Source organism: Mannheimia granulomatis (assembly GCF_013377255.1).
GTDB lineage: Bacteria > Pseudomonadota > Gammaproteobacteria > Enterobacterales > Pasteurellaceae > Mannheimia > Mannheimia granulomatis.
In genome coordinates this window covers 2,191,645-2,249,315 of sequence record NZ_CP016614.1, presented here as the reverse complement: position 1 = coordinate 2,249,315, position 57,671 = coordinate 2,191,645, and the positions used below count along the sequence as shown (strand labels likewise).

The following is a 57,671-nucleotide window of genomic DNA, read 5'->3' as shown; positions in this document are numbered from 1 at the left end:
ACTGGTGCCCTGACACCGAACCTTTTATTGCCGAGTTAGCGCGTTTGGACGTGGAATTTGACGAATGCGATATCACAAAGAGCGGTGCAAATTTCAAACCGTTTTTACGTCTGCGGGACAGACATTCTGCCTTTGACAATGCCAAAGCCAACGGCTATATCGGCATTCCGGCGTTGCTGTTGGGAGACGATAAAGTGGTGTTGGATTTAGCTGAGCTGGAAGGGATTTTCGGCTAATAAGCGGTGAAATTTAGCGGAAATTTTGCAAAATGCAACCTTATGTAAAAACGCTCAAGCCCAATTCGCAAACATTGCGAACTACACAAACCGAAGCAGAAAAACGGTTGTGGTATCGGGTTCGGAGTGACCAACTTGGCTTTCGTTTTTATCGGCAAAAACCGCTGTTAAGCTATATTGTGGATTTTTACTGTCCAAAGGCAAAACTGGTTTTGGAATTGGACGGCAGCCAACATTACGAGCCTGAGCATCAGGCGAACGATAAAATCCGTGATGCGGAGTTGGCATCATTAGGTTTGACGGTTTTGCGGTTTGATAATTACCGAGTGATGACAGAGATTGAAAGTGTGATTGAAGAGATTTGGTTGTATCTTCAATCGGTGGGCGAATAGGGTATTTTCTCCGTTAATTTAGTCTGCCAAATCTCCCCCTCCCCTCTTTGCTAAAGAGGGGTGATCGTGTAGAGCGTAATTTATATTCATATGGCTATTTACGATCTTTATGGAAAAAGATAAAGAAAGATGATGAAGACAGATGAACTACAAATTTATGGTGATCTAGTCCCCCTCTTTAGCAAAGAGGGGCTAGGGGAGATTTGGCAGAAGTGGAAACGAAGTGAGAGATTTTAAAGACATAAATTATTTGAACGAGAAATTAACAATGACAACACAAAACTTCCTAGCCGAGATCGGCACAGAAGAGCTGCCACCGAAGGCACTCAAAAAATTAGCGACCGCGTTTGCGGAGAATGTTGAACAAGAACTCAACCTTGCTGGGCTTTCTTTCGAGAAAGTCGAGTGGTTCGCAGCCCCTCGCCGTCTTGCCGTTAAGGTGTTAAACCTTGTAGAAAGTCAGCCGAGTAAAGAAATCGAGAAGCGTGGGCCGGCTATGGCTCAGGCGTTTGATGCAGAGGGCAAGCCGACCAAAGCGGCAGAAGGCTGGGCGAAAGGCTGTGGTATCACGGTTGAGCAAGCCGAGCGTATCGCCACCGATAAAGGCGAATGGCTGGTGCATCGTGCGGTAATTGAAGGTCAGCCGACTAAAAATCTGCTGGTTGATATTATCGTCAAATCCTTGGCAAACCTGCCGATTCCGAAAACAATGCGTTGGGGCGATAAAACCGAGCAGTTCGTCCGCCCGGTGCATACCGTCACCCTTTTATTCGGTGCGGAGCTGATTGAGGGCGAAATTTTAGGCGTGGCGAGCGGTCGCACTATTCGTGGTCACCGCTTCTTAGGCGAGCGTGAATTTACCATTGAGAACGCCGACCAATACCCACAACTGCTGAAAGAGCGTGGTTCGGTGGTGGCGGATTTCAACGAGCGTAAAGCGTTGATCCTTGCAAAATCCCAAGAAAAAGCGACCGCTTTGGGTGGCGTAGCGGATATTGAAGAAGACTTGTTGGACGAAGTCACTTCATTAGTGGAATACCCGAACGTGCTGACCGCCAAATTTGAAGAGCGTTTCTTAGCCGTGCCGGCGGAAGCCTTGGTTTATACAATGAAAGGCGACCAAAAATACTTCCCGATTTACGACAAAGACGGCAAATTGTTACCGCACTTTATCTTCGTTTCCAATATCAATCCGGATGATCCGAGCAAAATTATTGAAGGAAACGAAAAAGTCGTCCGCCCACGTTTGACCGATGCGGAATTCTTCTTCAAAACCGACTTAAAACAAAAACTGGAAGACCAACTGCCACGCCTTGAAACCGTGCTATTCCAACAACAGCTCGGCACCTTGCGTGACAAAACCGCTCGTATTGAAGCCTTGGCGGGCGAAATCGCCGCACAAATCGGTGCCGATCAAACCAAAGCCAAACGTGCCGGCTTGCTGTCAAAATGCGACCTGATGACCAATATGGTGTTTGAATTTACCGATACGCAAGGCGTAATGGGTATGCACTATGCACGCCACGATGGCGAAGACGAAGAAGTGGCGGTGGCGTTGAACGAACAATATATGCCACGTTTTGCGGGCGACAACTTGCCGAACAGCCTAGTGGCTTGCTCGGTAGCGTTGGCGGATAAATTCGATACGCTCACGGGGATTTTCGGTATCGGACAAGCACCAAAAGGTAGTGCCGACCCGTTCGCTTTACGCCGTGCGGCATTAGGTTCGCTGCGGATTATTGTGGAGAAAAACCTGCCGTTAGACTTAGCGGAAATTGTCGCAAAATCGGCCGCACTTTTCGGCGACAAGCTCACCAACAAAAACGTGGTGGACGAAGTGGTGGACTTTATGCTTGGTCGTTTCCGGGCGTGGTATGAGAGCGAAGGCATTGCGGTGGATGTCATCCAAGCTGTGCTTGCCCGCCGTCCGACTAAGCCTGCCGATTTTGATGCCCGTGTGCGTGCGGTGTCTCACTTCCGCAGCTTAGACAGTGCCGAAGCCTTGGCAGCCGCTAACAAACGTGTCAGCAACATTTTAGCCAAAGCGGATATTGCGATTGGCGAAATTGATCTTTCAGCTTGCGTAGAACCAGCAGAAAAAGCGTTGGCGGAAAGCGTGTTAGCGTTAAGAACCGAAGTGCAACCGCTGATTGCTAACGGCGACTACACTGCTGTTCTTGATAAACTCGCAAACTTACGCCAGCCTGTTGATGCGTTCTTTGATGGCGTAATGGTCAATGCCGAAGACCAAAAACTCCGCCAAAACCGCTTAGCGATTTTAAGCACGCTGCAAGGCTTGTTCCTGCAAGTGGCGGATATCTCTCTGTTACAGTAATTTGCAAAATGTTGCCCGAAACAGACCGCTTGCAAGCGGTCTGTTTTGTCTAGAATTTTACCAAAGGATTATTTCAATTTCGGTTTATTCACCATAATTTCAATAACTTGTTTGTCGGTGTATTGCATGCTACGAGAGGCAATGCTGCATAGGTTGTTGATAGAGCGATCGATATCATGTTCGACAATGCCTTCATTGCCCGTGACTTGGCTGTTATCCATAGACATCAGAATGGATTTATAGCTTGAAGTCACGCTAGTGGACACTTTCATCGCACAGCTGTTAGAAGCCCCGTCACAGATAATGCCACTGATATCGCCAATCATACTACTAATTGCCATACTAATATTTTCAAATTCCCCTGTGAGTAACCACGCAACCCCGGCACAGCTTCCCATTGCGGCGGTCGTTACCGCACATAGTGCCGATAATTTAGGTAATTTGCTGTGAATATAAATTGCCATTAAGTGGGAGAGAAATAGGGCACGAATGCGTTTTTCTTCGCTAACATTTAAATGGCGGGCAACAACCACAACCGGCATGGTGGCTGTAATACCTTGATTACCGGAGCCGGAATTGCTCATTGCCGGTAAACTTGCGCCCCCCATTCTCGCATCAGAAGCGGATGTAGTTTCAATCACGATGCGGTTAAGTAAGTCATCGCTGATTAAGCCTAAGCCGATTTGTTTTTGCAATGTACGCCCGATATGTAATCCATAATCGGTACGCAAACCTTCTTTTGAGAGTGCAGAGTTTAATTGTGCCGCTTGCTCAATAAAGCGAATTTTTTCTAACTCAATATTCATCGAAAAATCGAAAATATCTTTTGCCGAAAGTGAGGTAAATATTTCGGTAATATCGTCATTATTCACTGCACAAGGCTTACTTAAAATTGTTTGACCGTTTTTTTCAATATAGATGACATTAGTATGATGTTCTGCAATGCGAACACAGACACGCTCAGTTTGGTAAAACAATGTTGCTTCAGAATATAGAATATGTTCTGTTTCAAAAATTGATACCGACACTTTATCATCACTTAGCATTGTTTTGGCTTGTTCAACTTGAGCAGGCGTAATGTTTTTCAGCACTTCTAAACCGCCATGAGGATCGCCACCGATAGCCCCTATTGCCGCAGCCATTGGGAGTCCGACGGTTGCTGTTCCCGGTACCGTTACCCCCATTCCGTTTTTCATTAAATTAGGGGAAACTTTGGCTTCAATTCGCTCCGGCAAATGCCTTAAATATTGGCGCGCAATTGCTGAGGCTAAGGCAAGAGAAATAGGCTCTGTACAACCTAATGCAGGAACAACTTCATGGTTAACTGCACTCAGAATAGCTTGTTCTAATTTTTCACAGTGAATATTCATAGATAGAACCTTATTACTCTAAAAATGTTAGGAATGGTGAAATACATAATAAAATACCGGTTATGATAATAATATTAAGTGCTAGCCCTTTATATTTAAATAATGCAGGCACTTTGTAGACTAAATAGGCAGGAATTAAACAGCCAACTAAGCCGAAAATAGGGCTACAGATTGAGGTAAAGCTTAATACCGGTGCATTTAGGACTATTGCACTCCATGCGAGTAGGATAGAGAATAGCATAATCCCTTTTTGTACGTAATTAGAATTGATTTTTTCCGCAGGAAATTTTCTTAATAATAGATTCATGACAATGCCCTGTGTTGCCTCTCTAAATCCTAAATAGACACCGAAGAAGGCGGTCATAACTGCAAAGATATTTAACGCCACACCCACATAGGTAGCCCAGCTACCTGGAAAAAACTGTGCGGCAATGGCTAATGCAGAGACGTTTTGTTCATAGGCTTTTAGTGCTTCTTCTCGACCCATTGCAAGTGTAAATGAGACAGCATAAAAGAAAACGGTAACAAATAGAATGGCAAACGCAATATTCATAGCACGTAATGCTTTGTAACGTGCGATTTCTCTTGATTGTTCTTTAGCACGGTAGGAAATAACCATTGGGCTGAGTGTTTGTAAAAATAGAATTGAGGTGAGAGTGAAAGGGAGTGTGATAATTGCGTCTTTTATTAGTTTTCCAGTCGGAGGTAATGCCCCTATATTATGTAGTTTCCACATACCTACCATGGCGATTCCTAAAGCTGCAACAACTAAAAGTTTTGTCAGAACCATAAAGGTCGATATTTTAAAGAGTAGCTTTTCACCTCGGGACGATAATGCAACTAGGATACATATTAGTATTAAACCGTAAAATGGGTTGTCAGAGAGCAGAGTATCTGTTATTCCAAACGTAAGAAGATAAGAGGCACTGTCGTTGGTTATTGCGGTGGAGTAAACAAACATCCATATGACTAACATAATAAAGTAGAGTATACCTAAGAATATTCCCCAGTTTTTTCCTAAATAGCCACTAATGACTGTCGGATAATCTTGGCATTCCGGAGATTCTGCTAGAGTATTAATAAAAAGTCGTTGAAACAGATACATGGCAGGATAGCCAATTACAGAGGAAAGCAGGAAAACCCACATTCCCATAAGTCCTACTTGAACGGGTAAGAATACAATTCCTGCCCCGATAGCCATTCCTATACTCATAATGACCCAGCCAAAATCAGTTGAATCAAATTTTGTTGCCTGCTTGAATTCAGCAGGTGAGAGTTTTTGAGTATCCATATATTCTCCTTAGCTAGTATAAATTAAGCATTATTTTTAAATTCTCTTAAGTGTTTATAAATAGCATGACTGGTTAGAGAGAGCTTTTCTGCAACAAGGGGAACAGCTTCTTTGAGCTCAAATATTCCATTTTCAAACAAATAGAAAATAATGGATTTTTTATAGAGTTTTGAATTTTTCGCAGTATGTTGCTCAATCTCATTGATTGCTTTAAGAAAAGTTTCTTCAATGAGTTCTTTCGGATTCGTAATAAAACTTTCACTTTTATAATGGAGAGGAATAGGATCGCTAGCCATAAAAGAACTAATGGTTTTATCTAATGGAGTAGATAAGTTTAAATTAATACAGAATAAACCGATAGGTTTACCTTTATGACCAATAATAATATGGGTGGTTGATTTAATTAAGTTACCATTATTTAACCGTGAAAAGTAAACTTGTTCAGTGCTTGATTTGTCTTTTTGGTAAAGTTTTAGTAACTGTAATCCTTTATCTGTAATAGGAGAGCCAACTTCACGGTTTGTATGATGCCCATTGATAATTTTGATCACTGACTTTTCGTATGCATTAAGAGAATGAATAACTACTTCGCAAAATTCACCTAGCAGGCCTACAATAGCTTCACTTAATGAAAAGTAAGACAGCATAATTTCTTTATCGGCATCATCAAGGTAATCTAATTTATCTAACATATTTCTTTCCCCTTTTTATTTTGGTGAATTATAATAATTTGTTTATTTTGGTCAATTAAATTTAACTTTAATAACAAGGAAAAGTAATGATTTTTTGACTATGATCATGTTTTAGCTAGGAATATAAGAGGACAAACCAAATAATATTAGCGTTGGAAAAGTGGCAAATTCGAGCTATCTTGATTACAATGGCATATAGAGCTTATAAAGGAAGGAAAATACAATGTCAGTAAAAACCGAAGTTTTGTTTAGTAATCAGTGGAATGTGCGAGTGAGCGATCCGGGCTTTGAGGGCTCGTTAAGCCATTATTTTGAGACTGTTTATATTACGCTTGAAGCTCATATTAACGATGAAAATGTTCAATATGAATTTACTCGTAAGGTGGAAGATGAAATAAAAATTCACCGCAGTTTTACTGATATTGATGAATTATTTGAGTTTTTAGGCGAGTATTTAAGTTCTGTTGCACTCGGTAATGTGGGGGTGCGGATTGGTCAATTATGTTTGGAATAATTTCCAGAGATAAACTTGGGTAGCTTAGCTGCCCATTTGCAAAATTTTCTTAAAATTCAACCGCTTGTAAACAGTTCTATGAATATCTCCAACCCACTTTTCCAACAAACTCAGCCCTATTGGGATTTTCTGCGAATTGAAAAGCAGGTGAGTCCGCATACTTTGAGCAACTACCAACGCCAATTAGCCGCGGTGAGCGAGCTTTTTTCACAGGCTGGTATCGAAAGTTGGGAAGAAGTGGAAAGTAGCTCGGTACGTTGGATGTTAAGCCAAAGCCATAGACAGGGCTTGAGTGTGAAAAGTATCGGTTTGCGATTGGTGGCATTAAGACAGTGGTTTGTCTATCTAATTAAGGTTGGGCGAATGAATGCTAATCCGACTCTTGGTGTGAAATCGCCGAAAGTGGGCAAACATTTACCGAAAAATATTGATGCAGAGCAAGTAGGGCAACTTCTTACGATTGAAAGTGATGAGCCAAGCGATCTGCGTGATATAGCGATGATGGAACTGATGTACAGTTCCGGATTACGTTTATCTGAGTTGCAAGGTCTGAATTTAGGCGATATGGATTTATCAGCGAAAGAAGTTCGCGTGCAAGGTAAGGGCAGTAAAGAACGAATTGTGCCGATTGGTTCTAAAGCGTTAAATGCCCTTCACCGTTGGCTTGAGGTGCGGAGGCAGTTTAAGCCTCAAGATAATTCCGTGTTTTTGAATAAGCGGGGAGGGCGTTTATCGCACCGTTCAATTCAGCTGGTGATGCAGAAGTGGGGAGAACGACAGGGGCTGGAAAGCCATTTGCATCCGCATAAATTACGCCATTCTTTTGCTACCCATATGTTGGAAGCGAGCGGTGATTTACGAGCAGTACAAGAGTTGTTAGGACATAGCAGTCTTTCTACTACTCAAATTTACACCCATTTGGATTTTCAACACCTTGCAAAAATTTATGACTCAGCACACCCAAGAGCGAGAAGAAAGAAAGAAGATTAAGGTTTTATGGGCGTTGCTTCAAGAGTTTTCATTTTGCAAAAGAAGTACCAATATTGAACAACTACAAGCACGGCTAAGGCTATTTTCCCACCTATGTGAGGCAATGAGATAAAGGCAAATAGAGTAAACGGAAACGCAATTGCCAGAATTGTGATTTTTTGTTTCATTGTCATTGCCCGCTTTTCATCGTATGTCTGTAGATATTTTTTATAAAGTTTGGTTTGGATAAACCATAGACGAATTCTCTCCGAACCTTTAGTAAAGCAAAACAAGGCCAAGAGTAAAAAAGGAGTGGTTGGTAAACCCGGCAATATTGCACCAATAATGCCAAGACCAATACAGATAAAACCGGATATAATATAAAGTAATTTCATGAAAGCTAAATTATTGAGAATGAATCGCAATTATCCTAAAGGAAGTTTGCTTTGATTTCAACAGTTTATAGCAATGAATGCAAGCGGTCTATTTGTCAGATATTTTTGCAAATAGGAAATAAAAAAACCTGTTGAATGCTCAACAGGTTTAAATACTGGCGGAGGAAGTGAGATTCGAACTCACGGAGGGCGTTAACCCTCGCCGGTTTTCAAGACCGGTGCATTCAACCGCTCTGCCATTCCTCCGGGTTGAAAGTCTGTGAAATTGTTGTTCTCTTAAAAGAGAAAATCTGCTGATAACAATCAGCAGACTCTAAATTTGATGGCGGAGGAAGTGAGATTCGAACTCACGGAGGGCGTTAACCCTCGCCGGTTTTCAAGACCGGTGCATTCAACCGCTCTGCCATTCCTCCGTTGAAAACGCCTGCAATAATAGAGATTTATCGAATAATCGTCAAGCAATAAATCTGAAAATCAGATTATTCGTTCTTTTTTTCAGCATAAATTATTTTTTTATCAGCCAAACGCCACTTTCTATGTGATGAGTGTAAGGGAACTGATCGAATAATGCCGCCTTTTCAATACGATGGGTTTGACATAATTGCTGTAAATTTGCCGCTAAAGTTTCAGGATTGCATGAAATATAGAGAATACGGTCATAAGCTTGTACCATATTAAGCGTATCTTGATCCAAGCCTGCCCGTGGCGGGTCGACAAAAATGGTATTGCAATCATAGGCTTTTAAATCAATGCCTTTTAAGCGATAAAATTCACGCACGCCATTCATTGCTTGGGTAAATTCTTCTGCCGACATTCGGATAATCTGTAGGTTATTAATCCCATTTTGCTCAATATTATATTGAGCTGAATGCACTGAGGACTTTGAAATTTCAGTTGCCAGCACTTTGCGGAAATTTTCTGCTAGGGCAATAGAGAAGTTGCCGTTACCACAATAAAGTTCCAGTAAATCACCTTGGCTGTTTTTAGTACAAGTTCTTGCCCATTCCAGCATTTTGATGTTCATTTCTGCATTTGGCTGGGTGAAACTGTTTTCCACTTGGCGGTAAATATAGTTTTTGCCGTGAATCGGTAAAACTTCTTCCACATAATCGCAATCTAAGGCAATTTTTTGCTTGGTTGCCCGCCCAATGAGTTGTACTTTAAAACCTTGATTTTGTAATCGGGCTTTTAAGCTTTTTGCCTGCTCAATCCAATCATCAGTGAGTGTTTTATGATAGAGCAATGACACCGCAATTTCACCGCTGAGCGTGCTTAAATAATCAATTTGGAACAGCTTTCGGGTAAGCTGCTCCTTGCCTTTAATTTCCGCTAACAGCACTGTCATCATGTTATTGATAAGTGTGCTTGCAATCGGGAAACTATCTACACGATAACGCTCTTTCGTCTCTTGATTGAACATAATATGGTAGATCTCACCGTTATCATGCCAAACCCGAAATTCCGCTCGCATACGGAAATGGCTTGGCTTAGAAGAAAAAACTTCTAATGCCGGAGGATTAAAAGGGGCAAGTAAAGCGGTCAGATTTTCTGTTTTTTTTGCAAGGAGATCGGAATATTGTTCGATAGGGAGTGTCATTTTTTACCACAATATAGAAAACGAAAAAACAAACCACGAATTGCTTCGTGGTTCTTTAATAATTAGATTATTCAGCTGCACTAAAATCATCACCAACATCACTACCGGCATTACCGGAAAGTGTGTAGATTCGTTTGCTTGCACTTGTTAGTGAACGGTATTTTAACCAGGCTTTTTCAATTATGCTTTCTGCCGTTTCTTCACCTTTCATTACCGCCACAAAACGTTTTTCTTCTGCTGTAGCAGGTTTGCGTTCACCGGTTTCTAAAGCTAAGCAAGCTTGACCAAATTGCTCTAAAGTTTGTGATTCGCGAATGGTGTAATCACCGTGACGAGAGAAGCCGCGAGGGTAATTTTTATCATCAAAAAAGCGACGTGTAACGCTAAAACTATCTGCCATAATATGCCTCATTGTTTTTTATTGGAAATTGGGAAAAGAAAAATCGGGCGTACATTAAAACAAAAATAGAGAATAAATCAATGATTTAATGCAAAAAGCGGTTAAATTTCCCCGATTTTTCGCAAATTTTGTGAATTTGCTTGGTGTGAGAATTAAGCAGGATCTTTCATTAGTATGATTTAACGTTCAATTTTTAAACGGATCATATCAATAAGATCTGAAATCTCTTGAGTGGGCGCTTTTTCTTGCAGCATGACCCAACGAAATAATTCCGGATCGGTATAGCTTAACATTTGTACAAATGCGAGTTTCTGGCTCTCATTGAGTTCATCAAAATGATTTTTATAAAACGGCATAATCATTTTGTCTAACTCACGCATACCGCGGCGACATTCCCACTCTAATTTAAAACGATTAATTTCGGCCATTATTTTACCTCGTGAATACGGAGCTCTTTCGGCACTTCAAATACAATATTTTCTTCATTGCCGACTAAGGTTTCTACTTCTGTTACGCCTAAGGTTTTCAGATGAGAAATCACTGACTGAACCAAGACCTCAGGAGCAGAAGCGCCGGCGGTAATGCCAATTGTCTTTACGCCGTCTAACCAAGCCGGGTCAATATCTTGTGGACCGTCAATTAATTTTGCCATCACTCCCATTCGAGAAGCTAATTCTGCAAGGCGGTTAGAATTAGAGGAGTTTTTTGAACCTACAACCAATACTAATTGTGATTGTTCTGCAAGTTCCCGAACTGCCTGTTGACGGTTGGTAGTAGCATAGCAAATATCGTTTTTCCGTGGGCCTTGAATCGAGGGATATTTCTCTTTTAACGCATCAATGACCCCAATGGTATCATCAATTGAGAGAGTAGTTTGCGTCATAAAAGTGAGTTCGTCATTATTGGAAACAGGGAGCTTGGCGATATCTTCGACCGACTCAATCAAATAAATACCACCTTCTTCATTATCATATTGCCCCATCGTTCCGATAACTTCAGGATGCCCTTCGTGACCGATTAAAATTGCTTTTGTCCCTTTTCGACTGGCACGAGCAACTTGCATGTGTACTTTAGTTACTAACGGGCAAGTTGCATCAAAGACTTTTAAGCCACGATTTTTTGCCTCTTGGCGAACTGCTTGTGAAACACCGTGAGCAGAGAAAATCACAATTGCACCATCCGGCACTTCATTTAACTCTTCTACAAAAACGGCTCCTTTGGCTTTTAGTCCATCCACCACAAAGCGGTTATGTACTACTTCGTGGCGAACATAAATGGGCGCTCCGTGAATTTCTAAGGCAAGCTCTACAATCGAAATAGCTCTATCTACGCCTGCACAGAAACCACGAGGATTTGCTAATAAAATTTTCATCTAATCACTCTTACCTTGTTTCTCTTTTTTGTTTGTAAAGGCTTCTACCAGTAGTAAGCCGGCACCCACACAAATGGCAATATCTGCGATATTAAATACAGGATAATGGTACACATCCCAATAAAAATGAAGAAAATCAACTACATAACCATGATAAGCACGGTCAATGGCATTGCCGATGGCTCCGCCAATAATTAATGCATATGCAGAATTTTCCAATTTTTTGACCGCTTGATTTTTAAATAGGGCAAAGATTAATGCCGCTGAAATAATGATTGCCAGCCCTAAAAAGAAATACTTTTGCCAGCCGGAATGATCGGCTAAAAAACTAAAAGCAGCCCCGTAATTGCGGGCGTAAGTTAAGTTGAAAATCGGTAGAATATTAATGCTTTCCCCAAATTCAAAATTTTTAACTACAATATATTTTGACCATAAATCCAAAATAATGGTTACGAGGCTAAGCCATAACCAACTAAGACCTGTTTTTTTCATTGTATCCTTTCTATTTAATATTAAATTGCATCTTCATTTTCTTCGCCGGTGCGAATACGAATTACACGGCTGACATCATACACGAAAATCTTGCCATCGCCGATTTTACCTGTTTGTGCAGTCTCCATAATGGCTTCGATACATTGTTCTTCCAGCTCATCCGGCACAACAATTTCAATTTTCACTTTAGGTAAAAAATCAATGGCATATTCTGCACCACGATAAAGCTCGGTATGTCCTTTTTGTCTGCCAAATCCTTTGATTTCGGTAATACTCATTCCTGTAATACCGACATCGGTTAAGACCTCACGTACATCATCTAATTTGAACGGTTTGATGATTGCCTCAATTTTTTTCATGGTTGTCCTTATTTTTCTTTACGAGCCGATTTTGGGCGGAAACTTTCGCACACTTGCGGATTGGTTTCGACATAAATTTCACTTAAAAGTTGTAAACAGTATGGTACGGCACTAAAAATGCCTTTTACTAATACTTTTCCGTTTTCATCTTTTACACCTTCCAGTGTTTCTTTAATTGCTTTAGGTTGCCCGGGAAGATTTAAAATCAGACTTTCGTGACGAATTACCCCCACTTGGCGGGAGAGAATCGCTGTCGGCACAAAATGTAGGCTGACTTGTCGCATTTGTTCGCCAAAACCGGGCATTTCTCGGTGGGCGATCGCAAGGGTCGCATCGGGGGTTACATCCCGTTTGGCAGGCCCTGTACCACCGGTAGTTAAGACTAAATGGCAGGCGTGAGTATCCACTAACTCGATTAAGGTTTGTTCAATAACAGCTTGTTCGTCAGGAATTAAACGCTTTTCCAGTTCAAATTGTTCGGTGAGTGCAGATTCCAACCAAGCTTCTAATTCAGGAATACCTTGGTCTTGATAAACACCTTGTGAGGCTCGGTCAGAAATTGAGACCAAGCCGATTTTTAATTTTTCTTTGTCTAATGATTTACAAGCGGTCATTTTTTCTCGCCTTTTTGCAACTCTTTTTTATCCGATTCACTTAAGTTTGATAGTGCCATATTGAAACTGCGTTCAACAGTAACTTTACGAGGATCTTCATCAGGTAAAAGCTTTAACATCATTCCCCAAGTCATTGCTGCCATTTTAAAATCTTCTTTTTCAAAAGAATGGAATGCAAGTAGGCTTAAAGCATTAAAGTTCGTATGATCCTTGCGGATAATGTCTTTTAGCAATGTTTCGCCTTGTTTTTTATCTTCTTGTGCTTCAGAGAAGAGTAATAGCTGTGCATGACTTAATTGATAATCCAGGTTATCCGGCTTTAATTGAGCTGCTTTACTAAAGGCATCATGAGCTAATTGACCATCATCTAGTGCCATCCCGATCTGACCTAACATATACCATTTTTGATCATCTGCCGGATTTTTTTGTAAATCTACACGCAATGCCATCGCAAATTGGTTCATTTCTTCGCTGCTAAGCGGATTGGTATCTTCCGTTTTTAGACGCTCATAAAAATAAGCTAATTTTTGGTGCGAGCTGTCGAGCATCGAATTTGAGAACCAAGAACCGACGCTGCTGTAAACTGCGAAACTCACCCCGCCTACAAGCAGAATCAGCGACATCAGCCACGCCTTACCAAATTTAAGCGTTGAGTGAGAGCTTTTCGGATTGGCATCGGGGATATCATCCAGCAAGTTTTGTTGTAACTCTAACTTGGTTTGCTCAGGATCATCAATTACGCCTTCGTTGGCTTCATTTTCCACTTCTTTTAAGCGATCAAAATAAAAGGCTTTGTTTAAGTTATCTCGCTTATTGTTATCAATTTGCTTGTTTTTTTTAAGCAAAGGGTAAAACGCTACGATACAAACAATGAATGTAATGGATATGATTGCTAGCCAGAAATTCATTTTTCTTCCTTATTTAAAATTTGGTTAAGACGCTCTTGTTCATCTTGATTTAAGTTGCGATTTGCAAAATTTTGCTCAGAATTGACCGCTTGTGGCTTGGCTTTTTTTCTTCGCCAGACAATAACAAGCCCTAGGCAAATAAGTAATAACGGCAGAATCCACAACATTAATGTTGCAGGGGTCATTGGTGGATTGTAGGTGACGAAATTGCCGTAACGTTCGACCATATAATCCACCACTTCACTTTTACTTTTGCCTTCTTTCAGTAATGCTAAGGTTTTTGCCCGCATATCGGTAGAAATTGTGGCATTAGAATCTGCGATATTATTGTTTTGGCATTGCGGGCAGCGTAATTCTTGAATTAAAGCTCGATAGTCCGCCTCTTGCTGCGGATTATCGAATTGGTGTATTTCCACAGGCGCGGCGGTAGCGACAACTGTGGCAAACATAAAGATTAACGGTAAGGCTTTTTTCATGGTTATCACTATTTCAATTTCTCATAAATCGGTTTAAGCACTTGGTTCCAAACTTTGTCGTTTACATCACCTGCATGGCGGTAGCGGATAATGCCGTTACCATCCACGATAAAGGTTTCCGGTGCGCCGTACACACCAAGATCTAACCCTAGAGATCCTTTCGGGTCGAAAATGATTGCTTTGTACGGGTTGCCATAATTGGTAAGGAATTTAATGGCTTTGGGGCGTTCATCTTTATAATCAATACCGATAATCTCTACTCCCTGTTTGGCAAGAATAGTTAAATATTCGTGTTCGGCATAGCAGGTCGGGCACCACGTTGCCCAAACATTCAGTAAGCGGGGCGTCCCTGTTTTTAAAATGTTTTCATTCAGTTGTTGCTTTTCATCAACTAAAGATTCTAGGCTAAATACAGGTACGCTTTTTCCAACTAAGGCTGACTCTAATCTTTTCGGATCATCGCCTTGAGAATTGCGGGCAAGTTGAATCATAAATGCAACAGATAAAGCTAAAAATACAACTAAAGGCAGGAGAAATTTCTTATTCATTTTAGATACCCGAATTAGAACTATAATTGATAGCTAGCTTACCAAAAAATCCACTAATAAGCATTGATTTAAATAAAAAATCCGTTGTATGAACAACGGATTTACCTCGTTTTGATTATTTTCTTAATTTCACCGTTTCAATGGCGTGATCTTGTCCTTTGATTAAAATCAGATTGGCTCGCTCTCGGCTTGGCAGAATATTTTTACGCAGATTCAAGCCGTTAATTTCTTCCCAAATTGTGGAGGCTGTATCTATAGCTTCTTGTTCGGATAAACTCGCATAATGATGGAAGTAGGAGTTTGGATCTGCAAATGCGCTGCGGCGAAATTTTAAGAAGCGGTTGATATACCACGTTTTCAGTAGCTCTTCCTCGGCATCGACATAAATAGAGAAATCGACAAAATCCGACACAAACACATTATGTGGGCTAGAAGGGTAGTTCATGCCGCTTTGTAATACGTTTAGCCCTTCTAAAATCACTACATCAGGCTGGTCTACAATATTAAATTGATCAGGAATAATGTCATAGGTTAAATGCGAATAAATCGGGGCTTTGACATTGCGTTTGCCGGATTTAATATCTGAAACAAACCGAATCAGGTTGTGAATATCATAAGACTCGGGAAAGCCTTTTTTCTTTAGTAGATTTTTTTCAGTTAAGGTCGCAAGCGGATATAAAAAACCATCGGTAGTGATTAAATCCACTTTGCGCTGATAAGGATAATGAGAGAGCAATGCTTGTAAAATACGAGCTGAGGTACTTTTCCCGACTGATACGCTACCGGCAATACTAATAATATAAGGTACTTTAGGGGCCTCAATGCCAAGAAAGCGGTGTAATACCGTCTGACGTTTTAAGTTTTCTTCTATATAGTATTGAATTAAACGGGCAAGGGGTAGGTAAATAGTGCGAACTTCTTCCAAAGAAAGATCTTCATTAAAGCCTAATAAAGGTTTTAAGTCTTGTTCTGTGAGCTTTAATGGAACAGATTTACGTAAATCTGCCCATTGTTGGCGATCAAAAGTGAGAAAAGGAGTAATTTTTTGGTTTTTTTCAAGGCTCATAGCCAAAATCTCAAATTTTTTGATGATTAATTAATGCGTTTATAAGCAAATCAGGCTGCCCACTATACAATAGAAAGGTTGTTTTTGCCGTATTTATTAGGAGAAAATTCATTATTTTTTACAAAAAATAGTCATTTTGTATATTTAAAAATCGAAAGAGCGTTTTTTTAAGATTTTTTTTAAAAAATGCTTGCACACAGTTAAAATTTCCCTATAATGCACATCACTTGCTTACGACACAGCAATGCCGACTTAGCTCAGTAGGTAGAGCAACTGACTTGTAATCAGTAGGTCACCAGTTCGATTCCGGTAGTCGGCACCATTAACGCAAAGCGTAAATAAGTATTCAATTATCGTGGAGGGGTTCCCGAGCGGCCAAAGGGGGCAGACTGTAAATCTGTTGGCTCAGCCTTCGAAGGTTCGAATCCTTCTCCCTCCACCATCTCTGATATTTTGAATCGCGTAGGTCAGACGAATTTAGAACAGCGGGCATCGTATAATGGCTATTACCTTAGCCTTCCAAGCTAATGATGCGGGTTCGATTCCCGCTGCCCGCTCCAAGACGCTGATATAGCTCAGTTGGTAGAGCGCACCCTTGGTAAGGGTGAGGTCGGCGGTTCAAATCCGCCTATCAGCACCACTTCATCTAAATTCTATCTTTCTCACGCAAATTTTTATTGGTATTAATTTCTACATTATGGTTAATGGGTTCTTTTGTTCCATTGTAACCGTTTTTGTTTAAGAGGCTTTTAGAAAATGTCTAAAGAAAAATTTGAACGTACAAAACCGCACGTTAATGTGGGTACAATCGGCCACGTTGACCATGGTAAAACAACTTTAACAGCTGCAATCACAACGGTATTAGCGAAACACTTTGGTGGTGCAGCGCGTGCATTCGACCAAATCGATAACGCGCCGGAAGAGAAAGCACGTGGTATCACCATCAACACTTCACACGTTGAGTACGATACAGCGACACGTCACTACGCACACGTTGACTGCCCGGGACACGCGGACTATGTTAAAAACATGATTACCGGTGCAGCACAAATGGACGGTGCTATCTTAGTAGTAGCGGCAACAGACGGTCCAATGCCACAAACTCGTGAGCACATCTTATTAGGTCGCCAAGTAGGTGTTCCATACATCATCGTATTCTTAAACAAATGCGATATGGTTGATGACGAAGAGTTATTAGAATTAGTTGAAATGGAAGTTCGTGAACTTCTTTCTCAATACGACTTCCCGGGTGATGACACTCCAATCGTACGTGGTTCTGCATTACAAGCATTAAACGGTGTTGCAGAGTGGGAAGAGAAAATTCTTGAATTAGCAAACCACTTAGACACATACATCCCGGAACCTGAGCGTGCGATTGATAAACCATTCTTATTACCAATCGAAGACGTATTCTCAATTTCTGGTCGTGGTACAGTAGTAACAGGTCGTGTTGAGCGTGGTATCATCCGTACTGGTGATGAAGTTGAAATCGTAGGTATCAAAGATACAACGAAAACAACGGTAACCGGTGTTGAGATGTTCCGTAAATTATTAGACGAAGGTCGTGCGGGTGAGAACGTAGGTGCATTATTACGTGGTACTAAACGTGAAGAAATCGAACGTGGTCAAGTATTAGCGAAACCGGGTTCAATCACGCCACACACAGACTTCGAATCAGAAGTTTACGTATTATCAAAAGAAGAAGGTGGTCGTCACACTCCATTCTTCAAAGGTTACCGTCCACAATTCTACTTCCGTACAACGGACGTAACAGGTACAATCGAATTACCTGAAGGCGTAGAAATGGTAATGCCGGGCGATAACATCAAGATGACTGTAAGCTTAATTCACCCAATCGCGATGGACGAAGGTTTACGTTTCGCGATTCGTGAAGGTGGCCGTACAGTAGGTGCTGGTGTTGTAGCGAAAATCATCAAATAATTAAGCGAAAGTTTATATTTGAGATAAGCGAACAAAGCGAAAGAGAGGTATATCGAAAGATATGCCTCTTTTTTATTGCTTCAAATGGATAGTACAAAGTCTCAATTTGCAAAATGGTGACCAAAAAAGACCGCTTGCAATGAGGTAGGCGTATGCAGGCGGTTAGATTTTAGGTATGTTTTGCGAATAATTAAGCAATTTTCACCGCTTTATAATTACATTGCGGATTCATAATTAGATCTCGTGAGCGAATAATTTGTAATTCATACAAGCCCGATTTTGAAGTTTGTTCCATGACTTCATTTACTGCATTTGCTGTGTGCTCAAAGGCGTCGAGATCTGATTTTCCGTTTAATAAATTCGCTACGAATAAGCCGGCAGTTAAATCACCTACACCAACCGGTTCTTTGTCAAAATGGTAAAGCGGCCGGCTGATATGCCAAATACCATCTTGGTTGGCCAGTAGCATTTCAAATTTATTACTCTCTTTGCCGACACGGCTTAAATGTTTCACTAATACTTTTTTCGGACCTTTGCTTAAGATAGCTTTAACTGCTTCAATTGCTTGCTCAAAATTTTCTACGGTTAAACCACTTAATTCGCGCAGTTCGACTAAGTTTGGCGTGATAATATCTGCTTGTGCCATGGCAAGATTGATTAATCCTTCTTTTACACCGTCAGCTACAATGCAGCCTTTATCTGGATGTCCCATGACTGGGTCGCACACATAAATTGCATTAGGATTTTCAGTTTTTACTTTTTGGAAAGCATTAACGATTTCTTGTACCTGTTCTCCAGAGCCAATGTAGCCCGATAATACCGCATCACAGTGAGATAATTTCCCGATATTATTAATGCCATCAACGATATCGCCGATTTGTTCTTTAGGGATGACCATTCCGCCCCATTTACCATATTGGGTATGATTGGAAAATTGCACGGTATTTAATGCCCAAACATCAACACCAAGTAGTTGCATTGGGAAGGTAGCTGCTTTATTTCCGGCATAGCCAAAAACCACGTGAGATTGGATGGATAGCACATTTTTCATTCATTCACTCCTTTAAAATAGAAATAATTGTTATTTTTTGGTCATTTAAGTCAGCGATGGCTTGCAGTGGAGAGAAAAATCTCTATAATTTCGCCTCGTTGTTTTCACAATGTTCAATTTGCCGACTTAGCTCAGTAGGTAGAGCAACTGACTTGTAATCAGTAGGTCACCAGTTCGATTCCGGTAGTCGGCACCACTTCCCAATTTTTATTTTCTTCAGTTTTAACGTAAAACGGCAAGATTCTGCAAATTTCTACAAAAATCTCACCGCTTGTATTATAAAAATTGTTATACGTAGCCGTAACTCATTAAACGTTGATATCGGCGTTCCAGTAAATCATCTTTGCTGAGCTGATCTAATTCCGCTAAATCTTCTATGATGCGCTGTTTTAGACTTTGTGCAATTTGTTCAACATTACGATGTGCACCGCCTAGAGGCTCAGGAATAATATTATCAATTAATTCCAGCTCTTTTAAGCGTGGTGCGGTTAAGCCCATGACTTCCGCGGCAGTTGAGGCTTTATCGGCACTTTTCCATAGAATCGATGCGCAGCCCTCAGGGGAAATAACCGAGTAAGTAGAATATTGCAACATATTTACTTTATCACCAACCCCAATAGCCAGTGCACCGCCGGAACCACCTTCGCCAATAACAGTACAAATTACAGGCACAGACAGTTGTGACATTTCACGTAGGTTTCGAGCGATTGCTTCTGATTGACCACGCTCTTCTGCACCAATACCCGGATATGCTCCCGGAGTATCAATGAAGGTAATAATCGGCATATTGAAACGTTCCGCCATTTCCATTAAACGTAATGCTTTACGATAACCTTCCGGAGCCGGCATACCAAAGTTACGCTTTACTTTATCTTTTACCGTGCGGCCTTTCTGATGACCGATAACCATCACAGGACGTCCGTCAAGACGAGCAATACCGCCAACAATCGCTTTATCATCGGCAAAGGCACGATCACCGGCTAACTCATCAAATTCAGTGAAGATTTGCTCAATGTAATCTAAAGTGTATGGACGGTTTGGGTGACGTGCCATACGTGAGATTTGCCAAGAATCTAAGTTAGCAAATGTTTTCTTGGTTAATTCTTCACTTTTCTTTTGTAAACGCTTGATTTCATCATCAAGATTAATTTTATTATCTTGCTCGCTTACCGCTCTTAAAGACTCAATTTTGGCTTCAAGCTCTGCAATCGGCAATTCAAAATCTAAAAATTCTTGGCTCATTATTTTTTCCTTTTTATGGGCAAAATCGATAGGCATTATCGCTTATCAAGGGGTTATTGTCCATTTTCAATTACACTAAATTGACCCATCGTACCTCTATCACGTAGCATAAAATCGCTAACACCAAAGGTAAAGGGTAGCTGCTCGGAGGCAGTATTATCAAAACGTACCAGAATAGTGGTTTCTTGATTGGCTTCTAACCAAACCGTATCTCGCCAAGCAAGTTGTTTTATAGGGAATGCCTGTCGATTTTGGGTTTCGATAATAAATTTTGCACCTTGTATTGTAAATCCGACCGCTTGATCGCTATTGAGATACCAACGTTCTATACTGCCTTTGGTCGCGGTGAAATCAATACGTTTTGGGTCAAAGCGATTTTGATTAATTAAATTATCAAAAGGGCGAATAGCAAAACGGCGTTCTTGGCTGATTTTTAAATTAAATTCATCTAATGAAAATTCAGGCAAACTCGGCTTGGTGTTTACTACTGCTGCCATTCCTTCGGGGCGAAGTTCTAAAATAACATTATCAATTAATTCATCATTGTTAGAAAAAATTTGTCCGATTTTGTAAAAAATATCTCTTTTTTGACCGCTTATCAGAGAGGTAGTTTCGCCATCGGTTAAATCGATCAAGATTTCCACCCGCTCGCTTGGGGCGAGGCGAAGTGAGGGCATTTCCACCGGCTCGGCTAGCATACCTAAGCCTGTGGCAATCAGGTGTAAAGGTTTGTCGGTATCTAAACGCAGCTCGTATGAGCGAGAAAGAGAGGCGTTTAGTAAGCGTAATCGCACCCAGCCACGCGGTACATTGAAATAAGGGGATTCTTGCCCGTTTACAAATAAGCGTTTACCTACAAACTGAGGCGTGTTTTTATCTAAAACTTGTACGCCTTCTTTATTCAGTAGCTGATCTTGTAAAATCAGTGGAATATCATTTACCCCATATTTATTTGGCAAGTTAGCCTTTTTACTTTGCTCGTCTTCAATTAGCCAGAAGCCTGCCAAGCCTCGATAAAGTTGGAAAGCGGAATTAAGCATTGTATCGGCGTGATACCAACAGCTACAGGCTTTTTGGTTAATAGAGACAATCGGAGACCAGCTGCTTTTAGGCTCAAGACTACGATGCACCGAGCCAATCATCTCGGTAGGAGCTTGTAAGCCTTGAATATTGATTGATATTTTTTGTAGCAGGTTATTTAGATAGATCAATTTGACAAAATCGCCCGACTTCACTCTAACCGTTGGAGCGAGATATTGCCCGTTTACACCCCAAACATCCACCAATTTTCCTTTATCAAATTGTGTTTGAGCGGGGCGTAAATCCAACCGAACGGGTTTACCACGTCCAATATCCATTAGTGGTGGAATTTTAAGAGCAGGGCGTTCTTTTGCTAGAGCAGAAGCGGGCAATGTAGATAAAGCTCCCGCTAAAGCAGAGCCTTTTACAAACTGGCGTCGGGTTATCTGTTTTTTCATATCAGCCATTTTTCGATTGGTTGTCTAATTGTGCCACTTCTTGATTAAGTTGTTCAAATTTAGCCTGCATAATGTTGTGGCATTTTTCCATTAACTCTTTGACGTTTTCACGTGAATAATTTGAAGTGTCAATCGGATCGAGCATTTCACAAATTACCGTGCCGTTGTTCCAACGGTTTAAATCGACTTTATTATGTAAATCGGAACAAACGACCGGCACAATCGGTACACCGGCTGAAATCGCTAAGTGGAACGCCCCTGTTTTAAACGGCAATAAGCCACGCCCACGGCTGCGAGTGCCTTCCGGGAACATCCAAATAGACACTTGACGCTCTTTAATAATTTGGCCGACTTTATTCATTGTTTCAATCGCACTTGAACGTTTTTCACGATGAATAAAAATATTCCCCGTTGCCCAATAAACCAATCCAAAAAAAGGAATCCAAATCAGGCTTTTTTTACCGATACTAACTGTATTTTCTGCTACCATTGAGGAAATAGTGACCATATCGTAGTTATTTTGATGATTACCGATGTAGATAACCGGGTAGTTAATTTCAGATTTTTTGCGTGTAATCAGTTTTAATCCAACCAATTTATGTAATGAACCGAACCAGCGTGCAACAACGCCAACACTGCTTGGGTGGCGGAAACGGATTAAGGCGTAAATTGTGCCGACAATAGAGATGAATATTGCAGCAAGAGCCACTAAAAAAATACGGAAAATTTTTAACATAATGATATAACCTTAAAAACGAAATCTTCGTGAGTATAGCAAAACCGGGCTATTTTCTAAAGGTTATCATAATTAAATTGAAAGGTTTCCTATTTTGCAAAAAATCTGTATATTGATACCGCTTACAACTATTCCAAGAGGAGAAAAGAATGAGTAAAGTCACTTTAGCAGGAAACCAAATTGATGTTGCAGGTACATTTCCACAAAAAGGGGATGTGGTTGCTGATTTTACCTTAGTGAATACCGATTTAGGTGATGTTTCACTTTCTGATTTTGCTGGCAAACGTAAAGTGTTGAATATTTTCCCAAGTATCGATACCGGCATTTGTGCAACCTCAGTGCGTGTGTTCAATCAAAAAGCCGCTAACTTAGCGAATACTGTAGTGTTATGTATTTCAGCCGATTTACCTTTTGCTCAAGCACGTTTTTGTGGGGCAGAAGGCATTGAAAATGTGAAAGTTTTATCAACATTTCGTAGCCGTAATACTCACAATGCGCTAGGCGTTGATATTACATCAGGCCCATTGGCCGCATTAACTGCACGTGCAGTGATTGTATTGGATGAAAATAATCATGTTTTACATAGTGAATTAGTACCGGAAATTAAACAAGAGCCGAATTACGATGTAGCGTTAGCGGTATTGTAATTTTTGAGTAAAATCAGACCGCTTGTAAAGCACAAAAAAGCCCGTTGAGTCAATCAACGGGCTTTTACTGTTTCAATTACCTAGAACTATTTCTTACGAGAATGTAAGCCTTTTTTCTCTAGGTTACGATAGATTAACCACTGTTGGGCAATGGTAATTAAGTTTGACGTTAACCAGTAAAGTACCAAGCCTGAAGGGAACCATAAGAAGAATACGGTAAAGATCACAGGCATAAAGGTCATTACTTTTTGTTGTACAGGATCAGCCACTGGCGTTGGTGACATTTTTTGTAACAAGTACATTGATCCACCCATTAATAACGGCAGAATGTAGTATGGGTCTTGTGCCGATAAGTCTTGAATCCAACCGAAGAATGGTGCGTGGCGGAGTTCTACTGCTTCCATAAATGTCCAATATAATGCAATGAAAATCGGCATTTGGATTAAGATTGGTAAACAACCACCCATTGGGTTGACTTTTTCTTCTTTGTAGAGCTTCATCATCTCTTGGCTCATACGTTGGCGGTCATCGCCGAAACGCTCGCGCATTTCTGTAATGCGTGGTTGTAGCATACGCATTTTAGCCATTGAAGTGTATTGTGCTTTGGTTAATGGGTAAAGAATCGTTTTCACCACAATGGTGACACCAATAATTGCTAAACCCCAGTTGCTCACGATTTTTTGGATTGCGGTTAATAGCCAGAATAACGGTTTTGCAATAAACCATGCCCAACCGTAATCTACGGTTAAGTCTAGGTGATTAGCAGCTTCTTCCATCTCTTTTTGGTCTTTAGAACCTGTCCAAAGTTTGCTACTTAAATTTACTTCTGAATTTGGTGCGATAGTTGTTAACGGACCGCGATAACCGATAGTCGCTATGCCATTGTTGGTGCGTGAATAGAGATTATTTTCTACATCTTGGTTTGGCACCCATGCCGATACAAAGTAATGCTGTAATACCGCGATCCAACCTGCTTTAGTATCGGCGTTTAAGTTCGCTTTTTCCATATCTTGGAAACTATATTTTTTGTAGTTTGTTTCAGAAGAGGAGTAAGCACCGCCTGTGTAAGTAGGCATGGTTAAGCTGCCGGAACTTTCTATAATGGTATGTTTTAATTGACCATAAGGCTGAACTTCAATTGTTTCCGCAGTATTATTTTTGATATTGAAGTTAACGCCAATATCATAGCTACCACGTTTTAAGAGAAAAGTTTTGGTATAAACTACGCCATCTTTTTCAAATGTGAGTGGGACAGAAAGTTCATTTTGACCTTCGCTCAATTTGAAATTATCCGCAGTTACCGCGTATTGTGGACGGCCGGCATTAGTATCGATACCGTTTTTACCCACCAAGCCACTTTGAGCTACATAAGTTTTTTGAGCGTCTTGTTGCAGTAGTTTAAATGGAGTATTTGAGTTTAATTCAGCATTGTGTTTTAACAATTCCGAACCTACTACATCGCCACCTAAGGTATCAATAGTTAAACGTAATACATCACTTTCAACCGTGATGGTTTTGCCTTGAGTGGTTGCATCTGCGATCGCATTGTTTGCATTCGAAGCAGCCGGAACATCACTTGCTTGTTGAGTCTGAGCTGCCATTTGAGCTTGTTGAGCTTGCTTTTGCGCTTGAATTTCAGGGTCAAAATCTTGTTGCCATTGTGTGAAAATTAACATTGACACAAGAAGTAAACCCATGAGCAGTAAGCCACGATTATTCATTTTCAAATTCTCTTGTTAGTAATGGGTAAAAAGAAGGGTATTTTATAATAGGTTGGCTTGTTTTCCAAACGCCTTTTATGAACAAGCGGTCGGATTTTTTAAGAATTTTGCAAAACTTTGATCAAATTCGACCGCTTGTAAACACTATTCGATTAGCGTTTTTCTAAAATACGGTTTGTTAGGCGTGATATGGCACACAAATTACCTTCTTCATCAAAGATCTCAATTTGCCACACTTGGCTGCTGCCGCCTAAATGAAGCGGTTTTGCTACGCCGGTTACCACGCCTTGTTTCACACTTTTTAAGTGGGAAATGCTCAGTTCTGTGCCGACAGCCACTTGGTTTTCATCACACATTAAGCCTGAACCTGCTGAGCCTAAAGTTTCAGCCAAGGCCGCCGAGATGCCACCGTGTAATAACCCACAAGGTTGCTGTGTGCGATGATCGAGCGTGAGAGTCGCTTCTAAGGTGTTATCTGTGATTTTGCTAAAACGGATACCTAAGTGAGCCACTGCTGACTGTTGGCAGAAAAGGTTCATTTGTTCAATAATCTGCTCGGGTGCTAAGCCACGAGTCGCTTGTGGGTTCCAAATTGCGGTCATTATGTTTTTCCTTAATGATATATTGTATTAATTTACTTCAAAGGGCTGTTTGGTTTGGATATTGTGGCAAATTGCATCCCCTTTCTTTTTGTATTTCTTCATACAACGCTCTTTTAAGATAGCTTTTGCTTCATTACAGGTATTGCCGACTTGCCCATAGGCAATTTCAGGAGTATCTAGATAAGCAATACAAGCGTCTCCTAGTGCTGAAGTAGAGTGCTTACAAGGACGTAAGTCATCATGTGCATTGCAAGCATTTAGTGCATCTTGGTCAGCCATATCATAATTAAAATTTTGGTAAGGGCTTTTATAGTATGTTTTAAAAAAATAGGGTTCGTGATTTTTTGTCCATAGCAAATTTAAATAATCATACACATAAACATGAACAGTTTGTGGCGCTGAACTTCCGCAGACTGCATAACCAACTACTACATATGAATTATTTGGACCAATAGGAGCCACACATTGATTTCCTTGCTGTAACATTCCTTGTGTACAATAGCATGCTAACGCCGATGAGGGGAAGGATATCATTGTTATTAAACTAACGATGAATAATAATCTTTTTTTCATTTTGCTTTCCTTATCAAATGCTTTCAAGCAATGCTTGAATCGGGTGTTTAATGCTTTGTTGTTCAAAACGTTTGACCTGTGAACGGCACGAGTAGCCCGTTGCCAAGCAGCGTTCAAGTGGTTTGCCGTGGATTTTTTGCTGCCACGATTGTTCATAAATCGCTTTTGACATTGCCAAATGTTTCGTTTCGTGTCCGAAAGTCCCCGCCATGCCACAGCAGCCGACATTTTCCGCCACTAATTTTTCACCGAAGTGGGCGAAAATAGCCTGCCATTCCTTCATTGAGTTTGGCAAAGAGGTAGATTCGGTGCAGTGAGCAAATAGATGCCATTGCAAGCGGTCGGAATTAGCGGATTTTTTGCAATTTTCCAATTCGCCTTTTTGAATCACCTCTTTCAGCCATTCGTGAGCTAACATTACCTTAAAGTTGCCACGTTGTTCTTTGAGAATATCGTTATACTCTTGGCGATAAATCAAGGTTAAAGCCGGATCGACTGCAACCATCGGCAAACCGAGTTTTGCCACGCGGTTTAAGAAATCCGCTTGGTTTTTGGCGGTTTTGGCAAATTTTGCCAAAAAGCCTTTAATGTGCAGGGCTTTGCCGCTTGGGTTGAACGGCAACAAAATCGGTTTAAAGCCCAGTTTTTGCGTTAAAGCGACAAAATCAGCTACTACTTTGGCATCATAATAAGAGGTGAACGGATCTTGCACGATAAACAGCATTTTGCAATTTTCAGGGGAAAATTGACCGCTTGCAGCGCGCTGTTCAAGGCTTTCCAAACTTTCTCCTTGGTAGCCGATTTCGACCAATTGATGCTGCAAATTTGGCACCGACAATGCCGGTAAATAAGTCATGCCAATGGTTTTATTTGCTACTTTTTCTGCTAAGTTTGAGGTGCTGAAAAAGTTAAAAAACTGCGGTTTTTTCGCCATGATTGGGGCGATAAATTCCAAATTCGAGACTACATAATCTTTCAAAGGGCGTAAATAGCGGCTGTGATAGAGGGCATTAAATTGCGTTCTGAAAGTTGGTACATCAATTTTAATCGGGCATTGGCTGGCACAGGCTTTACAGGCAAGGCAAGTATCCATTGCCGCTTTCACTTCGTGGGAAAAATCGTACTCTTTCTTTTTATTAAATGAATTGCGTACCTTCGCCACAAAATCGGTGAGCGAAGCCGTTTGATTACTTGAATTAAAAATCAAATCGTTCGGTTTAACTTTTTGCTCCGCTAATAAACGTAGCCATTCCCTTACCAAGGTTGCTCGCCCTTTTGGTGAATAGAGACGGTTGCCTGACACTTTCATTGACGGACACATGGTGCTGTGTACATCAAAGTTAAAGCATAAACCGTTGCCGTTACAATTCATCGCTCCTTTAAATTCCTCCCGCACTTGGATGGGGATTTGGCGGTCAAAATCGGCACGCATTTGTGAGTCGATCGGATAGAGGATTGCCTCGCTATCTAACGGAGTACAGATTTTTCCCGGGTTTAAGCGGTTTTGTGGGTCGAATAATTTTTTGATGTGGCGAAGTTCTTTCCATAATGTTTCACCAAAGAAACGCTCACCGTAGTAAGAACGCATCCCTTTACCGTGTTCGCCCCAAATCAAACCACCGTACTTGGCGGTAAGTTCGACTACTTGGTCAGAAATCTGTTTAAAGATCTCCACTTGTGATTTATCGCATAAATCCAATGCCGGACGTACGTGTAGTACGCCGGCATCCACATGACCGAACATTCCGTAAGGCAAATTGTGGCTGTCTAATAAAGCACGAAATTCAGCAATGTAATCGGCTAAATTTTCCGGCGGCACGGCGGTGTCTTCCACAAAGGCAATCGGTTTTGCCCAGCCTTTAGCATTGCCGAGCAAGCCGACTGCTTTTTTCCGCATCGCGTAGATTTTTTCGATGGAATCTAAATCGCTACAAGTTTGGTAGCCGATAATGCCCGCCTCTTGGTTTGCTATTTTTGTATCTAGACTTTCGCATAAAGCTTTTACCCGTGCCTCGATTTGAATTCGGTCGCTGGAGGCATATTCCACTATATTTATACCTAGAATCGGGTTATTAGGATCTTCGGTTAATAAATCAGATACCGAATGCCAAACAATATCTTGCTTGGCAAGATTCAATACTTTGGAATCCACCGTCTCTACCGACAACGCTTTTGCCTCTAACATAAAAGGGGCGGAGCGGAGGGCGGCATCAAAGGAGTTATATTTGATATTAATTAAGGTGCGATATTTTGGAATCGGTAATAAATTTAGTTTCGCTTCACAAATAAAAGCAAGAGAGCCTTCTGAGCCGGTTAAGATTCGGGTCAGGTTAAATTCGCTTTCATCTTCATTAAAGACGTTTTTTAGATCGTAGCCGGTAATAAAGCGGTTAAGTTGCGGCAATTCGCTTAAGACTGTTGGGCGAATTGCTTTGCAGCGGGTGAAAATTTCACGGTGTAGGGTTTTACCTAAGGGTGAAAGATTGAGTTTTTCTAAATTTGTAAAAAAACCTTCAGATTTGACCGCTTGTGTTTCTAAAATTTCACCGTTGATTAAGACCGATTTGATCTCAAGGATATGTGCCGAGGTTTTTCCGTATTGTAGAGAGCCTTGACCAGAGGCATCTGTATTGATCATTCCCCCAAGTGTTGCACGGTTACTGGTAGAAAGCTCCGGTGAAAAGAATAAGCCATGCGGTTTTAAAAATTGATTGAGCTGATCTTTTACTACACCTGCTTGTACACGAACCCAGCGTTCTTCTACATTTAACTCTAAAATTTGGTTCATATGGCGGGAGAGGTCGACAATAATATTATTATTCAGCGATTGCCCGTTTGTGCCGGTACCGCCCCCGCGGGGAGTGAAGGTTAAATCTTGATATTCTGCTTTCTGAGCGAGTTTAGCAAGTATCACTACATCAGAAACCGATTTTGGAAATAAAATCGCTTGGGGTATTTGTTGATAGACACTGTTATCAGTCGCAAGAGATAAGCGATCTGCATAACTTGAGGCGATATCTCCACTAAAATGCTGACTGACTAGCTCGTCTAAATAAGACTGTGTTGTGGCATTTAATTGAGGTACTTCAGAAAGTCTAGGAATCATAGTTGTGTTTAATTTGTATGTAATTGTTATAAAATGGATGGAATTTTGCTTATATTAGCAAGATTTCGAATAATTGGGAATGAACATTCTGTTGGTTAAATTATGCTCAAAAGTTTGTTTTTTGTATATATTTTAAACAAATTATACATTTCTATACATTTCATTAGGAAAAACTGATTGCTTTTTACAATTTGAAATCAGATAATGCAAATATTCTTGCTCCTTATGATTTAAGAACAAGAATGTTACTAAAGAGTAATTTCTATACAAAAAATTTCTCTTTTAGGATAATTTTTGTATAATAGCTCTGACATTAGCTATCTTGCTTCTTGCATTGTTGAAGCATAAAGTTAAAGTTTTAATACTTTATTGTGGGTATTAAGAATTTATTTTAATCGATGACAATATTTAAGAGGATCATCAAAATGAAAAAAACATTAGTTGCATTAGCTGTATTATCTGCAGCAGCGGTAGCTCAAGCAGCTCCACAAGCTAACACTTTCTATGCAGGTGCTAAAGCAGGTTGGGCATCATTCCACGACGGTTTAACTCAATTCGATGCTAAAGACAACAAAGGTAACGGCTACGGTATCAACCGTAACTCTGTAACTTACGGTGTATTTGGTGGTTACCAAATCTTAAACCAAAACAACTTTGGTTTAGCAACTGAGTTAGGTTATGACTATTTTGGTCGCGTACGTGGTAACACACAATTTGATGGTGTAGAAAAACGTGCTGCTAAACACACAGCTCACGGTGCTCACTTAAGCTTAAAACCAAGCTATGAAATTGCTCCTAACTTAGATGTTTACGGTAAAGTAGGTGTTGCTTTAGTTCGTAACGACTACTATCAACAACAAAACGTAGCTAAAGATTCACGTATCAAAGCTCACAACTTAAAACCATCTCTATTATTAGGTGCTGGTCTTGAGTATGCAATTACTCCAGAATTAGCTGCACGTGTTGAATACCAATACTTAAACCGTGTTGGTAACTTAGATAAAGCTGCTCGTAAAACAGCAGGTATCGAAGGTACAAACTCCCAATACAGCCCAGATATCCACTCTGTATCTGCAGGTTTAACATACCGTTTCGGTCAAGGTGCTGCACCAGTTGAAGCGCCAGAAGTTGTAACTAAAAACTTCGCATTCAGCTCAGATGTTTTATTTGCTTTCGGTAAATCAAACTTAAAACCTGCAGCTGCAGCAGCTTTAGATGCAGCTCACACTGAAATCGGTAACTTAGGTTTAGCTAATCCAGCTATCCAAGTTAACGGTTACACAGACCGTATCGGTAAAGAAGCAGCTAACTTAAAACTTTCACAACGCCGTGCAGAAACAGTAGCTAACTACATTGTTTCTAAAGGTACTAACCCAGCTAACGTAACAGCTGTAGGTTACGGTGAAGCAAACCCAGTAACTGGCAACACTTGTGACGCAGTTAAAGGTCGTAAAGCATTAATCGCTTGCTTAGCACCAGACCGTCGTGTTGAAATCCAAGTTCAAGGTTCAAAAGAAGTAACTATGTAATTAGTGCTTCAATTGCAAAATTGAATAGAAAAAAGCCCGCTTGTTAGCGGGCTTTTTGTTCTCTAAATGCTTATTTTAATAAATCTTTTAAGCTGGATTTCATTTTTGCTACTTGTTCTAAGTAGAGTTGTTTATTTTCCAATTCATCAGTTAATTGAATTATTGCTTCAGAAAGCGTTAAATTTTGGCTTTTAGCATATTTAGATAATCTCAACCAACTGGAATATTCTAAGTCTATGGATTTTTTCTTGGTGGTTTGCTTTTCAGCATTAAAAAAGCGTTTGCGTTTGGCTCGTACAGACTGTCGCATTTTTTTTCGTTGTTCGGCAGTCATTTCCGATTTGATCCATTTTTCCACTTCTTCCGGTGAGTCTTGCAAGGTGGAAAGCAGTTGTACTTTTAAGTCGATCAGACTTTGCTCTTCATATTTGGTAATGTTTTCCCCTTCTCGATGTTTTTTGAGTAGGTATTTCCATTTCCAAGTTGTTTCTTGAGTGATCAGTTTTTGGTATCGCATAGTCGTAAAATTAATAGAAAATATAAGCTATGTTTAGCAAGTATAGCGGAATTCTGTATAATAAACCAAATTTTCGATAACGAGGCAAATTTGTGACAATATCTTTACTCAATAGCCAAGAATTAACTGTACGATATGATTTCGCTCATTTAAATAAACGTGTTCATTTTTTTGATTTTCAACCCCAAGCCCAACAAGCCTTAGATCAATTTGTGCAAGCAGATTTTGGCTCTTTATTGGTGGTGAAATCAGAGTTGTTTCCGGAGTTTTTAGCAGAAATTACCGATTATCTTGCTCAAAAAAATCAGCCGGTGATTACCAAAATGGATTTTAATAAGCATAATTTATTTGGTTATCATATTTTTTTGGAAAGAGAACATAAAACCGAATATGTAAGAGGGGCGATTCAAGCAGCAGATAATGGCATTTTGATTTTAAATATCAATTCACTTTTGCTTGATATTACTCAATGGGATAAATTAAAACAAGCTCTTCTATTTTCGGAATATGAACCTAATTCGGTGAATTATCCGCCTTACCCCTTAGCCAAGGAAAAAGCCAACTTTAAATTAATTTTAGTGGGTGAGCGAGATGATATTTCTACATTAATGGCCTATGATGATGGTTTGTATCAAATTGGGCAATATACTGAGATTAAGTCCTACTTATCTTTAAATAATCAGTATGAGGATTGGGCAAATTATGTTCAAACCTATGCGAAAAAGATTATTCACAAAGGTTTATCCTCGCAGGCGATGAACCAGTTTCTGCAGGCTTATATTCGAGAAAGTGAAAGTCGGGAATTGGTTTCTATTTCACCGGCTCTTTTGAAAAAGCATTTACTCGGTATTCAGAATTTTTATGCGAATTCAGCTGAAATTGATGATGTTGCTGATTATTTTACTTATTTAGAACAGCAATCTGCGGTGTTAAATGAATATACAGTGGCAGATATTTTGACTAATCAACTCTATATTGAAACAGAAGGAGAGGAGATTGGCCAAATCAATGGTCTATCGGTCATTGATTTTGACGGCATCCCACATAGTTTTGGGGAGCCTTTACGTATCAGCTGTAATGTGCAATATGGCGATGGAGAAATTCATGATATTGAGCGCAAGGTTGAACTTGGGGGGAATATCCACTCTAAAGGTATTATTCTTGCTCAATCTTGTTTAGCGAATTTATTGGAACTACCTACGCAACTGCCGTTTTCTGCTTCTATTGCATTTGAGCAATCTTATGGCGAAATTGATGGAGATAGTTCATCGCTGGCAATTTTTAGCGTGTTGGTGAGCGCTTTATCCAAACTGGCACTACCGCAATCTATTGCTGTTACCGGTGCAATTGATCAATTTGGCAATGTATTGAGTGTAGGTGGCGTAAACCAGAAAATTGAAGGTTTCTTTAATATTTGCCAAGCTCGTCAATTGAATGGACAGCAAGGGGTGATTATTCCTGCTGCTTGTATGAGCCATCTTAGTTTAAAACGTGATGTTATTAAGGCTGTTGAGCAAAATCAATTTAGAATTTGGACAGTAGAAAATGTATTTGATGCGTTAGAGATTCTATTTGGGCGAGATTTCTATGATGATGAGAAAGCAGTTAAAAGTGATAAAACCTCTTTATTCTCAATGATTCATCAGCAGTTAGACGAGAGGCATAATGATGATGCAAGCGGTTCATTTTTTAGAAAAATTTACAAAAAACTCAAGTTTGACTGATCCGACAAGACAGCTTACAACTGTTCACTGAACTAAAAGTCTGTTACTATGGGCTATATTTCATATCCATTGATATAACAGGCTTTTTTCTATTTATAGGATTTTCAAAAAAATGAACAGTTGTACACCCATTATTAAGCCAAGCTACTCTTATGAAGAACTTTTACTCTCGGGTAAAGGCGAATTATTTGGGGAAAAAGGCCCGCAATTACCTGCCCCACCTATGTTAATGATGGATCGCATCATTGAAATGAATGCCGAGAAGGGGAATTTTGAAAAAGGCTATATTGAGGCGGAATTTGATATCAAACCGGATTTGTGGTTCTTTAACTGCCATTTTATTAATGACCCCGTAATGCCGGGCTGCTTAGGCTTAGACGCAATGTGGCAGTTAGTCGGTTTCTACCTTGGTTGGATTGGTGGCGAAGGTAAAGGACGTGCGTTAGGTGTAGGCGAAGTGAAATTTACCGGTCAAATCTTACCAACAGCGAAAAAAGTGACTTACCGTATTCATATGAAACGTGTGGTAAACCGTAAATTAGTAATGGGTGTGGCTGATGGTGAAGTAGAAGTGGACGGTCGTGTGATCTACACCGCAACGGATTTGAAAGTCGGCTTATTCCAAGATACCACCGCATTCTAAAAAATATTAATTTTGCGATCTGTGTCGAAAAATTAATTTCCTCTGGTTTACAAAAATCTCTTAATTTATAAGATGCCCTCATAAAGAGGGCATTTTTTATGTATAAAGCAATTACCTTAATTGAACTATTAATTACAATGGTAATTATGGTTATTGTTGTTTATTTTATCTCACCGGTCATTTTTACGTTTAAAGATAGATTAGCGTTAAATAGCGAAATTGAAAATATTCAGTCTTTTATTTATCAAATTCAAACAAAAGCTCGTTATAGCAAGCGAAATTACACCTTAAGTCTTTCTCAAAGTAACCAAAAATGGTGCATGATTGCAGTGAGGAAGCCGATAAATAGCAATAGACAAATTATTTGTGATTGTTTAAATAAACAAGCCTGCTCATTAAATGATGAATATCATCTTTATACACCAATACATAAAAATATTGTGTTAAAAAATAAAAGTTTATATCCGAAATCTTTTATTAATATTGATGGCGTAAGTGGTCAATTAGAATCTAAATGTATCTATATGAGTTTAAATCAAGAGAATGATATTTTGCAATTTGAGCAATTAGGGCGTGTATATGTGGCAGAAAAAGGTAAACGTAGCACCTGTAAGGATTAATCAATCTGCATTTAGTTTAGTAGAAATATTAATTACAAGTGCTTTAGCTGCTTTTTTATTATTGCTACTTTCAAGTCTTTATAGTGATTTTTACCGTATGCAAATTAAGCAAAAAGAGCAACTTTATTTACAGTCTGAAGCTCATCAATTATTGCATTATTTCCGGCAGCATTTTCAACATATTGGTTATCAAGGCGATAAGAGAGAAGACAGTAATTTTGATTTATTTCAGCTAAATGGGCGAAGCGTGAATATTCCTCATAAAGGTTGTTTAATTGCATTTTATGATTTAAACCAAGATGGCTGTTTGGGAAATCGTAGAACAAAAATGACCGCTTGTAGAGTAGCGGATTTAAACCAAACAAAAGATATTTTAAAAGAGGTGTTTGCCTTTAAATTAGAGAATAAAGAAATTTATACCTTTTCAGGCAACTTGGATAATTGTATTAAGGATGAATGCCAAAAATTATTAAATAGCTGTCAGGGTAGTTGGAGTAAATTTACCTCAGTTGATAACTTTAAAGTAAATCAATTAGCATTTAGCTGGAAACAGGAAAATACATTATTACAGATAGAATTAGAAATTGAATCATCTAAAGACAGCCAAGAAATTTATGTCGCCAAAAGTTATGTGTTTATCTTAAATCATTAGAGACAAAAATGAAAATACATCAGAATGCCAGTACGTTATTAGTGTCATTAATTTTGGTTGTGTCTATTTTATCGCTCTTATTTTTAAGTAAGGATAAATTTATTTGGCAGGAAAAACTCAGCAGTTTTTATGCGGAAAAATATTTATCCGATCAATTCCGTTTACTCTCTCTGCATAAAAAAGATAAAAGTGAAATATGTCGGCATTTAAAAAAAGAGACTATTAGCCAAACGGATTTATCCACTCAAAAATCCTATTTTATGCAATATCAATTTACTTGCCGTTTTCACAGCTTGTTTAAAGATAAAAAGCCGACTAAAGAGAAATATATCCGCTTTACGCAGTTGGCGGATTATTTGGATTTATCTAGTGTGAAAAGCGAGGAGATTTATCTTATTCGCTCGCTTGCCGAATTACCGGAGAGCGCACTGGATAACCCTAAAATTGTGATCGCCCAAAATGAGATCAATGAAACCTTACCACAGAATTTTTATGGTATTGTGATTACAGACTATCTCTTTGATATTACAGGAAAAAGAATGTATGGCACGCTTTATTCTTCTTATGATAATGAGCGGGAAGAACGCAATTTAACCTTTAAAAAAGAAGTGCTGGCGAATTTGGAAATGAAATATTCCTATTGGGATTATTTGCCGAATTCGGAAAATTTCCTTGGGGTAGTTGATGAATAAATACAAGGCAGAAACTACCGTTTCATTATTAGTTGCGGTCAGCTTATTTGCGGTTATTGTGTTGGTATTTAGCCGATGGCATTCGGTTCAAAACGGCAGTTGAGTAAGCAGTTTCAACAACAGCAAGCGGTACAAATTTTAGAAAACCAGATCGCTTTAAAATTAGCTCGCTTAGAGTGTGAAAGCAGTCTGACACAAAATCGCGTATATTATCAAATTCGATGTTCATCAAATCAGCACAGTATTAGTTTTCCGCTTGGTAAAATTGAGCTGAATAATGATTGAATCACCTCTCGCTTTCGTGGACAATAATTCCTTCAGAGAGGTTATTATGTTTACACTTTACCAGTCCAATAAAATTTCATCTTTAGCTGAAATGCTTGTGAAGGTTCAGCAAGTGAACCCACTTGAAGATCCGTTTGAGGTGGAGACGATTTTAATTCAAAGTCAGGGGATGGCGCAGTGGCTACAAATGCAAATTGCTGAATTCAGTGGCATTATGGGTAACTGTGAATTTTTATATCCGACGACATTTCTGTGGCAGCAATATCGTTTGCTGTTTCCAGAGCTGCCGAAAGAGAATATTTTTGAACGCTCCTCTATGGCTTGGCGGATTATGCGTTTACTGCCAAATAGCCTCTCACAGCCGGAGTTTGAGCCATTAAAGCATTATTTGGCAGAACCAAATAATCAAGAGCAATATCAGCTTAAGCTCTATCAGCTCTCTGATAAAATTGCAGAATTATTTGACCAATATTTAGTCTATCGACCTCATTGGTTGCTACATTGGGAGGAAGATAATCTACAAGCGGTCGAAAATGAGCTAAAAATTGCAATTGCAGGCAAGCATCAAGACCAGGCATTTATTTTTGCCGATATGAAATGGCAAAGTATATTATGGAAACAGCTGGTTAATGATCTCAAAGCTGATGCTGATAGTGCAGTTTTTATGACATCGCACCGTGGGTATTTGCAACAAAATTATTTCAATAAATTAGATAATCTAACAGCACAGGAAAAAGCCCAACTACCAAAACGTATAGCGATTTTTGGTATCTCTGCTTTTTCGCCATTGCAATTAGCTGTATTTAAGAAATTAAGTGAACATTGTGATATCCATATTTTTTTCCTTAACCCAAGTGAAAAATATTGGGGAGACAGCATTGAGGATAAGGTTTGGCAAAAGCTGGCGTTAACCAACAAAATTTCTACTTCAGATCTTGAAAATTTATTGGCTGAACAAAGCAATAAGTTATTAAATCTTTGGGGGAAGCAAGGAAGAGATTTTTTAGCCCAACTGATGGAATTTGAGCCGAATACTATCGATGCATTTGTGGAGCCGGAGGATGATTGTAATCTCAATAAAATTAAGAAACAGATCTTCAGTTCAGAAAATCAAGCAACTATTACTGAATTAAGCAACGATCATTCGATTCAGATTCACTCCTGTCATAGCCCGATGAGAGAAGTGGAAGTGCTACATAACCAGTTGCTCAATCTGTTTGAGAAAGATAAAACATTGCTGCCGAAAGACATTATGGTGATGTCTCCAGATATCAACAAATATGCTCCTTATATTGATGCAGTATTCTCTCGCTATGCGGGAGCTAATCGAGATCCTCGTTATATTCCGTTTTCATTATCAGATCAGGCATTTACTCAAATTGATCCGATTATTGCAAGTTTTTTGCAACTATTGGCGATGAAAGAAAGCGACTTTAAAGCGGAAGATCTATTCGATTTATTGGAAATTAATGCTATTGCAGAACGTTTTCATTTTAACCAAGAACATATCCATACTTTACGCACTTGGGCAAAAAAAGCCGGCATTCGTGCCGGATTAGATATTAACCGACCTCATTGGCAAAACTATAACTCATGGGAAAACGGCTTAAATCGCTTATTACTGGGTTCAAGTCTAAAAGAAGAAAATGGCATTTGGGAGAATACACTTGCCTTTGGTGATAGCTATGGTTTAAATGCCGAGCTGGTTGGTGGGCTTGCTGCTTTTATTTCTCATTTATTGGAATGGGTGAAGTTGTTACAACAGCCACATTCATTAATGCAATGGCATCAAGCAATCAGACAGTTGATTGCGAACATATATCATGAAAATGCAGAGAATACGGCTTCTATTTTATTGTTAAATACAGTAAATGATCAGATTTTTGAACAAGCGGAGGCTAGCGCATTTAGAGATAACCTTCAGATTGAGATTATTGAATTACTGTTTAATCGGCAGCTTAATCAACATGCGCAAACTTTAAATTTCTTAGTAGGTAGAGTCAATTTTGCTACTTTATTACCGATGAGAGCAATTCCGTTTAAAGTAGTTTGTTTACTTGGTATGAATGAAGTGGATTTTCCCCGTCAGCAGCAGATAAACAGTTTTGATTTGATGCAATATGCGCCGCAAAAAGGCGATAGGGCCAAGCGTGATGATGATCGCTATCTTTTTTTAGAAGCCTTACTTTCAGCACAAAAAGTGTTTTATATCAGCTATGTAGGACAATCGCAAAAAGATGGCAAAGAGATGCTACCCTCTATTTTAGTCTCGCAATTATTAGATGTGATTGATGAATATTCAGTGCCGGAACTGCGACAAGCTGAAAAAGCTTCCAGCATGCTTGTAAGAAAACAGCCGTTAACTGTATTTAGCAAGAAAAATTTCACACAGCCACACGATTATGCTTATAACGCAGAGTGGATTATTCCTAATACGTTAGATTATCGAGATTTTCTAAAAGAGCCGTTACAAATCGAAAGTATGCCACATACGTTAGAAATTGATTTGCTTATCCGCTTTTTGCAAAATCCAGTGAAGTACTTTTTCCATTATGTGCTTGGTGTTACTTTTGAGCAATATGATAACAGCATAGAGGAAACAGAAATTTTTGCGATGTCAGGTTTAGAGCGTTACGATTTGTTAGAAGATCTACTACCGGTGAGTACAACAGAACAAGCGGCTTTCTTTGAAAAAGAGAAGTTAAAAGGTAACTTGCCGGCATCAAATTTTGCAGAAATAGCCAAACAAGATCTTGTAGGTAAAATTTCGGAAATACGCCAAGCTTTAGCCGATTATTTAGTGCGAGAAAGTACAGTGTTAGCATTTAGCCAGCCCTATTTTTTAGGCAAGAGGGAAATTCTACTTACCGCTAATATTGCCAATATTTATGGAGACGATATCATTCTGTGGCGGGTCGGTGGGTTGAGAGATAAAGACAGAATCCAAGCTTGGATATACCATCTATTAATGACCATTTACCAACCCAACAAAAAGGTAAAGTTTTATTATCGTAATGCGGAACAGGCAGGTTTACTTTATTTTGATGAGCTAAGCCGGGAAGAGGCTGATGAGCAATTCACCATTTATCTTAATGCTTATTTAAACGGCTTATCACAAGTCCAGCTGGTGATTTATGACAAGTTGGGATCTTATTTTAATGCCAAGGTGCAAGATCCGGAAAAGACGATAGCAGATTTAGCTGAAGATCGAGATGGTGTTTACTTAACCCGTATTTTGCGGCAAAGCCGTCAGCTGGATTATGGCACAATTCATCAGACTACATTAGATTGGTTTAGCTTGATGCATGAGAAAACTAAATTAGAAAATTAATCGACAAGCGGTTGTTTTTAAAGATTTTTTTGCATAACTGCTGACTAGTTATCTTTGATAAGCGCTTATTTTAATGATTGCTTATTATTCAGCCGCACGTATCGAATTTTCCTCATGGTTGAGTGTCAGAGTTTACAAAAGATATTTATATTTTAGTGTGTGATAGTTTAAAAGGAGCGTTATGAAATTATCTCTTTTCACCAAGTTGATTACAGCGACATTAGCGGTAAACTTAGTGATACCAAATGTTTTTGCCGAAGTCGCAAAAAATCCGGAAAAAACAACCGCTAGTCAACAAGCTCAACAGCCTCTAGGCTTTCAACTACTTAAAGAAAGCATAAATAAAAGCCCGAATGATAAAGCCATCTACCAAGGGATTAAGCTTGATAATGGCATGACAGTTCTGCTTATTTCTGATGAAAATGCGAATAAATCGTTAATGTCTGCCATTATTCCTATTGGCTCAATGGACGATCCTATTTCACAACAAGGGCTGGCACACTACCTTGAACATATGATATTAATGGGATCTAAAAATTACCCTGAAACCAACAGTTTAGATGCCTTTTTAACCAAAAATGGCGGCATGAATAATGCCTCCACTGCTTCCCATCGAACTGCTTACTATCTGCAGGTCAATAATGATGCTTTTTCTGAAGCTGTAGCTCGTATGGCAGATACACTTGCCTTTCCACTCTTATTAGAAAGCAATGCCAAAAAAGAAGTGAATGCTGTAAATGCTGAAATGATACGGGCAAAATCGCATGATGGTCATTTGTTGCATAGTGTAAATTTAGCTACCTCCAATCCGGCTCATCCTGCGACTAAATTTGCGGTCGGTAATAATGTAACCTTGTCAGATAAGCCGGATAGCAAATTACAAACTGAGCTGGAGCAATTCTATAAACAGCATTATTCGGCCAATTTGTTTAAAGTCGTACTCTATTCTAATCAGTCGATTGAGCAGCTGGCAAAACTTGCTGCATCAACCTTGGGCAAAATGGAAAATAAAAATCTGACTGTTCCACAAACCTCAGAGCCTCTATATCGTGAGGAAGATAAGTCCGTATTTATTCAATATAAGCCGGTAAAATCGACCAAAATGTTGGTAATTGGCTTCGATTTTCCAAATGATGAGCAGCAATTCAAACATAAAAGCGGCGAATATCTTGCCTATGTCTTAAATAATAATACAGAGGGGACTTTGTCTGATTATTTAATTAAACAAGGCTTATCTGATGGGGAAATTGAGGCGGTTAACACGGCAAATATTGGGCGCGATCGTGGTGCTTTTCAGATTTATATTGAGCTAACCGATAAGGGATTAGCGGAAAAAGATCGGGTTATTTCATTGGTCTTCCAACAAATTGAACAAATTAAACAGCAGGGGATCCAAGAAAGTTATTTCAACGAAGTGAAAGAAAGCCTTAAGCAAAAATTCCAACATTTGCAGTCTGAGAAAAATATGGACTTTGTTGAATTTATTTCCGATCAGATGCTTTATTATCCGTTAGAACATGTTATTGATGAAAGCTATCTTACTGAGACTATAGATAAGCAAGCTATTAATGAAAAATTAGCAGGCATGAATATTGAAAATGCAAGAATTTTATTAGTCAGTGATGATGCCGTTACCGATAAGAAAAGTCAGTATTTTGAGGCAGGCTACTCAATTGCCCAAATTAGCGAAGCACAAAAACAGAGATGGTTGGATTTTAACCAAAATCCAACACTTAAACTGCCTGCTCTTAACCCATATTTCACTACAGATTTTTCGTTAAATAAGGTTGAAAAAGGCTTAACGAAGCCGAAGTTGATTCGAGAACAACAAGGTGATTTAGTTTATGCGATGCCAAGTGTCTATTTTGGCAGCGATCCTAAAGCACAGATTAGTATGGTATTTAATGTTAATCCTCGCGCAGATGATTTAAAAACATTGGCTTCAGCTTCTATCTTAAATTATATGAATCAGTTGGCTCAAACTGAGCTTAATTTCCAATCGTCTGTTGCCGGAATGAATTTAAAGGTACAGCCGGGTACTAATGGCTTAGTGGTTTCTGCTGATGGCTATACGCAAAACTTACCTAAGTTAATTGTAGATAGCGTTACGCAATTTAGTAAATTTGAGTTAAGCGAAGAGATGTTGATGCAAGCTAAGCAGCATTTACACCAAGCCTTAGATCGTAGTGAGAAAGAGAACAGCCTGAATCAAGCAAATGCCGCGTTAAAACGTTTTGCCGGCTACCCTTATTTTGAGATGGATAAACAGCGTAAAGCAATTGATCAAATTACCCTTGATGATATTCAGAAGCTACGTCATCGTTTATTAAATGAGGCGAGTGGCTTTAAGCTATTATCGGTAGGTAATTTTTCCAACGATCAAGTTTTATCGCTTTCAAACCAAGTACAAGCGGTGATAAAAAGTAAAAAATCTGCAAATGCTACAGGGCAATATGTGGATATTCATCAGAGTCAGCGTAAGCTTAATTTCATTAAAAAAGTACCGAATGAAGATAATGCTTTATTAATGGCATTTTTACCAAATGGCTATGCAGAATTAGAGGGATTAGTGCGAGCCAGATTATTGAGAAGTATTATTTCCCGTTGGTATTTTGACGATCTGCGTACGGATAAACAATTAGGCTATGTGGTTTATGCAACGGATTTAATGATTGGCAAAACTGCGGGTATTCAGTTTATGGTACAAAGCCCAAATACTACACCGGCAGGTGTTTTAACACATAATGAACGCTTCTTTAAACAAAGTAAGGAAAAGTTAGAGCAGTTATCTGATGAAGAGTTTGCTAAATATCGTGAGAGTCTGGTGGAGCAATTACAGTATAAACCGGAATCTCTGGCGGAAGAGTTTGCAGAATTTGGGTTGGATTTTAGTCAAAATAATAAGAAATTTGACCGCTTGCAGAAAGTAATTGCCCTTACTAAAAACTTAACTAAAGCGGATATTCTGGATTTCTATCAAAAAGCACTCATTAATCAGCAAGGTTTTGTTTTTGTCAGCCAAGCAGTAGGCACTAAAACTAAGGCAGAAGATGTTGCTAAGTTTAAAGGTTTTGAGCAGGTTGAAAGTATTGAAAAACTACAACGTGAGTTTGAAATCAAAGATTACTAAATTGATATTAAAAATAAAACCGACCTAATGGTCGGTTTTTTTATCTAATGTCAAAGACAATTATTCATTAATATCGCTTAAATCAAGCAATTCCGGTGATAAGATAATGCCGGTTAAATCTGCATAAATATAATCTTCCGGGAAGAAAGTAACACCACCGAAATTGACCGGTGTATCGACCTCGCCTACATCTGTATTATCTGCTCCTACCGGAATAGGAGCAAGAGCGTGAATACCGATATCTAATTTTTCCAAAATATCCAGTTGGCGAACCGCACCATAAACGATAATGCCTTCCCAGCCGTTATCAACGGCAAGCTGAGCCAATTCCGCATCAATTAATGCACGACGAACGGCACCACCGCCATCAACTAATAACACTCGCCCTTCACCGTCTTCTTCCAACACTTCTGCTATTAAGCCGTTACTTTCAAAACACTTGACTGTTGTGATCTTACCGAAGAAAGATGACGCACCGCCAAAGCTGGAGAAAATCGGTTCAACAACATCAACTTGGTCAGAATAAAGATCGCAAAGCTCAGAGGTATCAATACGCATAATATGCTCCTGTTTTCAACTCGTTTTATAAGAGTATAAACCTTCGCTTAGAATTTGCAAAATTTTATCTAAAAACGACCGCTTGTTTTAATCTTTAGTATCAAGAGAACCACTTTTAATATGCAATTCCATTTGATTGTAGCGAATGGATACACCAGCGTTATCAAAGGCTAATTTGACTTGCTCCATAATATCCCAATAAGCTGCCCAGTAATTAGGAGTTTGCACCCAAGGGCGAACGACAAGCTGAATACTGTTTGCCGCTAATTCTCCAACAGCAATTACGGGTTCCGGCTCTTTTAAGACATAGCCACTATTATTTAATACGCCTCGAATAATCTCTTTTGCCATTCTTAAGTCTGATTCATAAGAGATATTAAAGGTGAAATCAATACGACGGGTTGGATTATTTGAGTAATTCACAATGCTGTCTGAGAACACTTTGCCGTTTGGTAATAATACGGTTTTGTTATCACCGGTACGTAGCTCTAAAACGAGCAGCCCCATTTGTTCCACTACACCTGTCATACCACCGGTTTCAATTAAATCGCCTTTGCGGAAAGGTTTGAAAATTAAAAGCATCACACCTGCCGCAAAGTTTTGTAGTGAGTTTTGCAGAGATAAACCAATCGCCAAACCCGCAGCACCGATTAATGCAACCAATGAGCTGGTATTAATACCCAATTGCGACAGGGAAGCAATCACGACAATTAAGAGTAGTAAGAAGTAACTAATTGAGGTAATAAAACTTTGTAGTATTTCATCTTTGGTTGATTTCAATGCTGCTTTACCCAATAAGGTGCTAATTACTCGGGCAAAAAACTTACCAATCACGAAAATAGCAATCGCAAGCAGAATTTTTGTACCATAAGGGATAATCCACTCATTGAGCATAGTGTTGAAATCCATATTGCTGACTTTATTAATCGCTTTTTCCGTTTCTGCAACAACATTGATATTTGGTGTAGTTTCAGTAGCTTTTTCTGCTGACATTTTATTTTCCTTAAAAAGTTGATATTTTCTCAACGTAATAGCTGAGGCTGGAAAGAAATAATTCCATTGTATTAAATATGAATTAATACAATGGAATTATAATTAGTACGGCACTAAAATAAATCTTTTATTACAAAACTTTGCAAGAATGGTAATTACCACTCATATTTTGCACCGAGCCAAAATTGTCTACCGGCTCGGTATGTTTGGTAATAATTTTCATCATCTGTCGTGATCTTATTTGCGAGTAACTTACGATTAAGCACATTAAGTACACTTACATTAACTGAAAATGCTTTATGTTGCCCTAGTTCTTTTTTCCAATTAAAGAACCAGTCAAGCGTAGTGTGGCTTGGTTTTGCTGTTTCGTATACACGAGCAACCAATCCCTCATAGTTGTTACATACCGATTTTTCAGAAGTACATCTAAAACCTTTAAAGGTATAATCTTTACTAGATGATTCATAATTAATACGCTGTGCCCAGTTTAAATTGAGTGATGGAAAATAACTTTCTAACTGTAAATAGCCTTTCCAAGGAGTATTGAAGTTTCTTGCAGGAAGATATTCAATTGATTGTAATTTATCTTTATGAAGCATTTTAGTTATGCCGTAATCTTTCCAATCTCGCTGGGTGTAATCATTTGTTTGATTAGTTTTACTCTTATTAAAAGCAACACCGAATTGCCATTTAAGAGCCATAAAAGACAAATCGATAGGTTCGATACTTTCTATTTCTAAACTAAAGGTATTATGTTTACTTCGTCCTGAATTAGATAGCCAACGTTGTTGCGGTTTTACATCAGAATCAATTTGGGTCATAAACTGATCTTTGCTGTTGCGTTGTACCCATTTGAATGTCCATAAGCTATTTGAAATTTTTTGACTGATTCCGGCATTAATCTCATCGCTATAAGGTGTTTTAAGTTTACTTCCTTTATAGGCAATATGTAAGATAGATCTGTCTAGCTCCCAAGGACTGTTGTAAGACTCTCTTTTATAATGGTCTTCAAAATTGAAGGCAGAACGTAATTTATAATCAACTAAATCACCTGCGTAATAGCGGTTAAACCCAGCGATAAGATGAGTTTGGCCTTTACCTAACAGGTTATAATCAATATAACTTCTTGGAGCAATGTTCCATTTACGGGTAAATTGCGTGTAGTCAAAACGTATGCCCGGTACAAAAGTGAAGTTATTCCAAACTATTTTATCTTGTAAATATGATGCTATGCGGTTATGTTTAACTTTCCCATCTATCGGTAAGTAATGAACCCTATATTTGAAATATTGTTCTTTGGGAATACAATATGTACAATTTTCAATATTAAATACTTCACCTTTATAATAGTCGGCAGCTCCGGCATACTGCTTTGCAAGTTTAGGTTGCTTTAATCTCGATGTATTTTGTTGCCATTCCCAACCGGCACTCATTTCATGAATAGTGCTGCCGATTTCAAATTTATTGAAATCCAGATTTTGTTTTAGCTGCAAACTTTGTTGCTGAGTATAACGTTTACCGATACCACCTTTTGTCGCTTCTCCTGTATTTGGATCAGAAATCCAATCAATACTTTTGGTTTTAGTATAACGATAAAGCGTATCCGAATCGTATTTCGTTTGATTTCGGTTATTTCGATAAGCTAACTCACTAGTTAGCAAGCCAAGAACGTTGTAATTCTCCCATTTAATATTAGTTAAAAAACCACCGCCACTTAATCTAAAACGACCATCTACCGCGTTTTCCAGATATTCATCTGCTTGATGAGTAGAATAAATTCCATTAATAGTTAAACGGTTATTCTCATTTAATTCATTTTTATAACTTGCAAGTAAAGTTTCGTTACGACGATAGCGATTAGTCCATTTGTTCAAATACTGTTGATGCTGAGGAACAGAACTTTGCTGGCGACTATAAGCGAAAAGTAATCCGGAGTGATCTGTAAGTGGTTGATTTAACTGAATACTGTATTCGTGCTTGGTAAATTTAGGTTGTAATAAAGGTGAATTGGCACGATAAAATTCATTTTTATACTGCCCTTCCAAGTGGAATTTAGTCCAAGCATCTCGGGTTGTTCGGTAAGATACAGAACCGGATGCACGTTTGAAATCAGGTTCTTTTAATTTTGCATTCACTACACCGCCAGTAAAGTTTCCATATTGGCTAGGCACATTACGGTCATAAACCTCTAATGTATCAACTAGATCGGTACTCAACCAAAATGCTTGAGGATGTCCTGCAGGCATATATTGAGAATCGATTGTTTTAGTCATATCAGATTCTAATAATGAATCTTCACCCAAGCCGATAGGATTAACATTATCATTAATTCCTATACCATTGAGCATAAAATTATTGTTGTAATAACGCTCACCGTGAAAAGAAATATTTTGCGGAGCAATTTCACCTAATGTATTGCCGTTTTTGTTATTGGATACTCGAACTGAAGGTAACGAAACTAAGGCATCACTCACATTTGAGTTGGCCTGTAATTTGGTTGTTAAATTTTTTTGATCAAATTCATATTTACCGGAAAGTATTGATTTCGTGTTTCCTTTTACGTGAACTGTGTCGAGTTCGACAGTTGCATAGAGTTGTGTGTTGACCAAGCAGGCAGCCATAGATAGAAATATTTTCGTTAATTTCATTATAAATACCTTATTTTGATTATGGATTAGTGGTGGGTATTTTAGAGTGGAAGCAGAATAATTCAATAATTTTTTTTATGGTTATTTGAATGGGTTATAGGTAAGAAATTTAATTTTTATGAAATATTGCAAATTATTAGGGAAATTTAACCGCTTGTAGTCTTCTAATTGGCAGGGGTATGATAGAATTTGTATGATTTTTTTATGAAGAAAGCAAAAATGACAACAGAAAAAGTAATTAGTGCCGGCGTTCAATTTTTTACCATCAGTGAAGATGAGGCCGGGCAGCGTTTAGATAATTTTTTATTAGCCAAACTTAAAGGTGTGCCGAAAAGTTTGATTTATCGTATTGTGCGTAAAGGCGAAGTACGGGTAAACAAAGGACGAATCAAGCCGGAATATAAGTTACAGGCAGAGGATGTTGTGCGTGTTCCGCCTGTGCGTGTGGCGGAAAAAAACGAGCCGCAAATTTCTACAAAACTTAATAAAGTAGCGGAGTTGGAAGCGCAAATTTTATATGAGGACGAAGTGCTGCTTGTGATCAACAAGCCATCAGGCATTGCGGTGCATGGCGGTAGTGGCTTAAGCTTTGGTGTGATTGAGGCGTTAAGAGCGTTGCGTCCACAAGCCCGTTTTTTAGAGCTGGTTCACCGTATCGACCGCGACACTTCCGGTATTTTATTGGTGGCAAAAAAACGCTCGGCACTTCGTAGCCTACACGAACAACTACGTGAAAAGGTCGTACAAAAAGATTATTTGGCATTAGTGCGAGGGCAATGGCAGGCACATACTAAAGTGATTAAAGCTCCACTATTAAAAAATGAGTTAGCGAGCGGCGAACGCATTGTGCGAGTGAGCGAGGAAGGTAAACCCTCTGAAACCCGTTTTAGTATTGAAGAACGCTATGCAAATGCCACTTTAGTCAAAGCGTCTCCGGTAACAGGGCGAACTCACCAAATTCGTGTGCATACCCAATATGCCGGCCACCCTATCGCGTTGGACGATAAATATGGTGACAGCGAATTTGACAGTAAAATGAAAGCAGCCGGCTTACACCGCTTATTTTTACATGCCTATTCCATCCGCTTTGAACACCCGAAAAGTGGGGAAGAAATGGTAATTACCGCACCTTTAGATAAGACCCTAAAAGGTGTGCTGGCAACATTAAGGGCGGAAAAATAGGATAAAGGCAATAAGATGAAAATCCATTTCAAAAATCTGCAAAAAAATGACCGCTTGTTAGATTTGACCCAGCCACAAATTATGGGGATTTTAAATTTTACTCCTGATTCTTTTTCCGATTCGGGGCAGTTTTTTTCGCTGGATAAAGCCCTCTTTCAAGCGGAAAAAATGCTAAAAGAGGGAGCTAGCATTATTGATATTGGTGGGGAATCTACACGCCCGAATGCGGAAATTGTTACCCTTGATCAAGAGTTAGAGCGGGTTGTGCCTGTGGTAGAAGCGGTGCGTTCCCGTTTTGATTGCTTAATTTCGGTGGATAGCTCTAAGGCGGAAGTGTTTAAGCAAGCCGCACTTGTGGGGATGGATATCATTAATGATATTCGGTCATTAACCGAACCGAATGCATTGGAAACTGCTGTTGAATTAGGGTTGCCGGTCTGTTTAATGCACATGCAAGGCAATCCGCAAACTATGCAGCAAAAACCTGAGTATGATGATGTATTAGAAGAGGTAGCGGATTTTTTAAATCAGCGAATTTTTGCCTGTATCAACGCAGGTATTCCCAAACAGCATATTATCTTAGACCCCGGTTTTGGCTTTGGCAAAACGGTTCGCCACAACTACCAGTTATTACAACATCTTAAAGCCTTCGTAGATTCCGGGTTCCCTGTACTAGCCGGGCTTTCACGAAAATCAATGATTGGCTCTGTGTTGGATAAGCCTGTTGAGCAGCGAGTGATTGGTTCGGTAGCAGGAGCATTATTGGCTGCTCAAAACGGAGCGAAAATCTTACGGGTTCATGATGTTGCTGAAACCGCTGATGCTCTTAAAATTTGGCAGGCAATGTTAGAATCAGATAATTAAAGAGAGGAAATAAATGACAACTTTAGTTTATGGCATTAAAAATTGTGATACGGTGAAAAAAGCCTTGAAATGGCTGGAAGATAATAACCAACAACCTCAACTGCATGATTACCGTGTAGATGGCTTGAATGCTGATTGGTTGGTGGAAATGGAGGCTACGTTCGGCTGGGAAAACTTGGTCAATAAACGCAGCACAACTTGGCGAAATTTAGATGCTGAGCTAAAAAATAATTTAAACCGTGAAACAGCATTAAAGGTGTTAACCGAACAGCCTACGTTGATTAAACGCCCGATTGTGATTCAAAATGAAATTGCCTTGCTTGGGTTTAATGAGAAAGAATACCAAGCGGCTTTTGTTCGTTAAATTTCCTTATTTGCAAAAAATTAACCAAAAATAACCGCTTGTAATCTTATGAAAAACGAAATTATCTCCCTTGCACAAAATTTGATCCGCCGTGATTCTATCAGCCCTCAAGACAAAGGTTGCCAACAGGAAATTGCCGAACGGTTGGAAAAAGTGGGGTTTACCCTCGAGTGGTTGCCTTTTGGCGACACCTTGAATTTATGGGCAACTCATGGAATAGAAAATGGTGAGTCTGAGCCTTGCGTTGCTTTTGCAGGGCATACCGATGTCGTGCCTGTGGGAACGGAGAGCCAATGGACTTATCCTCCGTTTTCTGCTCACATTGTAGATAATGTTTTATACGGACGTGGTGCTGCAGATATGAAAGGCTCGCTGGCAGCCTTGGTGGTAGCGGCAGAGCATTTTGTGAAAAATAACCTAAATCACAAAGGCAAAGTGGCGTTGTTGATTACTTCCGATGAAGAGGCCGCAGCCAAAGACGGTACGGTAAAAGTGGTGGAAACTTTAATGGCTCGTAATGAACCTATTCATTACTGTGTGGTGGGGGAGCCTTCTTGCGGTAAAGTATTGGGCGATGTACTTAAAAACGGTCGCCGAGGTTCGATTACAGCTGATTTATATATCGAAGGGATTCAAGGTCACGTGGCTTATCCACATCTTGCGGAAAATCCGGTGCATACGGCTTTAAGCTTTTTAACAGAGCTCACAACCTACCAATGGGATAACGGCAATGAATTTTTCCCACCGACCAGTCTTCAAGTGGCGAATATCAAAGCCGGCACAGGCAGCAATAATGTGATTCCGGGCGAGCTTTATGTGCAATTTAATTTACGTTATTGCACTGAAGTGACAGATGAGAGCATTAAAGCCAAGGTTACGGAAATGTTAGAAAAACATGGTTTAAAATATCGTATTAGCTGGAATTTATCGGGCAAACCTTTCCTTGCCGGAGATGGAAAATTGGTTGAGGCTGCCGTACAAGCGGTCGAAAATGTGACAAAAATTACGCCTCGACTAGATACCGGTGGCGGTACTTCAGATGGACGTTTTATCGCCTTAATGGGGGCAGAAGTAGTAGAGTTTGGACCTTTGAATGCGACAATTCATAAAGTAGATGAGTGTGTAAGCGTAGAAGATCTGGCTAAATGTGGAGAGATTTATTACCAAATATTGGAAAATTTATTAAACGGTGAATAGGTTATATTTCTGTAGCTATTTTGTTAAACGGGGATTAAAATATCACCAGTTTTCTATTTTAATATTTAAAGGTAAATCTTATGCAACTCTATTCTTATATTTGCTTGCTGTTCGGGCTTGCAATGTTTGTTTCGTTTGTTACAAGGAAACTTAATGAAAACATTCAAATAACCATTGCAATTACTGCCTCCGCCCTTATCGGTTCTCTACTTATTCTCACTTTTGGTTCTCTAGGCTGGTTCAAAGTTGAACAACTCGCCACCTCAATTTATCAACAACTTGATTTTAAAAGCTTTTTATTAAACGGAATGCTTGGCTTCTTACTTTTTGCCGGTTCACTTGGCATTAAATTGCCTTTAATGAAAGAGCAACGTAGGGAAATTGCCGTTTATGCATTATTTTCCACTCTAGCCTCAACCTTTATGATTGGTGGTTTGGTGTATGGTTTAGCAATGCTGTGTGGTTTGGAGATTGGCTTTGTTTATTGTTTATTATTCGGTGCATTAATTTCACCAACCGACCCGATTGCGGTGCTTGCGATCATCAAAAGTTTGAAAGCCCCGAAACGCCTTTCTATGCACGTGGAGGGAGAGTCTTTATTCAATGATGGTATCGGCTTAGTAATTTTTACAACTGTGTTTGCCGTCGCTTTTGGCGGACAAGAGCCAACTGTAGGGGGAATTACCCGGTTGTTCTTACAAGAAGCAGTTGGCGGTATTGTGTTTGGTTTGATTACAGGCTATGTTGCCCATAAATTTATTTCTGCCACCGATGATGGAAGCTTAGAAATCTTGATTACTTTGACTATTCCAACAGTTGGCTTTGTAATGGCAAACTATTTGCACGTATCAGGTGCTTTAACCATGGTAGTAGCAGGAATTATGATTGGTAACTGGACTCGTCGTACCGGCTTTTCAGAACAAAGTCAGAAATATCTTGACCATTTTTGGGAAATGATAGATCACTCGTTAAACTACCTCTTATTCTTGTTAATTGGACTAAGTACGTTATTGGTTGATTTTACTTGGATTGGCGGGGTGCTTATGTTGGCTGCGATTCCAATCTGTTTATTCTCTCGTTATGTGAGTTTGTGGATTCCATTCCAAGTATTGAAGCGGTTCCGTACTTATAATCCTTACACTCTAAAAATTATGACATGGGGTGGATTGCGTGGTGGTTTAGGCCTAGCAATGGCTCTGGCTCTACCTACGGAGGCAGTCATGATTCCAAGCTTAGAAGGTAACATTGATGTTCGTGATTTAATCTTATTAATGACCTATTCAGTCGTCACATTTTCGATTCTGGTACAAGGTTCTACGGTTGAGCCAATGATTAAAAAATCGAAATTAGCTGACCCAAGAAGAGTTGCATTCAATAAGCTGGGTGGACCGGACGATTTTATCCCACATATTTGATATAACTAAATACACTATCATTTCACTAAAGATTATTGGTGATTAACTTCTCTTTATATTTAAATACCTCTTCATTAATTTGAGAGGTATTTTTTTATGTTATTAACAGGACTTTTATGCGGTTTCTTGCTTGGTTTTGTGATGCAACGAGGCAGATTTTGTATTACAGGAGCATTTCGTGATCTTTATGTGACCAAAAGTAACCGTATGTTTGTGGCATTATTAATTGCCATTACTGTTCAGTCTATCGGGATTTGGGTATTGTATGAAGCCGGTTCATTTACTTCACCGGCAGAAGATTTACCCCTATTGGCAGTAATTATTGGTGCTTTTTTATTCGGCATAGGAATTATTTATGCCGGAGGTTGTGCAACAGGTACTTGGTATCGTGCCGGTGAAGGGTTAATTGGAAGTTGGGTAGCATTAATTATCTATGGATTATTTTCTGCCTCTATGCGAACCGGGGTATTAGCACCGTTAAATCAAGGTTTAAAAAGTAATGTCATTGAGCAGCGTACCATTCATGAAACATTAGGAATTTCTCCTTGGATTTTAGTTTTTATTTTAACAGTGGTTACTTTAGTGCTGGCAATCCGCCATTTAAAAAAGCCGAAAGGAAAAACTATTGCGTTAAAACCTCGTAAAACAGGATTGGCTCATATTCTGTTTGAAAAACGTTGGCATCCGTTTGTAACAGCTATTTTAGTCGGCTTAATTGCATTACTGGCTTGGCCGCTTAGTAATTTAGCAGGTAGAAATTTCGGTTTAGGGATCACTACTCCAAGTGCAAATGTTATTCAATATTTCGTCTTTGGTGATGATAAATTTATTAACTGGGGTGTATTTTTAGTTTTTGGCATTCTGATTGGTTCATTTGTTGCCGCAAAATTATCAAATGAATTCCGTTTCAGAGTACCAGATGCAACCACAATGTTACGTAGTGCGGGAGGTGGTGCATTAATGGGAATTGGTGCGAGTCTTGCCGGAGGCTGTTCTATTGGTAATGGTTTAGTAGAAACTGCTTTTTTCTCATGGCAAGGTTGGCTCTCATTGCCGATGATGATTTTAGGAACATCTGTTGGTGCTTATTTCACTATTATTCGTCCACAACGTTTAAAAGGCTAATTTTTTAGAGGAGTATATTATGAATGTTCGCTTACCTGCATCAGGTCTGGTTTGTCCTTTTCCATTAGTTGAAGCAAAAGCAGCAATGGCTAAGTTAAATAAAGGCGATAGTTTAACCATTGAATTTGACTGTACTCAAGCAACAGAAGCGATTCCAAACTGGGCAGAGGAAGAAGGCTATGATGTAACGGATTATCAGCAAATTGGCAATGCATTATGGGAAATTACAGTTGTGAAGTAATAATTCTAAGTAAAATATATTATTAATAACATTAACGCCACAAGCCTAGCTGGCGTTAATGCTTTTCAGCCTTACTGATTCAAATACCTGCCTTTAATTGTTATTGACAATCAAAATAATAAATATTAATCACTTTTTCCAAATAAAAATTCCTCATATAATTAGCAGCACAATAGTTATCCTCTATTGAAGTTACAATAATTCTCTTTTCGATAAAACCTATATTTTTAAAGGACAATTCAATGAAAGATCAAACAGCAGGCTGCCCGTTCCACGGTAGCGTAACATCAGACCAACAAGGCCCAATGGCTTGGTGGCCAAAAACCTTAAATTTAGACATTCTTCATCAACATGACAAAAAAGTGAATCCATTAGGTGAAGATTTTAATTATGCAGAAGAACTGAAAAAATTAGACGTTGAAGCGTTGAAAAAAGATCTTGAAGCGGTATTACGTGACAGCCAAGATTGGTGGCCGGCAGACCATGGTTACTACGGTGGTTTAATGGGTCGTCTATCATGGCATGCAGCGGGTAGCTATCGTGTTGCTGATGGTCGTGGTGGTGCAAACACCGGTAATATTCGTTTTGCACCTTTAAACAGCTGGCCGGATAATGCTAACTTAGATAAAGCTCGTCGTTTATTACAACCAATCAAACAAAAATACGGTAATAAAATTTCTTGGGCTGACTTAATTGTTTTAGCAGGTACTATGGGCTATGAAGCAGCTGGTTTAAAAACTTTCGGTTTTGCATTTGGCCGTGAAGACATTTGGCATCCTGAAAAAGATGTATATTGGGGTTCTGAGACTGAATGGTTAGCACCAACTGGTTCTAAGGGTAATCGCTGGTCTGGTGATCGCGAATTAGAAAATCCGTTAGCGGCAGTAATGATGGGCTTAATTTATGTAAATCCTGAAGGTGTTGATGGTGAGCAAGATCCATTAAAGACTGCGCGTGATATGAAAATTACCTTTAAAGCAATGGGTATGAATGATGAAGAAGTCGTTGCATTAACAGCTGGTGGTCATACTATCGGTAAACACCACGGTAACTACAAAGGTGAAGTTGGTGCAGAACCGGAAGCAGCAGATTTAGCGAACCAAGGTTTTGGTTGGACAACATCTGCACCGGGTAAAATGACCTCTGGTTTAGAAGGTGCTTGGACAACTCACCCGGATCGTTGGGATAACGAGTTCTTTAAACTGCTATTCAAATATGAAGACAAATTTGTCAGCGTAAGATCACCAGCAGGTGCAAAACAGTGGGAACCGTCTGAAATGGATCCTGAGGATATGCCTGCAGACCAAAATGATCCAACAATTAAACGCAAAATTACAATGAATGATGCGGATATGGCTCTTATTAAAGACCCTGATTATCGTAAGATTTCCGAAAAATTCTTAAACGATCAGGCTGCATTTGATGATGCATTTGCTCGTGCATGGTTTAAATTAACTCACCGTGATATGGGACCAAAATCTCGCTACCACGGACCGTTAGTACCACAAGAAGATTTAATTTGGCAAGATCCGATTCCGGCACCAAAATATGTTCCAACTGAAGCTGAAATCGAAGGCTTAAAAGCGAAAATCTTAGCAAGCGGCTTAACTTCTCAAGAGTTAATCGCAACCGCGTGGGATTCTGCACGTACCTTCCGTCAATCAGACTATCGTGGTGGTGCAAACGGTGCTCGTATCCGTTTAGCGCCTCAAAAAGATTGGATCGGTAACGAACCTGAGCGTTTAGCGAAAGTCTTAGCAGTTTATGAAAAATTATCTGCTGAAACCAACGTCTCTATCGCAGACTTAATCGTACTTGGTGGTACAGCCGCAGTTGAACAAGCAGCGAAAGCAGCAGGTGTGAATATCCAAGTTCCGTTCGCTGCAGGTCGTGGTGATGCGGTACAAGAGATGACTGATGTTGAAAGCTTCGAGTACTTAAAACCAATCCACGACGGTTTCCGTAACTTCCAAGAAGCTCACTACGAGCCAACTCCGGAAGAGTTATTGTTAGACCGTGCGCAACTAATGGGCTTAACCGCAGTTGAAATGACTGTATTAGTTGGTGGTTTACGCGTATTAGGCGCAAACTTCGGTGGCAGCAAACACGGCGTATTTACTGACCGTGTAGGCGTATTAAGCACAGACTTCTTCCGTAACTTAGTTGATATGGGGAACCGTTGGGAGCCAACAGGCCGCAACAGCTACAACATCGTAGATCGCAAATCAGGTGAAACCAAATTCACTGCAACCCGTGTTGATTTAGTATTCGGTTCTAACTCAATCTTACGTGCTTACGCAGAACTTTACGCACAAGACGATGCACACGAGAAATTCGTGAAAGACTTTGTTGCGGCGTGGGTAAAAGTGATGAACGCAGACCGTTACGATTTAAAAAAATAATCTGACGGATTAGATAAGAAACCCTGATGGTAAAAGCCATCGGGGTTTTGTTTTTTTATATAAATATCAAATAATATATCTCTATAAATCCACGAAAATAATCCTGCCTGCCTTTTTCTTTTGTAACCGATTCCGCTATAATCGCTCTTATTTATTACTTATTTAAGGAATTGAACATGCTATACCCAAGTGAAGAGTTTTTATATGCACCGGTTGAATGGACAGATCATAGCGAAGGCTATACGGATATTCGTTACCATAAATCGGCAGATGGTATTGCCAAAATTACGATTAATCGCCCGGAAGTGCGTAATGCTTTTCGTCCACATACAGTAAAAGAGATGATTCAAGCGTTTTCTGATGCGCGTTTTGATGAAAATATCGGCGTAATTGTTTTAACCGGTGAAGGGGAATATGCTTTCTGTGCCGGTGGTGACCAAAAAGTGAGAGGCGACTACGGCGGTTATAAAGATGATAGCGGTGTGCATCACTTAAATGTATTAGATTTTCAACGTGATATTCGTTCTTGCCCGAAACCTGTAGTGGCAATGGTGGCCGGTTATGCGATTGGAGGTGGTCATGTGTTGCATATGTTATGTGATTTAACCATTGCGGCAGATAATGCGAAATTTGGTCAAACCGGTCCGAAAGTAGGATCGTTTGACGGTGGCTGGGGTGCAAGCTATATGGCTCGCATTGTCGGTCAGAAAAAAGCTCGCGAAATTTGGTTCTTATGCCGTCAATATAACGCACAAGAAGCTTTAGATATGGGTTTAGTGAATACCGTTGTGCCTTATGCGGATTTAGAAAAAGAAACCGTGCGTTGGTGTCGTGAAATGTTACAAAACAGCCCGATTGCTTTACGTTGTTTAAAAGCTGCATTAAATGCAGATTGTGACGGCCAAGCCGGGCTTCAAGAGTTGGCAGGGAATGCCACAATGTTGTTCTATATGACAGAAGAAGGTCAGGAAGGTCGCAACGCCTTTAATGAAAAACGCGAGCCGGACTTCAGCAAATTCCGCCGTAATCCGTAATTTACGCTAATACAAGCGGTCGATTTTTACTAATTTTTTGCAAAATCTGACCGCTTATCTTTCTATATTTAAGTTAATTTTATGTCAGATGTTGAGTTAAACGAACAGAGCCAAGAATCAGAGCATAAATCCAAAAAGCGCAGCTATTTTTTCTCTACTTTACTAAAGCTTGGGCTGATTGGAGCTTGTAGTATCGCTTTCTATGGGATTTATTTAGACGGCAAAATCCGCAGCAAAATGGACGGGCAGGTATGGGAATTACCTGCTGAGGTGTATGCTCGTATCGAAAGCATTAAAATTGAAGATAACTTAACACTTGAGCAAGCTAAGCAGGCGCTGCTGGATAATGGCTATCGCCAAGTATCGCAAGTTGCAACACCGGGAGATTTTAAAATTGAAGAAAACCGTTTGGTGCTGTTACGCCGTGCTTTCCCTTTTCCGGAAACACCGGAGTCTCAAAGAGTACTGCGTTTAACATTTAAAGATGACAAATTAACTTATATCGAAGATTTAGTGCAAGGCAAGTTAATTGAAGAATTTCGTTTAGATCCCAAATTACTTGCGATGTTGCATTCTGATAGCGATGAGGAGCGTCAGGCATTACGTTTGCAAGAATACCCTCGCTTGTTAATTGAGTCGTTGATTTTAACCGAAGACAGACGTTTTTATCAGCACGATGGTATCAGCCCGATTGGTATTGCTCGTGCTTTAATTACCAATTATCAAGCCGGTAGAACGGTGCAGGGTGGTAGTACGTTAACTCAGCAATTGGTTAAAAATCTGTTTTTAACCAATGAGCGTTCATTAGTACGTAAAATCAACGAAGCCTTGATGTCAGTGATTTTGGACTTCCGTTACGATAAAAACCGCATTTTGGAAACCTACTTAAATGAAATTTATTTAGGGCAAAACGGTAGTTACCAAATTCACGGCTTTGCTTTGGCAAGCCAGTTCTATTTTGGTCGTCCGATTCAAGAAATCAGTTTAGACCAAATTGCGTTGTTAGTGGGAATGGTAAAAGGTCCATCACTTTATAATCCATGGCGAAACCCGCAAGGAGCAATTGAGCGGCGAAATGTAGTGCTGCGTTTATTGCTGGATCATCAAGTGATTAACCAAGAAATTTACGATATTTTAAGTATGCGCCCGCTTAATATGCGTGAAAAAGGCACGATTTACCGTGAACAGCCGGCATTTATGCAGGCACTGGCGATTGATCTGAAAAATGAGCTGGGGGAAGTAAAATCTGCGCAATTATCCGGTACAAAGATTTTCACGACCCTTGACCGTAAACAGCAACGTTCAGCAGAACAGGCAGTAATTACCGGCTTGGAAGATCTGGAAAATAAAGATAAAAAAGTGACCGATTTGCAATCGGCGATTGTGGTGGCAGAGTATCGTA

General features: G+C 39.5%; 53 protein-coding genes and 7 tRNA genes (2 of these 60 only partly in view). 31 read left to right on the top strand and 29 right to left on the bottom strand.

Features of this window, described 5'->3' with window-relative positions; genetic code table 11:
• From A6B41_RS10615 to glyS, 3 genes are all read left to right on the top strand, one after another.
• Window positions 1-236, top strand: partial view of a hypothetical protein gene (locus A6B41_RS10615; protein WP_027073900.1) — the 3' portion only. 28 nt of this gene lie to the left of the window's left edge; only the last 236 of its 264 coding nucleotides appear in the window; its start codon lies off the left edge, out of view; the stop codon is at window positions 234-236.
• A gap of 32 nt (window positions 237-268) precedes the next feature.
• Complete coding sequence (locus A6B41_RS10610) at window positions 269-628, top strand: endonuclease domain-containing protein (protein WP_027073901.1); 360 nt, start codon at window positions 269-271, stop codon at window positions 626-628.
• Window positions 629-896: 268 nt separating this feature from the next.
• On the top strand, window positions 897-2,963 hold the full coding sequence (gene glyS / locus A6B41_RS10605; protein WP_027073902.1) for a glycine--tRNA ligase subunit beta: 2,067 nt from the start codon (window positions 897-899) through the stop codon (window positions 2,961-2,963).
• Between the two features lie 68 nt (window positions 2,964-3,031).
• Here glyS and A6B41_RS10600 read toward each other — a convergent pair whose 3' ends face one another.
• The 3 genes from A6B41_RS10600 to A6B41_RS10590 are packed head-to-tail and all read right to left on the bottom strand — an operon-like array spanning window position 3,032 to window position 6,316.
• Window positions 3,032-4,333 carry an L-cysteine desulfidase family protein gene (locus A6B41_RS10600; RefSeq protein ID WP_027073903.1) on the bottom strand — a complete coding sequence of 434 codons (1,302 nt, stop codon included), beginning with the start codon at window positions 4,331-4,333 and terminating at the stop codon, window positions 3,032-3,034.
• Window positions 4,334-4,346: 13 nt separating this feature from the next.
• Window positions 4,347-5,624: an SLC5/6 family protein gene (locus A6B41_RS10595; protein WP_027073904.1), complete on the bottom strand. Its 1,278-nt coding sequence runs from the start codon at window positions 5,622-5,624 to the stop codon at window positions 4,347-4,349.
• A 23-nt stretch (window positions 5,625-5,647) separates the two neighbouring features.
• Window positions 5,648-6,316 (bottom strand): helix-turn-helix transcriptional regulator, encoded by a 669-nt coding sequence (locus A6B41_RS10590; RefSeq protein WP_027073905.1) that lies wholly within the window; start codon window positions 6,314-6,316, stop codon window positions 5,648-5,650.
• Between the two features lie 223 nt (window positions 6,317-6,539).
• Here A6B41_RS10590 and A6B41_RS10585 point away from each other — a divergent pair, with 223 nt between their 5' ends.
• Window positions 6,540-6,830, top strand: a complete 291-nt coding sequence (locus A6B41_RS10585) for a DUF5377 family protein (RefSeq protein ID WP_027073906.1) — start codon at window positions 6,540-6,542, stop codon at window positions 6,828-6,830.
• Between the two features lie 78 nt (window positions 6,831-6,908).
• The gene (gene xerC / locus A6B41_RS10580) at window positions 6,909-7,820 is read left to right on the top strand and encodes a tyrosine recombinase XerC (RefSeq protein WP_027073907.1); all 912 of its coding nucleotides are present in this window, start codon (window positions 6,909-6,911) and stop codon (window positions 7,818-7,820) included.
• On the opposite strand, the gene A6B41_RS10575 is transcribed toward xerC, so the two are convergent.
• From A6B41_RS10575 to coaA, 14 genes are all read right to left on the bottom strand, one after another.
• The gene (locus A6B41_RS10575) at window positions 7,817-8,194 is read right to left on the bottom strand and encodes a YbaN family protein (protein WP_027073908.1); all 378 of its coding nucleotides are present in this window, start codon (window positions 8,192-8,194) and stop codon (window positions 7,817-7,819) included. The genes xerC and A6B41_RS10575 overlap by 4 nt on opposite strands.
• Window positions 8,195-8,350: 156 nt before the next feature.
• Window positions 8,351-8,440: transfer RNA gene (locus A6B41_RS10570), tRNA-Ser, on the bottom strand.
• Between the two features lie 77 nt (window positions 8,441-8,517).
• A tRNA-Ser gene (locus tag A6B41_RS10565) sits at window positions 8,518-8,607 on the bottom strand.
• A gap of 92 nt (window positions 8,608-8,699) precedes the next feature.
• On the bottom strand, window positions 8,700-9,791 hold the full coding sequence (gene trmA, locus A6B41_RS10560) for a tRNA (uridine(54)-C5)-methyltransferase TrmA (protein WP_027073909.1): 1,092 nt from the start codon (window positions 9,789-9,791) through the stop codon (window positions 8,700-8,702).
• Between the two features lie 67 nt (window positions 9,792-9,858).
• On the bottom strand, window positions 9,859-10,191 hold the full coding sequence (locus A6B41_RS10555) for a MaoP family protein (RefSeq protein WP_027073910.1): 333 nt from the start codon (window positions 10,189-10,191) through the stop codon (window positions 9,859-9,861).
• A gap of 179 nt (window positions 10,192-10,370) precedes the next feature.
• The gene (locus A6B41_RS10550) at window positions 10,371-10,619 is read right to left on the bottom strand and encodes an FAD assembly factor SdhE (RefSeq protein ID WP_027073911.1); all 249 of its coding nucleotides are present in this window, start codon (window positions 10,617-10,619) and stop codon (window positions 10,371-10,373) included.
• On the bottom strand, window positions 10,619-11,563 hold the full coding sequence (gene ispH, locus A6B41_RS10545; RefSeq protein ID WP_027073912.1) for a 4-hydroxy-3-methylbut-2-enyl diphosphate reductase: 945 nt from the start codon (window positions 11,561-11,563) through the stop codon (window positions 10,619-10,621). Before ispH ends, A6B41_RS10550 begins: the two co-directional genes overlap by 1 nt.
• A complete protein-coding gene (lspA, locus tag A6B41_RS10540) occupies window positions 11,564-12,055 on the bottom strand; it encodes a signal peptidase II (RefSeq protein WP_027073913.1) in 492 nt (163 codons plus the stop codon).
• Window positions 12,056-12,075: 20 nt separating this feature from the next.
• Entirely contained in the window at window positions 12,076-12,414 is a 339-nt protein-coding gene (glnB, locus tag A6B41_RS10535; RefSeq protein WP_027073914.1) for a nitrogen regulatory protein P-II, read from the bottom strand.
• An 8-nt stretch (window positions 12,415-12,422) separates the two neighbouring features.
• Window positions 12,423-13,028, bottom strand: a complete 606-nt coding sequence (gene mog / locus A6B41_RS10530) for a molybdopterin adenylyltransferase (protein ID WP_027073915.1) — start codon at window positions 13,026-13,028, stop codon at window positions 12,423-12,425.
• Entirely contained in the window at window positions 13,025-13,936 is a 912-nt protein-coding gene (gene ccmI / locus A6B41_RS10525; protein ID WP_027073916.1) for a c-type cytochrome biogenesis protein CcmI, read from the bottom strand. The genes mog and ccmI overlap by 4 nt, the downstream gene beginning before the upstream one ends.
• A complete protein-coding gene (locus tag A6B41_RS10520) occupies window positions 13,933-14,412 on the bottom strand; it encodes a cytochrome c-type biogenesis protein (RefSeq protein ID WP_027073917.1) in 480 nt (159 codons plus the stop codon). Before A6B41_RS10520 ends, ccmI begins: the two co-directional genes overlap by 4 nt.
• A gap of 8 nt (window positions 14,413-14,420) precedes the next feature.
• On the bottom strand, window positions 14,421-14,960 hold the full coding sequence (locus A6B41_RS10515; protein ID WP_027073918.1) for a DsbE family thiol:disulfide interchange protein: 540 nt from the start codon (window positions 14,958-14,960) through the stop codon (window positions 14,421-14,423).
• Window positions 14,961-15,075: 115 nt separating this feature from the next.
• A complete protein-coding gene (coaA, locus tag A6B41_RS10510) occupies window positions 15,076-16,026 on the bottom strand; it encodes a type I pantothenate kinase (protein WP_027073919.1) in 951 nt (316 codons plus the stop codon).
• Window positions 16,027-16,272: 246 nt separating this feature from the next.
• On the opposite strand from coaA, the gene A6B41_RS10505 reads away from it, so the two are divergent.
• From A6B41_RS10505 to tuf, 5 genes are all read left to right on the top strand, one after another.
• Window positions 16,273-16,348 (top strand) — tRNA-Thr (locus A6B41_RS10505).
• A 35-nt stretch (window positions 16,349-16,383) separates the two neighbouring features.
• A tRNA-Tyr gene (locus A6B41_RS10500) sits at window positions 16,384-16,468 on the top strand.
• A gap of 43 nt (window positions 16,469-16,511) precedes the next feature.
• A tRNA-Gly gene (locus tag A6B41_RS10495) sits at window positions 16,512-16,586 on the top strand.
• A gap of 4 nt (window positions 16,587-16,590) precedes the next feature.
• Window positions 16,591-16,666, top strand: a tRNA-Thr gene (locus A6B41_RS10490).
• A gap of 116 nt (window positions 16,667-16,782) precedes the next feature.
• On the top strand, window positions 16,783-17,967 hold the full coding sequence (gene tuf / locus A6B41_RS10485) for an elongation factor Tu (RefSeq protein WP_027073920.1): 1,185 nt from the start codon (window positions 16,783-16,785) through the stop codon (window positions 17,965-17,967).
• A gap of 190 nt (window positions 17,968-18,157) precedes the next feature.
• On the opposite strand, the gene pdxY is transcribed toward tuf, so the two are convergent.
• Entirely contained in the window at window positions 18,158-19,018 is an 861-nt protein-coding gene (pdxY, locus tag A6B41_RS10480) for a pyridoxal kinase PdxY (RefSeq protein WP_027073531.1), read from the bottom strand.
• Between the two features lie 120 nt (window positions 19,019-19,138).
• Here pdxY and A6B41_RS10475 point away from each other — a divergent pair.
• Window positions 19,139-19,214: transfer RNA gene (locus tag A6B41_RS10475), tRNA-Thr, on the top strand.
• Window positions 19,215-19,306: 92 nt separating this feature from the next.
• Here the strand turns inward: A6B41_RS10475 and accA are convergent.
• The 3 genes from accA to A6B41_RS10460 are packed head-to-tail and all read right to left on the bottom strand — an operon-like array spanning window position 19,307 to window position 22,474.
• The gene (gene accA / locus A6B41_RS10470; RefSeq protein ID WP_027073532.1) at window positions 19,307-20,260 is read right to left on the bottom strand and encodes an acetyl-CoA carboxylase carboxyl transferase subunit alpha; all 954 of its coding nucleotides are present in this window, start codon (window positions 20,258-20,260) and stop codon (window positions 19,307-19,309) included.
• A gap of 53 nt (window positions 20,261-20,313) precedes the next feature.
• The gene (locus tag A6B41_RS10465) at window positions 20,314-21,738 is read right to left on the bottom strand and encodes a multicopper oxidase domain-containing protein (protein ID WP_027073533.1); all 1,425 of its coding nucleotides are present in this window, start codon (window positions 21,736-21,738) and stop codon (window positions 20,314-20,316) included.
• Between the two features lies 1 nt (window position 21,739).
• Window positions 21,740-22,474 (bottom strand): 1-acylglycerol-3-phosphate O-acyltransferase, encoded by a 735-nt coding sequence (locus A6B41_RS10460; protein ID WP_027073534.1) that lies wholly within the window; start codon window positions 22,472-22,474, stop codon window positions 21,740-21,742.
• Between the two features lie 149 nt (window positions 22,475-22,623).
• Between A6B41_RS10460 and tpx the strand changes: the two genes are divergently transcribed.
• Window positions 22,624-23,121 carry a thiol peroxidase gene (gene tpx / locus A6B41_RS10455; RefSeq protein ID WP_027073535.1) on the top strand — a complete coding sequence of 166 codons (498 nt, stop codon included), beginning with the start codon at window positions 22,624-22,626 and terminating at the stop codon, window positions 23,119-23,121.
• A gap of 86 nt (window positions 23,122-23,207) precedes the next feature.
• On the opposite strand, the gene yidC is transcribed toward tpx, so the two are convergent.
• From yidC to ydiJ, 4 genes are all read right to left on the bottom strand, one after another.
• Window positions 23,208-24,842 carry a membrane protein insertase YidC gene (gene yidC, locus A6B41_RS10450; RefSeq protein ID WP_027073536.1) on the bottom strand — a complete coding sequence of 545 codons (1,635 nt, stop codon included), beginning with the start codon at window positions 24,840-24,842 and terminating at the stop codon, window positions 23,208-23,210.
• Between the two features lie 152 nt (window positions 24,843-24,994).
• Window positions 24,995-25,444, bottom strand: a complete 450-nt coding sequence (locus A6B41_RS10445) for a hotdog fold thioesterase (RefSeq protein ID WP_050436762.1) — start codon at window positions 25,442-25,444, stop codon at window positions 24,995-24,997.
• A gap of 27 nt (window positions 25,445-25,471) precedes the next feature.
• A complete protein-coding gene (locus A6B41_RS10440; RefSeq protein ID WP_027073538.1) occupies window positions 25,472-26,017 on the bottom strand; it encodes a hypothetical protein in 546 nt (181 codons plus the stop codon).
• Between the two features lie 13 nt (window positions 26,018-26,030).
• Window positions 26,031-29,123, bottom strand: coding sequence for a D-2-hydroxyglutarate dehydrogenase YdiJ (ydiJ, locus tag A6B41_RS10435; RefSeq protein WP_027073539.1), 3,093 nt, complete (start codon window positions 29,121-29,123; stop codon window positions 26,031-26,033).
• A 425-nt stretch (window positions 29,124-29,548) separates the two neighbouring features.
• Between ydiJ and ompA the strand changes: the two genes are divergently transcribed.
• Window positions 29,549-30,652: a porin OmpA gene (gene ompA, locus A6B41_RS10430; RefSeq protein ID WP_027073540.1), complete on the top strand. Its 1,104-nt coding sequence runs from the start codon at window positions 29,549-29,551 to the stop codon at window positions 30,650-30,652.
• A gap of 70 nt (window positions 30,653-30,722) precedes the next feature.
• Here ompA and matP read toward each other — a convergent pair whose 3' ends face one another.
• Window positions 30,723-31,169, bottom strand: a complete 447-nt coding sequence (matP, locus tag A6B41_RS10425; protein WP_027073541.1) for a macrodomain Ter protein MatP — start codon at window positions 31,167-31,169, stop codon at window positions 30,723-30,725.
• Between the two features lie 92 nt (window positions 31,170-31,261).
• Here matP and A6B41_RS10420 point away from each other — a divergent pair, with 92 nt between their 5' ends.
• The 8 genes from A6B41_RS10420 to ptrA all read left to right on the top strand — a co-directional run bounded on the left by A6B41_RS10420 (window position 31,262) and on the right by ptrA (window position 42,246).
• Complete coding sequence (locus tag A6B41_RS10420) at window positions 31,262-32,893, top strand: AAA family ATPase (protein ID WP_027073542.1); 1,632 nt, start codon at window positions 31,262-31,264, stop codon at window positions 32,891-32,893.
• A 112-nt stretch (window positions 32,894-33,005) separates the two neighbouring features.
• The gene (gene fabA / locus A6B41_RS10415) at window positions 33,006-33,536 is read left to right on the top strand and encodes a bifunctional 3-hydroxydecanoyl-ACP dehydratase/trans-2-decenoyl-ACP isomerase (protein WP_027073543.1); all 531 of its coding nucleotides are present in this window, start codon (window positions 33,006-33,008) and stop codon (window positions 33,534-33,536) included.
• A gap of 98 nt (window positions 33,537-33,634) precedes the next feature.
• Window positions 33,635-34,156, top strand: coding sequence for a pilus assembly FimT family protein (locus A6B41_RS10410; protein WP_027073544.1), 522 nt, complete (start codon window positions 33,635-33,637; stop codon window positions 34,154-34,156).
• The gene (locus A6B41_RS10405; RefSeq protein ID WP_027073545.1) at window positions 34,116-34,808 is read left to right on the top strand and encodes a hypothetical protein; all 693 of its coding nucleotides are present in this window, start codon (window positions 34,116-34,118) and stop codon (window positions 34,806-34,808) included. Before A6B41_RS10410 ends, A6B41_RS10405 begins: the two co-directional genes overlap by 41 nt.
• Window positions 34,809-34,816: 8 nt before the next feature.
• Complete coding sequence (locus tag A6B41_RS10400) at window positions 34,817-35,500, top strand: DUF2572 family protein (RefSeq protein WP_027073546.1); 684 nt, start codon at window positions 34,817-34,819, stop codon at window positions 35,498-35,500.
• A gap of 75 nt (window positions 35,501-35,575) precedes the next feature.
• Window positions 35,576-35,785: a DUF5374 domain-containing protein gene (locus tag A6B41_RS10395; protein WP_237052477.1), complete on the top strand. Its 210-nt coding sequence runs from the start codon at window positions 35,576-35,578 to the stop codon at window positions 35,783-35,785.
• A 46-nt stretch (window positions 35,786-35,831) separates the two neighbouring features.
• On the top strand, window positions 35,832-39,116 hold the full coding sequence (gene recC, locus A6B41_RS10390; RefSeq protein WP_027073547.1) for an exodeoxyribonuclease V subunit gamma: 3,285 nt from the start codon (window positions 35,832-35,834) through the stop codon (window positions 39,114-39,116).
• 181 nt (window positions 39,117-39,297) lie between these two features.
• Window positions 39,298-42,246: a pitrilysin gene (gene ptrA, locus A6B41_RS10385; protein ID WP_027073548.1), complete on the top strand. Its 2,949-nt coding sequence runs from the start codon at window positions 39,298-39,300 to the stop codon at window positions 42,244-42,246.
• A gap of 60 nt (window positions 42,247-42,306) precedes the next feature.
• On the opposite strand, the gene rraA is transcribed toward ptrA, so the two are convergent.
• The 3 genes from rraA to A6B41_RS10370 form a co-directional block, all read right to left on the bottom strand.
• Window positions 42,307-42,804: a ribonuclease E activity regulator RraA gene (gene rraA, locus A6B41_RS10380; protein ID WP_027073549.1), complete on the bottom strand. Its 498-nt coding sequence runs from the start codon at window positions 42,802-42,804 to the stop codon at window positions 42,307-42,309.
• 87 nt (window positions 42,805-42,891) lie between these two features.
• The gene (locus tag A6B41_RS10375) at window positions 42,892-43,797 is read right to left on the bottom strand and encodes a mechanosensitive ion channel family protein (protein WP_027073550.1); all 906 of its coding nucleotides are present in this window, start codon (window positions 43,795-43,797) and stop codon (window positions 42,892-42,894) included.
• Between the two features lie 155 nt (window positions 43,798-43,952).
• Window positions 43,953-46,271 carry a TonB-dependent receptor gene (locus tag A6B41_RS10370; RefSeq protein WP_027073551.1) on the bottom strand — a complete coding sequence of 773 codons (2,319 nt, stop codon included), beginning with the start codon at window positions 46,269-46,271 and terminating at the stop codon, window positions 43,953-43,955.
• Between the two features lie 393 nt (window positions 46,272-46,664).
• Between A6B41_RS10370 and rluC the strand changes: the two genes are divergently transcribed.
• The 10 genes from rluC to mrcB all read left to right on the top strand — a co-directional run.
• Complete coding sequence (rluC, locus tag A6B41_RS10365) at window positions 46,665-47,627, top strand: 23S rRNA pseudouridine(955/2504/2580) synthase RluC (RefSeq protein WP_027073552.1); 963 nt, start codon at window positions 46,665-46,667, stop codon at window positions 47,625-47,627.
• Window positions 47,628-47,642: 15 nt separating this feature from the next.
• On the top strand, window positions 47,643-48,491 hold the full coding sequence (gene folP, locus A6B41_RS10360) for a dihydropteroate synthase (RefSeq protein WP_027073553.1): 849 nt from the start codon (window positions 47,643-47,645) through the stop codon (window positions 48,489-48,491).
• 13 nt (window positions 48,492-48,504) lie between these two features.
• Window positions 48,505-48,855 carry an ArsC family reductase gene (locus A6B41_RS10355; RefSeq protein ID WP_027073554.1) on the top strand — a complete coding sequence of 117 codons (351 nt, stop codon included), beginning with the start codon at window positions 48,505-48,507 and terminating at the stop codon, window positions 48,853-48,855.
• Between the two features lie 48 nt (window positions 48,856-48,903).
• Entirely contained in the window at window positions 48,904-50,052 is a 1,149-nt protein-coding gene (dapE, locus tag A6B41_RS10350; protein WP_027073555.1) for a succinyl-diaminopimelate desuccinylase, read from the top strand.
• A gap of 80 nt (window positions 50,053-50,132) precedes the next feature.
• The gene (locus A6B41_RS10345) at window positions 50,133-51,467 is read left to right on the top strand and encodes a cation:proton antiporter (protein ID WP_027073556.1); all 1,335 of its coding nucleotides are present in this window, start codon (window positions 50,133-50,135) and stop codon (window positions 51,465-51,467) included.
• A 96-nt stretch (window positions 51,468-51,563) separates the two neighbouring features.
• Entirely contained in the window at window positions 51,564-52,592 is a 1,029-nt protein-coding gene (locus A6B41_RS10340) for a YeeE/YedE family protein (RefSeq protein ID WP_027073557.1), read from the top strand.
• A 19-nt stretch (window positions 52,593-52,611) separates the two neighbouring features.
• Complete coding sequence (locus A6B41_RS10335; RefSeq protein ID WP_027073558.1) at window positions 52,612-52,833, top strand: sulfurtransferase TusA family protein; 222 nt, start codon at window positions 52,612-52,614, stop codon at window positions 52,831-52,833.
• Window positions 52,834-53,075: 242 nt separating this feature from the next.
• On the top strand, window positions 53,076-55,235 hold the full coding sequence (gene katG, locus A6B41_RS10330; protein ID WP_027073559.1) for a catalase/peroxidase HPI: 2,160 nt from the start codon (window positions 53,076-53,078) through the stop codon (window positions 55,233-55,235).
• A gap of 176 nt (window positions 55,236-55,411) precedes the next feature.
• Window positions 55,412-56,269 (top strand): 1,4-dihydroxy-2-naphthoyl-CoA synthase, encoded by an 858-nt coding sequence (gene menB, locus A6B41_RS10325; RefSeq protein WP_027073560.1) that lies wholly within the window; start codon window positions 55,412-55,414, stop codon window positions 56,267-56,269.
• A gap of 81 nt (window positions 56,270-56,350) precedes the next feature.
• Window positions 56,351-57,671 carry the 5' portion of a penicillin-binding protein 1B gene (mrcB, locus tag A6B41_RS10320; RefSeq protein ID WP_027073561.1) on the top strand. The gene runs 1,082 nt beyond the window's last position, so only the first 1,321 of its 2,403 coding nucleotides appear in the window; it begins with the start codon at window positions 56,351-56,353; its stop codon lies beyond the right edge, outside the window.

What these genes read in the sequence shown, in the direction of transcription:
- A6B41_RS10610 (WP_027073901.1), top strand. Translation starts at nt 269, where the DNA reads ATGCAACCTTATGTAAAAACGCTCAAGCCCAATTCGCAAACATTGCGA.
- glyS (WP_027073902.1), top strand. Translation starts at nt 897, where the DNA reads ATGACAACACAAAACTTCCTAGCCGAGATCGGCACAGAAGAGCTGCCA.
- A6B41_RS10600 (WP_027073903.1), bottom strand. Translation starts at nt 4,333, where the DNA reads ATGAATATTCACTGTGAAAAATTAGAACAAGCTATTCTGAGTGCAGTT.
- A6B41_RS10595 (WP_027073904.1), bottom strand. Translation starts at nt 5,624, where the DNA reads ATGGATACTCAAAAACTCTCACCTGCTGAATTCAAGCAGGCAACAAAA.
- A6B41_RS10590 (WP_027073905.1), bottom strand. Translation starts at nt 6,316, where the DNA reads ATGTTAGATAAATTAGATTACCTTGATGATGCCGATAAAGAAATTATG.
- A6B41_RS10585 (WP_027073906.1), top strand. Translation starts at nt 6,540, where the DNA reads ATGTCAGTAAAAACCGAAGTTTTGTTTAGTAATCAGTGGAATGTGCGA.
- xerC (WP_027073907.1), top strand. Translation starts at nt 6,909, where the DNA reads ATGAATATCTCCAACCCACTTTTCCAACAAACTCAGCCCTATTGGGAT.
- A6B41_RS10575 (WP_027073908.1), bottom strand. Translation starts at nt 8,194, where the DNA reads ATGAAATTACTTTATATTATATCCGGTTTTATCTGTATTGGTCTTGGC.
- trmA (WP_027073909.1), bottom strand. Translation starts at nt 9,791, where the DNA reads ATGACACTCCCTATCGAACAATATTCCGATCTCCTTGCAAAAAAAACA.
- A6B41_RS10555 (WP_027073910.1), bottom strand. Translation starts at nt 10,191, where the DNA reads ATGGCAGATAGTTTTAGCGTTACACGTCGCTTTTTTGATGATAAAAAT.
- A6B41_RS10550 (WP_027073911.1), bottom strand. Translation starts at nt 10,619, where the DNA reads ATGGCCGAAATTAATCGTTTTAAATTAGAGTGGGAATGTCGCCGCGGT.
- ispH (WP_027073912.1), bottom strand. Translation starts at nt 11,563, where the DNA reads ATGAAAATTTTATTAGCAAATCCTCGTGGTTTCTGTGCAGGCGTAGAT.
- lspA (WP_027073913.1), bottom strand. Translation starts at nt 12,055, where the DNA reads ATGAAAAAAACAGGTCTTAGTTGGTTATGGCTTAGCCTCGTAACCATT.
- glnB (WP_027073914.1), bottom strand. Translation starts at nt 12,414, where the DNA reads ATGAAAAAAATTGAGGCAATCATCAAACCGTTCAAATTAGATGATGTA.
- mog (WP_027073915.1), bottom strand. Translation starts at nt 13,028, where the DNA reads ATGACCGCTTGTAAATCATTAGACAAAGAAAAATTAAAAATCGGCTTG.
- ccmI (WP_027073916.1), bottom strand. Translation starts at nt 13,936, where the DNA reads ATGAATTTCTGGCTAGCAATCATATCCATTACATTCATTGTTTGTATC.
- A6B41_RS10520 (WP_027073917.1), bottom strand. Translation starts at nt 14,412, where the DNA reads ATGAAAAAAGCCTTACCGTTAATCTTTATGTTTGCCACAGTTGTCGCT.
- A6B41_RS10515 (WP_027073918.1), bottom strand. Translation starts at nt 14,960, where the DNA reads ATGAATAAGAAATTTCTCCTGCCTTTAGTTGTATTTTTAGCTTTATCT.
- coaA (WP_027073919.1), bottom strand. Translation starts at nt 16,026, where the DNA reads ATGAGCCTTGAAAAAAACCAAAAAATTACTCCTTTTCTCACTTTTGAT.
- tuf (WP_027073920.1), top strand. Translation starts at nt 16,783, where the DNA reads ATGTCTAAAGAAAAATTTGAACGTACAAAACCGCACGTTAATGTGGGT.
- pdxY (WP_027073531.1), bottom strand. Translation starts at nt 19,018, where the DNA reads ATGAAAAATGTGCTATCCATCCAATCTCACGTGGTTTTTGGCTATGCC.
- accA (WP_027073532.1), bottom strand. Translation starts at nt 20,260, where the DNA reads ATGAGCCAAGAATTTTTAGATTTTGAATTGCCGATTGCAGAGCTTGAA.
- A6B41_RS10465 (WP_027073533.1), bottom strand. Translation starts at nt 21,738, where the DNA reads ATGAAAAAACAGATAACCCGACGCCAGTTTGTAAAAGGCTCTGCTTTA.
- A6B41_RS10460 (WP_027073534.1), bottom strand. Translation starts at nt 22,474, where the DNA reads ATGTTAAAAATTTTCCGTATTTTTTTAGTGGCTCTTGCTGCAATATTC.
- tpx (WP_027073535.1), top strand. Translation starts at nt 22,624, where the DNA reads ATGAGTAAAGTCACTTTAGCAGGAAACCAAATTGATGTTGCAGGTACA.
- yidC (WP_027073536.1), bottom strand. Translation starts at nt 24,842, where the DNA reads ATGAATAATCGTGGCTTACTGCTCATGGGTTTACTTCTTGTGTCAATG.
- A6B41_RS10445 (WP_050436762.1), bottom strand. Translation starts at nt 25,444, where the DNA reads ATGACCGCAATTTGGAACCCACAAGCGACTCGTGGCTTAGCACCCGAG.
- A6B41_RS10440 (WP_027073538.1), bottom strand. Translation starts at nt 26,017, where the DNA reads ATGAAAAAAAGATTATTATTCATCGTTAGTTTAATAACAATGATATCC.
- ydiJ (WP_027073539.1), bottom strand. Translation starts at nt 29,123, where the DNA reads ATGATTCCTAGACTTTCTGAAGTACCTCAATTAAATGCCACAACACAG.
- ompA (WP_027073540.1), top strand. Translation starts at nt 29,549, where the DNA reads ATGAAAAAAACATTAGTTGCATTAGCTGTATTATCTGCAGCAGCGGTA.
- matP (WP_027073541.1), bottom strand. Translation starts at nt 31,169, where the DNA reads ATGCGATACCAAAAACTGATCACTCAAGAAACAACTTGGAAATGGAAA.
- fabA (WP_027073543.1), top strand. Translation starts at nt 33,006, where the DNA reads ATGAACAGTTGTACACCCATTATTAAGCCAAGCTACTCTTATGAAGAA.
- A6B41_RS10410 (WP_027073544.1), top strand. Translation starts at nt 33,635, where the DNA reads ATGTATAAAGCAATTACCTTAATTGAACTATTAATTACAATGGTAATT.
- A6B41_RS10405 (WP_027073545.1), top strand. Translation starts at nt 34,116, where the DNA reads ATGTGGCAGAAAAAGGTAAACGTAGCACCTGTAAGGATTAATCAATCT.
- A6B41_RS10400 (WP_027073546.1), top strand. Translation starts at nt 34,817, where the DNA reads ATGAAAATACATCAGAATGCCAGTACGTTATTAGTGTCATTAATTTTG.
- A6B41_RS10395 (WP_237052477.1), top strand. Translation starts at nt 35,576, where the DNA reads ATGGCATTCGGTTCAAAACGGCAGTTGAGTAAGCAGTTTCAACAACAG.
- recC (WP_027073547.1), top strand. Translation starts at nt 35,832, where the DNA reads ATGTTTACACTTTACCAGTCCAATAAAATTTCATCTTTAGCTGAAATG.
- ptrA (WP_027073548.1), top strand. Translation starts at nt 39,298, where the DNA reads ATGAAATTATCTCTTTTCACCAAGTTGATTACAGCGACATTAGCGGTA.
- rraA (WP_027073549.1), bottom strand. Translation starts at nt 42,804, where the DNA reads ATGCGTATTGATACCTCTGAGCTTTGCGATCTTTATTCTGACCAAGTT.
- A6B41_RS10375 (WP_027073550.1), bottom strand. Translation starts at nt 43,797, where the DNA reads ATGTCAGCAGAAAAAGCTACTGAAACTACACCAAATATCAATGTTGTT.
- rluC (WP_027073552.1), top strand. Translation starts at nt 46,665, where the DNA reads ATGACAACAGAAAAAGTAATTAGTGCCGGCGTTCAATTTTTTACCATC.
- folP (WP_027073553.1), top strand. Translation starts at nt 47,643, where the DNA reads ATGAAAATCCATTTCAAAAATCTGCAAAAAAATGACCGCTTGTTAGAT.
- A6B41_RS10355 (WP_027073554.1), top strand. Translation starts at nt 48,505, where the DNA reads ATGACAACTTTAGTTTATGGCATTAAAAATTGTGATACGGTGAAAAAA.
- dapE (WP_027073555.1), top strand. Translation starts at nt 48,904, where the DNA reads ATGAAAAACGAAATTATCTCCCTTGCACAAAATTTGATCCGCCGTGAT.
- A6B41_RS10345 (WP_027073556.1), top strand. Translation starts at nt 50,133, where the DNA reads ATGCAACTCTATTCTTATATTTGCTTGCTGTTCGGGCTTGCAATGTTT.
- A6B41_RS10340 (WP_027073557.1), top strand. Translation starts at nt 51,564, where the DNA reads ATGTTATTAACAGGACTTTTATGCGGTTTCTTGCTTGGTTTTGTGATG.
- A6B41_RS10335 (WP_027073558.1), top strand. Translation starts at nt 52,612, where the DNA reads ATGAATGTTCGCTTACCTGCATCAGGTCTGGTTTGTCCTTTTCCATTA.
- katG (WP_027073559.1), top strand. Translation starts at nt 53,076, where the DNA reads ATGAAAGATCAAACAGCAGGCTGCCCGTTCCACGGTAGCGTAACATCA.
- menB (WP_027073560.1), top strand. Translation starts at nt 55,412, where the DNA reads ATGCTATACCCAAGTGAAGAGTTTTTATATGCACCGGTTGAATGGACA.